The organism is Ralstonia sp. 1B3 (assembly GCF_036631435.1).
Genome location: NZ_JAPNUG010000009.1, coordinates 1 through 55,086 on the forward strand (window position 1 = coordinate 1; position 55,086 = coordinate 55,086).

Here is a 55,086-nt window from a genome sequence, read left to right on the forward strand (position 1 = left end):
GAACAGTTCCTGCGCGGTGGCCGTGTTCGGCAGCGCCACGCCCAGCGTCTTCGCACCTTGCAAGGCCAGGTTCAGATCCTTCTGGTGCAGCTCGATGCGGAAGCCCGGGTCGAACGTGCGCTTGACCATGCGTTCGCCGTGCACTTCGAGAATGCGCGAGGCCGCGAAGCCGCCCATCAGCGCCTGACGCACCTTCGCCGGGTCGGCACCGCCTTCGATGCGAACAGCAGCGCTTCCGACACCGCCTGGATGTTCAGCGCCACGATGATCTGGTTGGCCACCTTGGTGGTCTGGCCGTCGCCGTTGCCGCCCACCAGCGTGATGTTCTTGCCCATCAGCTGGAACAGCGGTGCCACGCGATCGAACGCAGCCTGCTCACCGCCCACCATGATCGTCAGCGATGCAGCCTTCGCGCCCACTTCGCCGCCCGACACCGGAGCATCCAGGTACTGCGCGCCGGTCTTGTTGATGCGGGCAGCAAAGTCCTTCGTCGCGATCGGCGAAATCGAGCTCATGTCGACGACGATCTTGCTGGCAGCGGCGTCCTTGCCGGCATCCTTCAGCGCCTTGGCGACGCCCTTCTCGCTGAACAGCACCGCTTCAACGTGCGGGGTGTCCGGCACCATGATGAAGATGATGTCGGCGCGCTTGGCGACTTCTTCCGCGCTCGTGCAGACCGTCACGCCGGCTTCCACCAGCGCGGCGGGTGCCGGGTTGACGTCGTGCACGAAGAGCGTGTGGCCGGCGGCGCGCAGGTGGCCTGCCATGGGGGCGCCCATGATGCCGAGGCCGATGAAACCGAGGTTGAGATTGTTTGCCATGGTGAGGGATCTCCTTGGTTTGAATGTTGGTTCGTTGGTTGTTGGATTGGGCCTTGGTGGTCCACTCCCTTTTCACCCCCTGCCGGGGGCGACTCACTTTCTTTGTCTTGCCAAAGAAAGTAAGCAAAAGGCGCGCCCGAGATGGCGACACCCTCCTTGAATTTGTGTAACCGGGCGGAGACGGGGAAAACTCGCTTCGCTCAGACAGTTCCCCGTCTTTGTTCCGCCCGCTTACACAAATTCAAGGCGCCATCTGGGGCAGGAACGTCAACGGCCGAACCGTTGGTGTGCGGGCCCTGGTGGCTCTTGTTTGTTGCTGTTGCTGCTCGCTTTGCTTCGCGTTGTGTTGCTGGTTCCTGCTGCAGTCGTGGTCGATGGTTTGGCCGTTGACTTTGTTGCCTAGATGGCGCCTTGAATTTCTGTTGCAGAGAGGAAAAAGAGTGCAGGCCTGTTTGAGCGAAGCGAGTTGCCTGCACTCCCTCTCTGCGACATAAATTCAAGGGGAGTCGCCATCTCGGGCGCGCCTTTCTTTTGCTTACTTTTCTTTGGCAAGACAAAGAAAAGTGAGTCAGCCCCGGCGGGGGATGAAACAAGGGATGCACCACCGAGGCAAAACCAAACAAAGAATCAAGCAACCCGGTGCGCGTCACGCCAGCCGAGACCCTCAACCGTCCCAGCCTTAGGCTTGTACTCACACCCAACCCACCCCGTGTACCCAATCTCATCCAGCCAACGGAACAAGAACTGGTAGTTGATCTCCCCAGTCCCCGGCTCATTACGCCCAGGGTTGTCCGCCAGCTGCACATGCTTGATCTTGTCCAGATGGCGCTTCAGCGTGCTAGCCACTTCGCCTTCCATCCGCTGCATGTGATAGATGTCGTACTGCACGTACAGGTTGGACGCATCCACGTCGTTGATCAGGTCCAGCGCCTGCTGCGTACGGTTCAGATAAAAGCCCGGAATATCGAACGTGTTGATCGGCTCGATCAGCAGATCAATCTTCTCGGCCTTCAGTGCCTTCGCCGCAAACTTCAGGTTCTCCACCAGCGTCTTGCGCGCAGCGTCTTCGCTCACGCCTTCGGGGCGAATGCCCACCAGGCAGTTGAGTTGTTTCACGCCGAGCACCTTGGCGTATTTGATGGCCTCGCCAACGCCGTCCTGAAACTCGCTCACGCGGTCCGGCAGGATGGCGATGCCGCGCTCGCCGCCGTCCCAGTTGCCGGCCGGCAGGTTGTGCAAAACGAGGTCGAGCTGGAAGCGGTTCAGGCGATCGGCAATCTGGTCGGCATGAAACGCGTAGGGGAACAGGAACTCGACCCCGCGAAAGCCCGCACGTGCAGCGGCTTCGAAGCGGTCAAGGAAGGCCTGCTCGTTGAAGAGCATGGTCAGGTTGGCTGCCAGCTTGGTCATGGTTTCTCCTTGTATCGGACGGTGAGGGAATGGCGCGCCGTCTTTATGCGGCGACGCCTTCGGCTTCCGTGAGGGTGTCTTCCAGGTCGAGCACCTCTTCAAACTCGACCACGTTGTCGATCTCCGTGCCCATCGCGATGTTGGTCACGCGCTCGAGAATCACTTCCACCATCACCGGCACCGAGAACTCGGCCATCAGCAGGCGGGCCTGCGCGAAGGCGGGTTCGATGTCTTCCGGCTTGAACACGCGAATCGCCTTGCAACCCAGGCCTTCCACCACCTTCACGTGGTCGACGCCGTAGCCGTTCAGCTCGGGCGCGTTGACGTTGTCGAAGGCGAGCTGGACGCAGTAGTCCATCTCGAAGTTGCGCTGCGCCTGGCGGATCAGGCCCAGGTACGAGTTGTTCACCACCACGTGGATGTACGGCACCTTGAACTGCGCGGCCACCGCCATCTCTTCGATCATGAACTGGAAGTCGTAGTCACCCGAGATGGCCACCACGTCGCTGTTGGGCGAGGCCACCTTCACGCCGATGGCGGCGGGAATCGTCCAGCCCAGCGGGCCTGCCTGGCCGCAGTTGATCCAGTGGCGCGGCTGGTTGACCGACAGGAACTGCGCAGCAGCGATCTGCGACAGACCAATGGTCGACACATAGCGAACGTCGCGCGGGAAGTACTGGTTCATCTCGCGGTACACGCGCTGCGGCTTGATGGGCACGTTGTCGAAGTCGGAGCGACGCAGCATCGTGCGCTTGCGCTTCTGCACGTCGGCGTTCCAGCTCTTGCGGCACGGCAGCTTGCCGGCGGCCTTCAGCTCGCGGGCGACTTCAATGAACTTCTCCAGCGCCGCCTTGGCGTCCGAGACGATGCCCAGGTCCGGACCGAACACGCGGCCGATCTGGGTCGGTTCGATATCGACGTGCACGAACTTGCGGCCCTTGGTGTAGACGTCGACGCTGCCGGTGTGGCGGTTGGCCCAGCGGTTGCCGATGCCGAACACGAAGTCCGACGCCAGCAGCGTGGCATTGCCGTAGCGGTGCGACGTTTGCAGGCCGACCATGCCGGCGTTGAGCGGGTGGTCATCAGCCAGCACGCCCCAGCCCATCAGGGTCGGGACGACGGGCACATTCACCAGCTCGGCAAACTCGACCATCAGCTTGGCCGCATCGGCGTTGATCACGCCGCCGCCGCACACCAGCAGCGGGCGCTCGGCCTGGCACAGCATCTCGATGGCGCGCTCGGCCTGCGCACGCGTTGCCGCGGGCTTGTAGACCGGCAGCGGGCTGTACGTTTCGGGGTCGAATTCGATCTCGGCGACTTGCACGTCGAACGGCAGGTCGATCAGCACCGGGCCGGGGCGGCCCGAGCGCATGAGGTGGAACGCCTGCTGGAACACGCGCGGCACCAGCGCCGGCTCACGCACCGTGACGGCCCACTTCGTGACCGGCTTGGCGATCGATTCGATGTCGACGGCCTGGAAGTCTTCCTTGTACAGGCGTGCGCGCGGCGCCTGGCCGGTGATGCAGAGGATGGGAATCGAGTCTGCCCAGGCCGAGTACAGGCCGGTGATCATGTCGGTGCCGGCAGGGCCCGACGTGCCGATGCACACGCCGATGTTGCCCGGCTCGGCACGGGTGTAGCCCTCGGCCATATGCGAGGCGCCTTCAACGTGGCGCGCCAGCACGTGGTCGATGCTGCCAGCCTTGCGCAACGCCGAATACAACGGGTTGATGGCGGCACCGGGCACGCCGAAGGCCGTGGTGATGCCTTCTTTTTCCATCACCGCAACTGCGGCATCAATCGCTCTCATCTTCGGCATGGGTGTCTCCAGGAAGGGGAAGGTGGGAATACGTTGGAGCTGATCCTATTCCCGCATGCCGATATGGATAAACGCAGCTTTCGTCAGTTGATTGCTAACTCTGCATATCGAATTATTTTGCGTGCTGCAGCAATCCGGACGCGCTCAATGGCCAAGAGAACCGCATCCATAGGCCGTTCCCGGCGATTTTTGTGCGATGCAAAATTTCCACCGTCCGCGCGCGCATCGATCACATCGTGGGTCACCATTTTTGCCATTCGTCACAAGTGATATGCGCCAGAAAGCCGCAATCCGGGTACGGAATGCTCACTAAAATGGTCGGACATTGCGAACTGGAATGATGGAATGGACAAGCTCAAGCAGATCGAAGCGTTCATCGCCGTGGTGGAGCACGGCAGCATGGCCGCCGCCGCGCTCACGCAGGACGTGACGCCCGTCATGATCGGCCGCCGCATCAACGCGCTGGAAGCCCGCCTGGGCGTGAAGCTGCTGCACCGGTCGACCCGCCGCATTGCGGTGACGGAGCAGGGCGCGGTCTTCATGGAACAGTGCAAGAAGGCGCTGGGCGAGCTGGACCGAGCGGAGCTGCTCGTTGCCGAAGGCCGCCACAAGGCGACCGGGCACCTGATCGTCTCGGCGCCCGCAGCCTTCGGCCGCAAGCACGTCGCGCCGCATGCGCCGGACTTCCTGCGTGCCAACCCCGACGTGCGTATCTCCTTCAACCTGACCGACCGCGTGGTCGACCTCGTGCGCGAAGGCTACGACGTGGGCATTCGCATTGGCGGCGCGATCGATCCGAACTTCGTGGCGATTCGCCTGGCGTCGAACAAGCGCGTGGTGTGCGGCACGCCTGCGTACTTTGCCAAGCACGGCGTGCCGCGCACGCTCGACGACCTCGCGCGCCACAACTGCCTCGCCTTCAACCTGCAGGGCGGGCAGCAGCGCGGCTGGTATTTCCAGCAGAACGGCAAGGCCGTCACCGTGAAGGTGAACGGCAACCTCGACTGCAACGACGGTGAACTGCTGCACCGCTGGATGGGCGAAGGCCTCGGCCTCGGCTGGCGCTCAACGTGGGAGATCCAGCCTGAGCTGGAATCCGGCGCGCTGATGACGGTGCTGGACGACTACGCGCTGCCTGACTACGACATCCTTGCCGTGTACCCGCAGCAGCGGCCGGTGCCGGCGAAGATCCGGTTCTTTATCGAGCACCTGAAGACGGTGTTTGCGCAGCCCGGGTATTGGTCGCGCACGCGTTGAGCGTGCGGAAATGGATGACGGTTCCTAAACTGGTCATCAGACGCATCGCGGGTGGCATGCGCAATGCCGGAGACGGAAGATGCTACGCAGAACTGCAGTTGTCGGCGCGCTCATGCTCAGCACCTGCGCCCTGGCGTGCGATCTGACCGGGCTTGAGCACCCGCTGGTGTTTTCGCCCGGCGAGTCTGCGCTGCCGACCACCGAAATCCTGAAACTGGCCGAATGGGATTCGCAGCTCAAAGACGATTTTCGCAGCGGCGGCAAATACCGGGTGCGCTTGCAGGAGGCGTCCGAGCCTGCCCCTGACCCAGAGCTGGCCGTGCTGCGCCTCAGAAGCCTGCAGGCCGTGCTGGACGCCGTCGGCATCGAGGGCGACAAAGTCGAGGCGTCCGAAGCCGATACGCATCTACGTGCCGCAGAACGCGAGGGTGTCGCCCCAAAAATGCCGACAGCCGCCTACGTCGTTTTCCAACCGGACTGCCAGAACCCGTGTTGCCCGGGCACTGCGCCGGCCGCTCCGCTCGCTCCCACGCGATAAGCGCTAGGTAATCGCCACACGCCCCTGCGTCAGGTCCCGTAGCGTGTTCCGCGCAGCCGCCTCGTCCGTCACCGGCAACCGCACCGTCAGCGTCACGCCCGCGTCGTAAGCAGCATCGACGAGCGTGTAGCCGCCATCGTCGATCCAGCGGCGGATGCGCGCCTCATCGGCGTAATCGGTGGAGAGGGTGAGCGTGGTGCTGGCGATGCGCTCCACGCGTTCGGCCTGCATGAGCGCGGTGGCGATGGCGTCCGTGTAGGCGCGCACGAGGCCGCCCGCGCCGAGCTTGACGCCGCCGAAGTAACGCACCACGGCGCCCAGCGTGCCGTCCAAGTCGTGATGGCGCAGCACCTCCAGAATGGGGCGGCCCGCCGTGCCGGAAGGCTCCCCGTCGTCGGACATGCCGGACTGGCCGCCCGCCAGAAGCGCCCAGCAGACGTGCGTGGCAGCGGGGTGCTCGGCGCGCAGGCGTGCAATGACGTCCATGGCGGCCGCCCGGTCTTCTACCGGCACGGCCAATCCGATAAAGCGGCTTTTCTTGATTTCCAGCTCGGCCGAAACCGGCGCGCGCAGCGCGCGTCGGCACGCGCGGGTCAGGCGAGGAGGGCGGCTACGAGATCCGTCGCCCGGCCGCCTGGCGATTCGAACTTGAGCGACGCCTCGGTGTGCGCCATGTGCTCTTCCATCAGGGCGATGGCGCCGTCCACGTCGCCGCGCTTGGCGGCATCCAGCAGGGCCGTGTGCTCCTCCGACGAGCGCACGGCGTCGTAGGTCGACTGGTACATCATCGTGATGACCGAACTGCGCGCGGAAAGCTCGTACAGCATCTCCTTGAGCACGCTGTTGCCGACCACGTCCGCCATCAGAAGGTGGAAGTCGGCCATCAGGCGATTGCGACGCGGCACGTCCGACAGGTCGCCGCTGGCTGCCACCTTGTGCTCTTCGGCCAGGTGCTTCTCCAGCCGCTTGTAATCGGCGGGCGTCGCTTTGGCGATGAACTCGCGCACCAGCGCAACCTCCAGCACGCGGCGCACTGCAAAGACTTCGCGCGCCTCGGTCTCATCCGGTTTGGCGACGAACGCACCGCGATCCGGCTCCATGCGGATCAGCTTGTCCTTGGCCAGCATCAGCAGCGCCGCGCGAATCTTGGTACGGCTGACGTGGTAGACCCGCGCCAGCGCCTCTTCGCGCAGCTTGGTGCCCGGCGGCAGCCGATGCGCGACGATCGCCTGGGCGATGTCATCGGCAATGCCTTCGGAGGAGATGTCGGCGGCGGTGGTTTCAGTCATGGCGCCGATTTTACCGCCGTCCGACAGCAGCGCCGCTTCAGGCATGCGGCAGCGTGTGGGCGGCCTGTGCAGCCACGCCGTGGCCATGCGGAATCGCTTCGCCTTCTTCGGTGATGTCGATCTTGCCGTCGAGCACTGCATTGGCACGCACGCGGTCGATGTCTTTCTCCCACGCGGCGATGACCACCGTGGCGACGCAGTTGCCGATCAGGTTGCCCAGCGCACGGGCAATGCCGATGAACCAGTCGACGGAGAGCACCAGCACCAGGCCGATCGCCGGAATGGCCGGAATGACCGACAGCGTGGCCGCCAGAATCACGATGGCCGAACCCGGAATGCCGTGCGCCCCCTTGGAGGTGACGAGCGCCACGCCCAGGATCAGCAGCAGATCCTGCAGCGCCAGCGGCGTGTTGGTTGCCTGTGCGATAAACACGGCGGCCAGCGTCAGGTAGATCGAAAACGCATCGAGGTTGAACGAGTAGCCCGTCGGGATGACGAGGCCGACCACGGAGCGCTTGATGCCCATCTTCTCCAGCTTGTTCATGATGGACGGCAGCACCGCGTCGGACGATGCCGTGCCCAGCACCACCAGCAGTTCGGCGCGCAGGAAGCGGATCAGCTTGAAGATGTTGAAGCCCGCCACGCGCAGGATGGTCCCGAGCACCACAAACACGAACAGCGCCACGGCTGCATAGAACAGCAGCACCAGGAAGCCAAGCTGCTTGAGCGAGCCCGCGCCGTACTTGCCGACGGTGAACGCCACCGCGCCCAGTACGCCCAGCGGTGCCAGGCGGATGATCACGGCCATCATGCGGAACAGCACATGCGAGAGCTGATCGATCAGGTTGACCAGCGGCTTGGTCCGCTCACCCAGCAGCGACAGCGAGCAACCGAACAGGATCGACACCAGCAGCACCTGCAGGATGTCGCCCTTCACAAAGCCGCTGACGAACGTATCGGGAATCAGCTTGAGGAAGAACGCTGCCACGCCGGTCGATTCCACCTGCTTGGCGGTGGTCATGTACGACGCCATGGCCGCCGGATCGAGCGATTTCGGATCCACATTCATGCCGTGGCCCGGCCCGAACACATAGGCCAGCGCAATGCCCAGCGCGAGGGCGATCGTCGTGACGATCTCGAAGTAGATGACGGCCTTGCCGCCCACGCGCCCGACTTTCTTCAGCTCGCCGGCGCCGCAGATCCCGACCACCACCACCGAGAAGACGATCGGCGCGATCAGCATCTTGATCAGCTTCAGGAAACCATCACCGAGCGGCTGCAGCTTCTGCGCAAATTCGGGCGCCCAGATGCCCAGCGCGATGCCGACCGCCAGGGCGATCAAAACCTGCCCGAACAACGGGCGCGTAAAGCGTTGCATGGTGAATCCTCCTTTGGATTACTGGTGTCTCAAGCCCCGCTCAATCGTCTGATTTGGTGTGCTGCGATTGTCGTCAGGGCTTTGTTTCGCTCACTGCAGTGCAACAAATTGTCGCGGTGAATTGTTGAGCGTTGACGGCATCATAGGCGATCCAATTTTTGTATGCAATTTTTGAATTCACATGCTAGGATCGGTTCATGCAGTCCCGCGAAGCCTTGTGGTTCCGCCATCTACGCTGCACTTCCGGCGTTCCCATCGCCACAGTTTCGAGTGTTCTTACTCGCTGTTTTTGTTCGATGGGCCGGCCGTATAACATCCAGAGACAAATACCAAGGAGTTCCACATGGCGATGCCTACGCTCGATCCGAACGCGCCGGATTTCACGCGCCGATATCCGAACCTGGCGGATCCTCGCCTTGGCGCAGAGGCCACGTTCGCGACCGACGAATTCTTTGCGCCCAAAGACCGCATGCTCAACCCGGAGCCGGCGGTGTTCATTCCCGGCAAGTACGACGACCACGGCAAGTGGATGGATGGCTGGGAAACGCGCCGTCGCCGCAACGGCGGCTATGACCACTGCATCGTCCGCCTGGCCCGCCCGGGCGTGGTGAAGGGTGTCGATATCGACACCAGCCACTTCACCGGCAACTTCCCGCCGGCCGCTTCCATTGAGGCCGCCTATCTGCCGGATGGCGAGCCGACCGATGCCACGCAGTGGACTGAAATCGTTCCGTCGACCACGCTGCAAGGCAACAGCCACGCCTACGTGGCCGTGACGAGCCCGCAAGCCTTCACGCACCTGCGCCTGAACATCTTCCCGGACGGCGGCATCGCGCGTTTGCGCGTGTACGGCCAGCCGCAAGTCGACTGGAAGGGCGCAGACCGCACCAAGCTGTTCGACCTGGCGGCCATGGAAAACGGCGCCTATGTGGTCGAAGCCAACAACGAACACTTCGGGCCGGCCTCGCGCATGCTGATGCCGGGCCGTGGCGTGAACATGGGCGACGGCTGGGAAACGCGCCGCCGCCGCGAGCCAGGCAACGACTGGTGCGTGATCGCCCTGGCCAACCCGGGCCGCATCCGCAAGATCGAAGTCGATACGGCGCACTTCAAGGGCAACTTTGCTGACCGCGTTTCCATCCAGGCCGCGCGCGTGGTGGGCGGCACCGACAGCTCGCTGAAGACGCAAGCGATGTTCTGGCAAACGCTGCTGCCCGAGCAGAAGCTGCAGATGGATCTGCAGCACTACTACGAAGCGGAAATCGCCGACCTGGGCATCGTCACGCACGTGCGCTTCAACATGTTCCCGGACGGCGGCGTGTCGCGTCTGCGCCTGTGGGGGTGCTCGAATGAGCCAAGAGACCGCCGCACGCATTGCGCTGACCATCGAACCGCTCACGCGCGAAGCCTTCGCGCCGTTCGGCGACGTGATCGAGCTGGAAGGGGCCAAGCAATTCCCCATCAACCAGGGCACGACCATCCGCTTTCATGACCTCGCCAATGTCGATGTGGGCGAGGGCGGCCGCCCGCTGATCAGCCTGTTCCGTGGCCAGCCGCGTACGCTGCCGTTCGAGGTGAAGATGCTGGAGCGCCACCCGCGTGGCAGCCAGGCCTTCATCCCGCAGAACGACAAGCCGTATCTGGTGGTCGTGGCGCCGGCCGGCGAGCTGGATCCGTCGAAGTTGCGCGCGTTCGTCTCGCGCGGCTGGCAAGGCGTGAACTACGCGCGCGGCGTGTGGCATCACCCGCTGCTGGCCCTGGGCGAGGTCAGCGATTTCATCGTCGTCGACCGCGGTGGCGAAGGCCACAACTGCGACGAGCAAGACCTGGCCGAATCGGTGTGGTTGACCGCCGAGGCCATGCAGGCTGCGCTGTAAGCATCGCGTCCCCGGTGCCGATCCTGAGCCCCCGCACAACGGGGCTCAGTCACTTTCAATCTCCGTCCCACCACCGTCAGCGAGACATCGACATGACCCAGGCCCAACTTGCCAACCCCGGCATCGATGCGGACATCCGCGCATTCGTCGAAGCCGCGCATGCGCAGCAGATTGATTTCTTGCGCGAGCTGGTGACAGTGCCGTCGGACAACCCGTCCGGCGATTGCGCCCCGCATGCTTCGCGCGCCAAGGCGCTGCTGGAGGCGCTGGGCCTGACGGTGGAGGCGCATGCCGTGCCCCAGGCGCAGGTGCGTGCCGCTGGCATGGTCAGCGCCACCAACCTGATCGTGCGGCACACCTTCGGGAGCGGCGGCCCCACGGTCGCCATGAACGCGCACGGCGATGTCGTGCCGCCTGGCCTTGGCTGGACGCACGATCCATACGGCGGCGAGATCGTCGAGACCGAACACGGCCCGACCATGTTCGGCCGCGGCGTGGCGGTGTCCAAGTCGGACTTCGCCACCTACACGTGGGCGCTGCTTGCGCTGATCGAAGCGGAAAAGCGCGGTGCCAAACTCAACGGCACGGTCGAACTGCACTTCACATACGACGAGGAAACCGGCGGCGACATCGGCCCCAGGTGGCTGCTGGATCAAGGTTTGAGCAAGCCCGATTACGCCATCTCCGCCGGCTTTGCGTACGGCATCACCTCGGCGCACAACGGTTGCCTGCACGTGCAGGTGACGGTGCGCGGCAAGCAGGCACACGCGGCCATGCCGCATACGGGCATCGACGCCATCGAGGCGGCCACGCATATCCTGCAGGCCGTGTATGCCTATCGCGCAGAACTCGCCACGCGCAAATCCGCCGTGCCGGGCATCGACCACGCAACGCTCAACGTCGGGTTGATCCAGGGCGGCATCAATACCAACGTGGTGCCCGATCTGGTGACGTTCCGCGTGGACCGCCGGATGATTCCTGAAGAAGCCGGGCGCGATGCAGAAGGCGAACTGCGCGCGGTGATCGAGCGTGCTGCGGCGGAACGGCCCGGGATCGAGGTTTCGGTCGAACGCATTTTGCTGGCGGAGCCGCTTGCCGAACTGCCGGGCGTGGACGCGCTGATTGGCGCGTTGCGACGGAATGCGTTGGCGGTGTTTGGGGGCGATGTGCCGGTGCATGGCGTGCCGCTGTATACCGATGCGCGGCATTACACGGCGCATGGCGTGCCGACAGTTCTGTATGGCGCGGGCCCGCGGACGTTGATGGAGGCGCGTGGGCACAACACGGATGAGAACCTGCGGTTGAATGATTTGCGGGGCGCGACTGTGGTGGTGGGGTGTGCTGTGGGGGAGTTGTTGGGCGGGTGATTTGGGGGTGTTTTGGTTTTTGCCTTGGTGGTCCACCTCCCTTTCGTTCCCTGCCGGGACCGACTCACTTTTCTTTGTCTTGCCAAAGAAAAGTAAGCAAAAGAAAGGCGCGCCCGAGATGGCGACTTCCCCTTGAATTTGTGTGACCGTGCGGGGAAGGAGGCAAACTCGCTGCGCTCAGACAGCCTCCTTCCTTGATCCGCCCGCTCACAAAAATTCAAGGCGCCATCAAGGGCTCAACGTCAAAAGAAAAAGGCCAACCCGTCGCGAGGTTGGCCTTTGTCGTTTCGGCTTGCGCCCAGAGTGTTTGGCTTTGTCCGTTGACTTTCTCTGCCCTAGATGGCGCCTTCAATTTTTGTAAGCGGGCGGAAAAAAGGCGGGGAACTGTCTGAGCGAAGCGAGTTTTCCCCGCCTCCGCCCGGTTATGAAAATTGAAGGAGTCTTTCGCCATCTCGGGCGCGCATTTCTTTGCTTACTTTCTTTGGGCAAGACCAAAGAAAGTGAGTCAGCCCCGGCAGGGGATGAAACAAGGGATGCACCACAAAAAACAAAAAGCACGAATCCCCCCACAGCCAACAACGAACCCCCCACCCAACCCCCACCCCTTAAGATTGCAACACACCCCATCAAGCCAACACAAAAGCCCAAAAACCATGCAGATCTACCACAACCCCCGCTGCTCCAAATCCCGCACGGCCCTCGAACAAGCCCAATCCTTCGTCGCAAAAAACGGCGAACAACTTGAGGTCATCGAATACCTGACCACGCCACCCACGCTGGCCGACCTCAAACAGCTCGCAGCGCAACTCGACACCCCGCTGCGCAGCCTGATCCGCGAAAACGAAGACGAATACGCGCAGCTCAATCTGGCCGATGCATCCGACGACGCGCTGCTCAAGGCCATCGCGGCCCACCCGAAGCTGCTGCAGCGCCCGGTGCTCGTGCGCAACGGCCGCGCCGTCATCGGCCGCACGCCTGAAGCGCTTGAGGCGTTCCTGAAGTAATTCACCGCGCCCCACAAAGTTGAACGGCCTGCCGATTTCCATCGGACAGGCCGTTCAGGGTGGCCGTATCTCGCTCTGCGCGAGGGCCGGGGCTGCGTCCGTCAAGACGCGCAAGGGCACCGGTTTATTCCAGGCCCATCCATCGGGCCATTTCTGACCCGAAACCAACTGCCAGCAGGGCGGCAAGCACCACTGCCAGCGCCGCCGCGGTCGAGACCATGGCGACCTTCATGACGTCTGCGTCGTGGTGCGCGTTGCTGTGCGTGTGATGCAACTGATGCAGGTGCTGCGCACGCATGCTCAACGGAACCGCCTTCGCAGATGATTTGCGATGCCAATGCAAGCGCTCCGTCATCGCTCGCAAGTGTTGCGTGTCAAACGCGTCACGGGAAAATCGCATCGCGGTACCTCCCGTTGTTGGCTGATAGCCGACGCCGGCACGCACCGGCGTCGGGGGCACGTGCGGCCCGAAAACGATACGGCAAGCAAATGGCGTATGCGAGTGGCTTTGCTTGTCGGCGCCGGGTGGCGCAGTCGTCTGGTCGCTCGCACAAGCCCAGCGTAGACGGGGGTTTGCGAGCCCGCAAGTTGCGTTGCGGCATGGTGCGCGCATCACGCGGGCAAAAGGCAAACCGCGTGCGGGTCTTCACCGAATGCGCGCGAAATGCGTGACGCGTCCGGCGCTCAATCCTGAGCAGATTGCTGGGACACTTGTGCGGCGGCGCGCTCGGCTTCGCGCTTGCGCAACTCGGCGAGCATGTTGCAGAAGAGGGCGCCTTGCTCTTTCGCGTCATCCAGCGCGATATGCGTATGCGGCAGCGGGTCGTGCCAGTGCTCGGGAAAAGCCGCTTTGACGTTGCGCCGATACGGCATGCCAGTCAGCGCAAAGGCCAGCGTCTTGATGTCGAGCGCCGCCCAGCCAAACGGCGAGCGCCCGGCAAAACGCATCATGTACCAGAACATGAACGTGAAATCGAAGCCCGCCGGAAACGCCACGAACACCGGCTTGCCGGGCAGCCTCTCAACCCATTCCACGTAGCGCGGCAGGGCCACCTCGGGCGCCTCCAGATTGGCGCGGCATGCGGCCCACGCCTCGGGCTGCGTCTTCCACCATTGCATCTGGACCGGATGGCCCTCGGCGCCGGGCAGCGTCTCCAGGTTCGCTTCAAAGGTGCCGACGAGCGTCTTGTCGGCCAGGTACGCCGCGCTCGCAAAGCTCAACATCGAGTGCGGTCCGGGGATGGGGCCGTCGGCCTCGATGTCGGTGCTGACGTAGATTTCGGGCCGCGTGTCGGGCGGCTGGTTGCCGCGCTTGCGGCGCGGTTTGTCAGCGGGTGCGACAGGTGCGGCTGGCGCGGTGTCGGCGAAGGTGTCGTCGCTGTCGTTGGTGTTTGCGCTCATGCCGAGCCTTCGTTGGCAAACAGACGATCAGCGACGTACGGGTTGCTGGCCCGCTCATCGCCAAAGGTCGAGACCGGTCCATGGCCCGGCACAAACGTGACGTCGTCGCCCAGCGGCCAGAGCTTCGTGCGGATTGCGTTGATCAGGTCTGCATGGTTGCCGCGCGGGAAATCCGTGCGGCCGATCGACCCCGCAAACAACACATCGCCCACGATGGCGACGCGGTCTTCCGGGCTGAAGAACACCACGTGGCCGGGCGTGTGGCCCGGGCAGTGGAATACCTGCAACGTGCGGCCGGCGGCTTCGACGGTGTCGCCGTCTTCCAGCCAGCGGTCGGGCACGAAGGCCTTGGAAGGCGGAAATCCAAAGCGTTGGCTCTGCATCGGCAACTGGTCGATCCAGAACGCCTCGTCCTTCTGCGGCCCTTCGATGGGCACGCCAAGCTGCGTGCGCAGCGCATCGGCGGCGGCGCAGTGGTCGACGTGGCCATGCGTGAGCAGGATCTTTTCGATGCGGGCGCCGTGCTGCTCGGCGGCAGCGAGGATGCGCTCGATATCGCCGCCCGGGTCGGTGACGGCGGCCGTGCCATCGTCGCCAATCAGCAGCGTGCAGTTCTGTTCAAACGGCGTAACGGGGACGACAACGACTTTCATGTGATCTTGTGTGCACATTTGCACATAGCAGGGATAACCCGATTGTATCGGCCCGAGCCCGCGCCAGCACTGGGCTCGCGGGGTGTGCTGTTACATCGGAAAGAAAATATTACAAAATTGGCGCGAGATGACAGCATGATGTGATCGTTTTAATAGGAAATGTAAATAAACGATCGAAGCATGCATGTTAGACTCGCGGCCATGCTTAAGTTGACCCACCTCAATTCCAGCCGTTCGGCCGGCCGCACGCTGCGTGCCTGGCTCACGCATGGCACCACGCTGCTGGTGCTGGCGGGCTGTGCCGCCGTTCCCGGCGAGCCGCCCGCGGGTGGACAATCCGGCCTCCAGGCCAGCAAGCCCGCCGCGCCCGCGGTGAAGGTGGCGGACCCGCGCGACAACCCCGATGCCTGGGGCACGCTGTCGTTCCGTGGCACCCAGGATTCGAGCAGCCTGAAGCTGGACGAGAACACCGATACGAGCCCCGGCCTGCGCGCCGACCTCGGCACGTTTGAGCAGCGCGGCCTGGCCTCGTGGTACGGCCGCGGCTTCCACGGCCGCCGCACCGCCAGCGGCGAGCGCTTCGATATGAATGCCTTCACGGTGGCGCATCCGTCGCTGCCGCTGCAAAGCTGGGTGCTGGTGCGCAACCTGTCCAACGACCGCGTGGTCGTGGCCAAGGTGACGGATCGCGGCCCGTACCACGGCAAGCGCATCCTCGACATGTCGTACGCCGCTGCCAAGCGCCTCGACTTCGTCAAGCGTGGTTCGACGCAGGTGGAAATCCGCCGACTGTCGCGCGCTGAAGTTGAAGCGCTGCGCCCTGAGCTGACGCAAACCGATGTCGCCAGCAACGATGGCGATGCCGATGTGGGCGGTGATGAACCAGCACCGGCCAAGAAGAAAGCCACCCAGCGCCGCGCCAAACGCCGCTGATCCGCTGATCCGGCCGCTTCCTGCTTCAGTCCTTCCCTTCGTTTTTCAACGCCAGCGCGCTCTGATACAGCGTGTCGACCGAAGCGCCCGTAATGGCGCCGGCCAGCTTGGCTGCACGCTTGGCAGGCAACTCGGCCAACAGCAGACGCAACACCTGGTCTGCCGCCATGGCGGTCGGCGCCGCGTCCTGCGCGCCCGCGCCTTCCACCACCAGCACGAATTCGCCCTTGCCGTGCGAGGCGTCGGCGGCAAGCCATGCCGGTGCGTCCGCAGCGGGCAGCACGACGATCTGCTCGAACAGCTTGGTCAACTCCCGGCCAATGAGGATGCGTCGCGCGCTCAGGTGTTCCGCCAACGCGGCAAGCGTGGCCTCGATGCGATGCGGCGCCTCGTACAGAACCCACGCCGGGCCGTGCGCGGCCCATTGGCGGATGGCCGCGTCGCGTTGCCCCGCCTTGGGCGGCAGGAAGCCGACAAAGGTGAACAGCCCCCAGACGTGTCGAGCAATTCCCCGGCGGCCGAAAGCGCCGTCACCACCGCGCTTGCGCCCGGCAGCGGGATCACGCGCTGGCCCGCCGCACGCACCGCCTCGACAATCCGCGAACCCGGGTCCGACACGCCGGGCGTGCCCGCATCAGACACATACGCGATGCGCTCGCCCTGCGCCAGCCGCGCGACGATGCGCGCAGCGGCCTCGCGCTCGTTGTGCTCGTGCGCCGCGAGCATCGGCCGCGACAGCCCCAGCCGATTGAGCAATTGCCCGGTGTTGCGCGTGTCTTCGCAGGCCACTGCGTCGACAAGGCCGAGCACGTAGCGCGCCCGCAGCGACACGTCGGCCGCGTTCCCGATGGGGGTGGCCACCACATATAATGCGCCGGCGGGATAGTGCTGGTCGTGCGCCAGCAGGGTCCAGTCAGGATCACTCACGAGAACTTCTCTCAGTCACTTGGTTCAAACCACACATGCATGCGCCGCAGCCCATCACAGCCGCCACCGGTGAAGCCGGTGAAGACCGCGCGCTGCGCTACTTGCAGGCGCGCGGGTTGGCCGTGGTCAGCCGCAATTATCGCTGCAAGGGCGGTGAAATCGATCTGGTGATGCGCGATGCGGCCGGCGCGCTGGTGTTCGTTGAAGTGCGTGCCCGCGTGGCGCGTTCCACGCAGCGCTTCGGCGGAGCGGCCGCGAGTGTCACGCCCGCCAAGCAACGCCGCCTGATTGCCGCGGCTGAAGATTTTCTCGCGCGGCAGGTTGAAGATGTGCCGGCCTGCCGCTTTGACGTCATTGCCATCGACGGTGCGCGTATCGAATGGATGCGCGATGCCTTCGGCGTTGATGCGTAAATCCGCATCAGCCTCGCTCTTCTTTCTTCTGCACTTCATTCAAGGACAGCATGAAACCCTCGTCGCCTACGTTTGCCCGTTTCCGTCGCACGGTCACGCGCACCGCCGTGCTGGCCGCCCTGGCCGGCGTTACCGCAACGCAGTTGACCGCCTGCTTCCCGCTGTTTGCGGGCGCCGTGGCCGGCGGCGTGGCACTCGCCACCGACCGTCGCCCGACCGCCACCCAGACCATCGACCGCGGCCTGCAGATGGAAGCCGAGAACACGCTGATCTCGCGCTACGACGGCCGCGCCCACGTCAACGTGACGGTCTACAACCGCAAGGTCCTGCTGACCGGCGAAGCCGGCACCGAGCAGACCAAGCAGGAGATCGGCCAATACGCGCAGAAGCTGCAGAACGCGCGCGAGGTCGTCAACGAGATCGTCGTGACGCCGGTGTCGAGCACGTTCGGCTCGCGCACCAATGACACGTACATCACCACCAAGGTGAAGAGCGTGCTGGCCGGCACGGAAGGCGTGCCCTGGAACTCCATCAAGGTGACGACCGAAGCGCAGACCGTCTTCCTGATGGGCGTGGTGACCGAGGCCGAAGGCAACAAGGCCACCGAAGCCGTGCGCACCGTGAGCGGCGTCAACAAGGTCGTGAAGGTGTTCGACTACGTGACCGAAGACGAGCGCAAGCGCCTGGACGCCAATGCCACGTCGACCAACCCGTCGACCGCGCCTGATGCGGCGCAAGGCACGCCGGCACCGGTGCAAGGCACACCGACGGCCACGCAGGCACCGGCACCCGTCACTTCGGCCTCGCCGGGCGTGACCGTCTCGCCGACCAACTCGCCCGCGCTGCCGCCGGGCAAACAACTGCCGTAAGCCGTCTCGACGACATCGCAACGCAAGAAACGCAGCCACCGCGCTGCGTTTTTTGTTGGCTGCACGCATCACAAGGCACATGGCTGGCGGTGCGTGTTAGCGTATGACGCTTCCGCGACTTCGCTGCCCCCCGATGCCCGTCGTCCACCGCCTTGCCGCCGCAGCGTTGCTTGCGGCGCTGCTGACGGCCCCCGCGCCCACTGTGGCCCATGCGGCCGATCTTCCCCCCACCAATCTGCAGGCCCGCACCTGGGCTGCCACGTGCGCCAGCTGCCATCACGCCGATACCGCGCCCGGCGCCAAGCTCGCCGCGCAGACGCTGCCGCCGCTGGCCGGCCGCTCGCAGGCCGAGTTGATGGACGCAATGCAGGCCTTCCGCAGCGGCGCGCGCCCTCCACGGTGATGGGCCAGATTGCCCGCGGTTATGACGATGCGCAGATCGCCGCCATTGCCGGCTGGCTGTCACGCCAACCGCAGGAGGCGCCATGAGCGATTGGTCGCGCAAGGATCGGCGCGCACTTTTGCGCGCGCTCGGGGCAACCGCGCTGGCCGGGCCGCTGGCCGCGTGTGCATCGCTGTCGGGCGTGCGCAATGCGCGCGTGGTGGTGGTGGGCGGCGGCTATGGCGGCGCAACGGCAGCCAAGTACGTGCGCGTGTTTTCCGGCGGCCGTGTCGATGTGACGCTGATTGAGCCGAACGCCGCGTTCGTCTCGTGCCCGCTGTCGAACCTCGTGCTGTCGGGCGACCGCGACATGGCGTCGATCACCGTGCCATACGACGCGCTGGTCGAGCGCCACGGCGTGCGCCGGGTGCGCGACCGCGCCTCGGCCATCGATGCCGGCGCCAAACAGGTGCGGCTGGCCGGCGGCGGCACGCTTGATTACGACCGGCTGATCCTCTCGCCGGGCATCGACTTCGTGCCGGGGGCGATTCCCGGTCTCGCCAATGCGGCCACCGCCGCGCAAGCGCCGCACGCCTGGAAAGCCGGCACGCAAACGCTGGCGCTGCGCCATCGGCTCGAAGCCATGCCCAACGGCGGCACGGTGGCGATCAGCATTCCGCTCGCGCCATACCGCTGCCCGCCCGCGCCGTACGAGCGTGCGTGCCTGATCGCCAACTGGCTGCAGCGCGCCAAGCCGGATTCCCGCGTGCTCATTCTCGATGCCAACGACGACGTCACATCCAAGGGCGCGCTATTCAAGCGCGTCTGGGCCGAGCGCTATCCGCAGCACATTGAATATCGCCCGCAATACAACGCCGTCGACATCGATGCCAGGGGCCGCGTGCTCAAGTTCGATGTGCAGGACGACGTGCAGGCCGATGTCGTCAACCTGATCCCGCCGCAGCGCGCCGGAGCGATTGCCGTGCAGGCCGGGCTGGCGACGGCCAACGGGCGCTGGTGCGAAGTGGATTTCCTGTCGTTTGAATCGAAGGTGGCGGCGGGCGTGCATGTGATTGGCGATGCCATCCAGACCGCGCCGCTGATGCCCAAGTCGGGCCACATGGCCAACCAGCACGGCAAGGTGGCCGCCGCCGCCGTGGTGGCGATGCTCGCCGGCCACGCGCCTGATGCGTCCCCGCTGTATACGAACACCTGCTACAGCTTTGCCACGCCCGACGAGGCCATGCACGTGGCAACCGTCCACCGCTACGACGCGGCCGAGCACACCATGGTGACGGTGCCCGGCGCCGGTGGGCTGTCCGATGCACCTTCGGCCGCCGAGGGCAAGCTGGCGCAAGGCTGGAGCCGCGCCATCTGGTCGGACATGCTGGGCTGAGCAAGGCAAGGCCGAGGCGCCCGGCACAAACAATGCGCAAGATTGTGCAAGTCGCCTAAGCGGCCGGCGCCTACAGTGCGTCATGTGGCCGCACGGGCGGCCGTCCGAACCTTCCGATCATCATGTCTCCCAAGGATCTGCTGCTGGCCCTGACCGTTGTGCTGGTGTGGGGCGTCAACTTTGTCGTCATCAAGGTGGGCCTGTACGGCGTGCCGCCCATGCTGCTGGGTGCGCTGCGCTTCGCGCTGGTCGCGTTCCCGGCCGTGCTCTTCGTGCCGCGCCCCAAGATCGCGCTCAAGTGGCTGGTGGCTTACGGCGCCACCATCAGCTTCGGGCAGTTCGCGTTCCTGTTCTCGGCCATGTACGTGGGCATGCCGGCGGGGCTGGCCTCGCTGGTGCTGCAGTCGCAGGCGTTCTTTACGCTGGCGATTGCCGCCATCGTGCTGCGCGAGCCGATCCGCTGGTTCCACCTGGCCGGCATGGCGGTGGCCGCGGGCGGGCTGGCCGTCATCGGCATGGCGGGCGGCGGCTCGGTCACGGGCATGACCACCGCCGGCTTCTTGCTGACGCTGTGCGCGGCGTTTTCTTGGGCCAGCGGCAACATCGTCACCAAGCGCGTCGGACCGGTAAATGTGGTGAGCCTGGTGGTGTGGGGCGCCGTCATTCCGCCGGTTCCGTTCTTCCTGCTGTCGTACTGGCTGGAGGGGCCGGAGCAGATTGCGCACAGCCTAGCGAACATCAGCGCGTCGAGCATCGGCGCGATCGTCTACCTGTCCTTTGGCGCCACCATCTTCGGCTACAGCCTGTGGAGCCGCCTGCTGGCGCGGTATGCGGCCAGCCAGGTTGCGCCGCTCACGCTGCTGGTGCCGGTGGTGGGGCTGGTATCGGCGGCCGTGCTGCTGGGCGAGCGCCTGGTGCCCGCCCAATGGCTGGGCGGCGCGGTGGTGATGGCGGGGCTGCTGCTCAACGTGTTTGGCGGCCGGCTGGCCGCGCGGCGGGCGATGGCCTGACGCCACACCCCCATCAGCAACAAGCGCCCGGGCCGGAAGGTACCGGGCGTTTTGCTGTGGGCGCGACATAGGATTTGGCCCGTTTCGGGCACAATACCGGGTCCGATTCCCGCCATTTCGCCCGCACACGCATGCGGGCAGCCTCGTCTTCTGGAGACCACATGAAGTTCGCCCCCACGCTCGCCGCTGCGGCGGTGCTGGCCGGCCTGGCGCTGTCCGCCACGCCCGCGCTGGCCGCCGTTGACGCCGCCCGCGCCTTGTCCATCGCCAACCAGAACGCCTGCATGGGCTGCCACGCCGTCGACCGCAAGCTCGTCGGCCCGGCCTACCAGGACGTTGCCGCCAAGTACAAGGGCGATGCCGGCGCACAAGCCAAGCTCATCAAGAAGGTGCGCGAGGGCGGCATGGGCAACTGGGGCCAGATCCCGATGCCGGCCAATCCGAAGATTGCCGATGCCGATCTGAAAACCGTGATCGACTGGGTGCTCGCAGGCGCCCCGGCCAAGTGAGGAACGGACGATGAACGACGCAATCAACCTGGGCCGCCGTGACGTGCTGCGTGCCGGCGCCATGATGGCGCTGCTGGTGTCTGCCGGCATTGCCACGCCGGCCCAGGCGGCCGAATGGAACAAGGCCGCCTTTGCCGTGAAGGGCGTGAACGACGTGCTTAAGCAACTGGGCGGCGGCGCGGTCGACAAGGGCGGCGCCGGCATCCAGCTCACCGCACCGGACATTGCCGAAAACGGCGCCGTGGTGCCGCTGGTCGTGACGAGCACGCTGCCGGGCACCGACCTCATCGCCATCCTGGTCGAAAAGAACCCGAACACGCTGGCCGCTACGTTCGCCATTCCGGCCGGCACCGACCCGTTTGTCAGCACGCGCGTGAAGATGGGCGAGACGTCAACGGTCTACGCCGCCGTGCGCGCCAACGGCAAATGGGTGCTGGCGAGCAAGGAAGTGAAGGTCACCCTTGGTGGCTGCGGCGGTTAAACCTCAGGAGAACACACCATGGCAGACCCGATGCGCATTCGCGCGATGGAAAACGGCGGCACCACCGACGTGAAGATCCTGATGAAGCACGACATGGAAACCGGCCAGCGCAAAGACGCGTCCGGCAAGGTCGTGCCCGCCTGGCACATCACCAACGTGACGGTGCAGCACAGCGGCAAGACGGTGCTCGACGCACAGTTCGGCCCGGCCGTTTCGAAAGATCCGTTCCTCAATTTCAAGTTCAAGGGCGGCGCCAAGGGCGACAAGGTGACGGTCACGTGGGTGGACAACCACGGCGACAAGCGCACCGACGAAACGTCGATCCAGTAAGCGCCAGGAGGCCCACATGCGACGCAGCTTCTTTCGTGTGACCGCCGCGCTGGCGGCCTTGGGCGTAGCCGGCAAGGCCGCTGCCCAGAACGCCCCGCGCGCGGGCGGCGCCGGTGCCCGCTACAAGGTGGTCTACCAGCTGAGCGAAGGCATCGACCAGGCCGTGCGCGCCATCGGCAACCTGCGCAACCACCTGAACGGCGCACCCGGCACGAAGATCGTGGTGGTGGCGCTGGGCCACGGCATTGATTTCCTCGTTGAAGGTGCCAAGGACGCGCAGGGCCGCACCTTCGATGCGCCCGTGGCGGCGCTTGCCAGCATGGGCGTGGAGTTTCGCGTGTGCCATAACTCGCTGATGGCCTTCAAGGTGCCAGAAGACAAGCTGCTGCTCGAAACCAAGGTGGTGCCGGCCGGCGTGGTGGAAATCACCCGCTTGCAGCAGGAAGAAGGTTTCGCCTATATCAAACCGTAGGCGACCCACGGAGGGGACCGTGAAACACAAGACATGGACGATGGTGCTGGCTGCGGCGTGGGTTGCTGGCAGCGCCGTCATGGCATCCGCGCAGGACGCCAAGGACAGCACCGCCGCCGGCATCGCGCAGTACCGCGAGATGCTGGCCGACGGCAACCCGGCCGAACTCTGGGAAGCCGCCGGAGAAGAACTCTGGAAGAAGCCCGCCGGCCCCAAGCAGGCCTCGCTTGAAGCGTGCGACCTGGGCCTGGGCCCCGGCGTGGTGAAGGGCGCCTACGCCAAGCTGCCGCGCTACTTCAAAGACACCGGCCGCGTGATGGACGCCGAACAGCGCCTCATGCATTGCCGCATGACGCTGCAAGGGCTGACCAAGGAAGAGGCATCGGCCCGCCCGTTCTCGTCGCCCGGCAAGGCGTCGGACATTGAACGGCTGATGGCGTACGTGGCTTCGGAATCGCGCGGCGCGGCCATCGACATTCCGCTCGCCCACCCCGAAGAAAAGCGCGTGTACGAACTCGGCCGCCGCATGTTCTTCTACCGCGGCGGCGCGTACGACTTTGCCTGCGCCACGTGCCATGCCCAGCCGGGTTTGCGCATCCGCCTGCAGGAGCTGCCTGACTTGCTGACCGCCGACGGCGCGCGCTTTGCGTATTCCACCTGGCCGGGTTATCGCGTCTCGCAGGGCGAGGTACGCACGATGCAGCACCGCCTGTATGACTGCCTGCGCCAGCAGCGCTTTCCGGAACCGCTCTACGGCAGCGAGGTGATTACCGCGCTGGAGATGTTCCTTGCCCGCAACGCCAACGGCGGCAAGATGGACGCGCCGTCCATCAAACGATGACACGATGAGGCCACGCATGACCCGACTGACCCCATCGTTCTGACGGCACTCACATTGGCCCTGGCTGCGGGCACCGCGCACGCAGCCGACGCCGCCAAGGCCGTCACCCCGCCCAAGCCCGAAGCAAAGGCCGACGCGGCGCTCGCCAAGGTCATCCAGCAGAGCTTTGTCTCCAAGGGCCCGGCCACCGTGGAAGGCGTGACCGAGCGCGACGACGTGCAGAAGATCTGCAGCCAGTTTGCCGACCGCAATGCCGTGCCCGTTGCGGTTGCCAAGAAGCTGGAAGACGCGCAATTCAAGACCATCCATTACCCCGCAGACAACAAATGGCTGGGCGACTGGAAGGAAGGCGAGAAGACCGCGCAGAGCGGCCGCGGCATGCAGTTCTCCGACCCGGCCGGCGGCGCGAACGGCGCCAACTGCTACGCGTGCCACCGCTTGTCAAAAGACGAACTGTCCTACGGCACCATCGGCCCCTCGCTGTACCAGTACGGCAAGCTGCGTGGGGATTCGGAGGCGATCCTGCGCTACACGTGGGGCAAGATCTACAACTCCAACGCGTATGCGGCGTGCTCCAACATGCCGCGCTTCGGGCACAAGGGCATCCTCACCGAGCAGCAGATCCGCGACGTGATGGCGCTGTTGTTCGACCCGGCCTCGCCCGTGAACCAGTAACGCCATGCGTACGCTTCGACGGTTCCTGATGTGGGCGGCAGCGGCGATGGTGTTTGCCGCAAGCACCGCGCAGGCCGTCGAAGTGGGCGATGTGGTGGCGCTGCCCGACGTGCAATTGCTCGACGGCACGCGTGTGCCGGGCGATGCGTGGCGCGGGCACCCCGTCATCATCGCCACGTGGGCATCGTGGTGCCCGTTCTGCGCGCTGCAGAACCCACGCCTGCAAAAGCTCTACGACGCCACGCGCGGCACTGACCTGCGCATCCTCACCATCAGCATCGACGCCAACCCGCAGCTCGCGAAGGACTACGTCGCCAAGCGCGGCTTCACCTTCCCCGTAGCGATGGAAACCGACGCGCTGTGCGCCGCCACCGGCCCGCGCAAGGGCTTGCCCGAACTGCTCGTGCTCGACGCCAAGGGCCGCGTGGTGCGCAAGGAAGTCGGCGAGATGCTGGAAGACGACGTGGCCGACCTCGCACGCTACGCACACAGCCCCAAACAATGAACCGTCGCGAATTCGTTCAAGCCCTGGCGATTGCCGCAGCCGCCGGCCTGCGCCTGACCGACGCCCACGCTGATACGTTCAGCTACGACGCGCCGCGCTTTGGCAACGTCCACCTGCTGCACTTCACCGATTGCCACGCGCAGTTGCTGCCCATTGAATACCGCGAGCCCAGCGTCAACCTGGGCGTGGGGCAATGGGCCGGGCAGCCGCCGCATCTGGTCGGGCACGCGCTGCTCAAGCGGTACGGCATCGCGCCGGGCTCGCGCGCCGCGCACGCCTTTACGGCGCTCGACTTTACCGAGGCCGCCCGCCGCTACGGCCGCATGGGCGGCTTCGCGCATCTGGCCACGCTCATCAAGCGCCTGCGCGCCACGCGCCCGAATGCGCTGCTGCTGGACGGCGGCGACACCTGGCAGGGCTCCGCCACTGCACTGTGGACCAACGGCCAGGACATGGTCGACGCGGCCCTCGCGCTGGGCGTGGACGTCATGACCCCGCACTGGGAGATGACCTACGGCGCCGACCGCGTGCGCCACGTGGTCGATCACGACTTCAAGAACAAGGTCGCGTTTGTCGCGCAGAACATCCAGACCGCCGACTTTGGCGACCCGGTGTTCGACCCGTACGTGCTGCGCGAGCTGAACGGCGTGCCGGTCGCCATCATCGGGCAGGCGTTTCCGTACACGCCCATCGCCCACCCGGCCGATTTCACGCCCGACTGGACGTTCGGCATTCAGGAAGAACGGCTGCAGAAGATGATTGACGAGGCGCGCGGCAAGGGCGCCAAGGTGGTCGTGCTGCTGTCGCACAACGGCATGGATGTCGACCTGAAGCTCGCCTCGCGCGTGCGCGGGCTGGACGCCATCCTGGGCGGGCATACGCACGACGCGGTGCCCGCACCCGTCAAGGTCAGCAACCCGGGCGGCGTGACGCTCGTCACCAATGCGGGCGCCAACGGCAAGTTTGTCGGCGTGCTCGATCTGGATGTGCGCGGCGGCACCGTGCGCGACATCCGCTATACGCTGCTGCCCGTGTTTGCCGACCTGCTGCCGGCCGACCCCGCCATGACGGCGCTGATTGACCGCGTGCGCGCGCCGTACAAAGACAAGCTGGGCGAAACGCTCGCCACCAACCGCGGCCTGCTGTACCGGCGCGGCAACTTCAACGGCACGTTCGACCAGCTCATCGTTGATGGCCTGATGCACGCGCAGGGCGCCGAGATTGCCTTCTCGCCCGGCTTCCGCTGGGGCACCACGCTGCTGCCCGGCGAGGCCCTGACCATGGAAGCGCTGATGGCCCAGACCGCCATCACCTACCCGGCCACCACGCTGACCGAGATGACGGGCGCCACCATCAAGACCGTGCTGGAGGACGTGGCCGACAACCTGTTCAACCCAGACCCGTACTACCAGCAGGGCGGCGACATGGTGCGCACCGGCGGCCTGCGCTACACCATCGACCCGTTGAAGCCCATGGGCCAGCGCATTACCGACATGCGCCTGGGGCCGGGAAGCGGCAAGCCCATCGACGCCGACCGCCGCTACAAAGTGGCCGGCTGGGCCGCCGTATCGCCCGAAGCCCGCAAGGCCGGCGGGCGCCCCGTGTGGGACGTACTGGCCGACTGGCTGCGCGACCAGCGCGAAGTGACCGCAAGGCCGCTGAACACGCCGCGTATTGTGGGCATGGAGGGCAATCCGGGCATGGAAAACGCGGGTTGAACCCCGATTGAAAGGGCTCCGGAAATTCGGCTAAACTTTGTCGCCACGGGCCGATAGCTCAGCTGGGAGAGCGCCGCGTTCGCAATGCGGAGGTCGGGAGTTCGATCCTCCTTCGGTCCACCAAGTTACTGGCAGCGTTTGATGAGCGATGCCCCAAAAAACCCGCGAAGCGTTGAGCGTCGCGGGTTTTTTGTTGTCTGCATTGCCTAAATTCCGCCATTGCTACCCGTGTGCCGAGTGAGGGCAAATTCGGGAGCAAGAGGCCATTCCGGGCAGTTGTTGCAGTAGGGCGTGGTCGTCGTGGACAGCGGCGAGCGGATGCGCGACGTGAAGAAAGGAATCTTCAACCGTCGCCATCGTCTCTTTCCTATTGCAGTTTGGTGGCTGCCTTTTCGATTGCCTCTCCTACTCGCTCGTAGAGGAATTCAAACGAGCTAAGAATGATCGCTAGGCTCGGGCCGAGAGCAGGTATCGCGTGCGGCTGCCCCCAGCCGAACACGTAGAGCACCTTCATGTGTGCCAAACGTTCCGAGAAGACCGCTCCAGTTTGGGTGGGCAAACTCACTGAGGCTGCCGTATAAATGCATCAACCCAGGCACCGGTAACCGGCTATCAGTCTCTCGAATCGCTTCCATGACGTGGACAGAATCAGGGCTCTCCTCGTCGTTGCGTGACCCAACTACAACCTTCGCGACCCGTTTATACAAGGCCTTCACATCTCTCGTGCGTTCGAAAGTCTCCAAACTGCGTAACAGAAAGCCCAGTACCGCAGCCGATTCGAGCATTGATCGTGTGAGGACTGCGGCGCTGAGGTGCCGGCCGCTATCGATGAGCGGGATAGCGTCATCTGCGAGCGCGGAAACTCGATATAGCAACGATTCGCGAGCAACCAGCAAGTAGAAAATCGTCTTATGGCGAATCCCTTGACAGGTCGCGTCCACAGCATCCGGAAGGGCTGCCTTTAGTGCGGCGGCTATAACACGTGCTTCCTCAAGTGTTCCACTCTAAATCTGCCAATTGCACTCCCCCTTTTCTTAATGCCACGGCCGCTGTTGAAGTATTCGACGGCCAGTGTCTTACTCCGCCACTGATCCCAGTTCTGCAAAGATTGGCAGTGGCCAGACGCGAGGCTGCCAATGGAATCGATCGTCTTGGATGGGCTGATATGTCGCCGAGTCTGCCATGAGGGTGGGTGCGGGCGCCTGCAGTTTGTTTAGAACCTTGGCCACGCTATCGGGGCCCGTAACTGCGCCAACCACTGCATGATATACGGGGGTATGGCAATTTGCTGTGAGGCGAATCTCGGCAATCAGGAGAATGTTGTTGTTATCGCCCGCGCAGCATGTATTAAGCTCATACCCAATCCCAGGCGTTGGCTCTGGAATCGACCAGCGCCCTCCTATTATGTGCGATAGGTTGGATTTGATTCCGAGAATATACGGGACGCAAATTGGGTGAAAATCCTGCGGATCTAGTGTGCAGAGAATCTGTCCGTAGCCGATTTTAGCTATAAGCCTACCGAAGCTGTCAGGGATGTGTTTGAATTTTGCAGTAAGCCTACCTGGATATTTGCGCTCAAAGGCTTTTATCTTTTGATCATCAACAACGGCGCGAAACTGCCAACTACCTGATTGATCCACATCCTCGGGAAGGCCCAGAAGTACGCCCGCGCCTTTCATCAGGTAGAAAATCATAGCGGCTGGATATTCGCTATAAGGAATAGTAATTTTATTCCCTGGGTAGGCAATGTCATTTAGCGCAATATTTTGAGGGCGCAATTTCTTTCGTCGCGAAGGAGCACCGTAGCTGATTCTTGCGTCTCCCCATAGGTTTCTGGCAACTTCAAGCTCAAATCTAGAAGTAACTCTCGCGCAGTCTACACAGCTGGCGTCTTTGATCACGTGCGCTCCACCCAACGACAGGGGCACAATGTGCTCATCCGTTAATTTCAAGCCCGAGCGGCCGCAGTAGATACAGAATCCTTTAGACGCTATTTGGGTTGGTCCGTGTGACATATTGAAGGCGGCAATAAGATTAATCGAGCTGAATCCGCGCCATCTTGGATTGCTTCAGATTTCGTCCAGGTGGCGGCCAACAAACTCGGCTGCGCTTTCCCATGCTTTTCTGATTTCTCCAGAAACGGGATCTTTGTACCATGAGTTAGAAATAACCAATCCCATATTCCACTCCCATGACACTTCTTTCCCTTTTATGAAAATATTTCTGGTGGGAAAGATTCTGAATGACTTTGAGACTCCGCCTGGCGAGTGCGTTTCCAAGATTACGCCTTTCACGCCTTCAATCGGTGTTGTTGCCCCCGCATCAAGATAAACAGTTACACCGGGATCGTGTACTACGTTGATTTCACTTGGCAGGGCCTGAAGTGCTTTCAGTATGGAAATGCCAGAGTCGATGGCGCGTAAAATATCCTCATCGTTTCCCTCGCCGCCATGGATCAACCGATTCCGGATCTCCCAAAAATGCTTAAGCGAACTTGGAACGTGAGTAGGAAGCCCGTATGCTTTGTGCAACTGTTCGATCGCTTCTCGCATTGGAACAAACCGCCGACCATTGAGGTGTCCCGTGATTGCGAGGGTCTGCCGCGCAACCTTTTCGAGTTCACTTGCAAGCATGATAAGAGCTGCCTTGGGTGAGCGCCCCGCTTCATCAATGATCCGCCGGACGATATCTTGCTGAACGGCTTGTTCACCTAATGTCTTTTCCGGGATCACAGCATTAGGAAGACTTGCGACCTCGCTTTGCGCAGACTCGACAGCCAATGTTAACTTGTCCAGCGAGTCACTAAGCTCTATCTCTTGACCAAGAAGTTTCCCTTTTTTTAGCCGCTTAGCTAGATCTGCGATTTGTGCCCGGAAGACAAACAAGGCTGTAAACGCAAATACAGGCCACAAAATGGCGGCTATTGCTTGGAGTAGCGCTGCCCAACCTTGCATATACACCCCTCTGGCTCTAGAAAGTCCATGGTATCACGCGTAAAATTTACATTTTAGCGGCGCCTCCTAAGCTGATGTGCGAAGGGTGGAGGGATTAGACGAAAGGCTGGCTATTGATGAAGCGCGTCCACTCACAGGCCCGTTTGTAGAACACCTTCACCTGTCAGTGATTACCAGCACGCCGACTTACGATCTCCAAATTCTTACTTTCCAATTCGTAAAAGCCATAAGAGTTCGACACAGCCGTTGCTAAAGTCTCTTTGAGGGCGGACCTGTTCGAGCTTTGCCAACTCAATCCCGATGTTTCATAAGCAATTCCCAACAAAAAGCCCGCGATCCAAACTCATCGCGGGCTTTTCTCATCTAGGCCGCATCAAACCATCAGCAGCCCCTCACCTCACTCCCCAGCCACCTCCTCCGCCTTCTTCCGCGGCCCCCGGCTAAACCGCGCCGACAACGTACGCCGCGCCGAATCCAACCCTTCGCCCTTACCCGCAACCTTCAGGTACGTGTAACCCTCCAGCGCGGCCGTCATCAGATCACTGCCCATCGCCAGCTGCGAATCCTGCATTCGTTCCAGCAACTTCTCCACGCGGGCGAGGCGAGGGCGGAGGGTGTCGAAGCCCACCAAGTCACGTCGCATTTCCTGCAGGTTGAAATTGGCAGGAAGCACGCTGGGGTTGTTGCTGAGCAGCTCCACCGCCTGGCGGCAGAACGCTTCGGACTTGTTACCCATCTTCATGAGCGTGCTGCGCTGCTCGATTGACAGGTCAATCAGGCCGACGAGCTTTTCTTCCAGTGTCTTCAGCGCACCGTCAATGGCGGTCAGGTCGGTGGCGCTGGGTTGAAACGAGATCAAGTTCTGAGACATTGCGTTCCTTCTAAAGCGGATATCAACGTCATGCCGATTGGCACAACCCGATGAGGTTGGCTACCGCTGCGGCGTATCGCAATGCTGTCCACAACTTTTGACGGAAACCACTCGCGCATGGGGCGGTCAAGCCCGCTCACGCCGTTCGAGTGTTGGAGCGTGAAGCGGGAGCCTCGGACTGTCGAATTCGACCCTCTGAGACTGACGCTCGACCCTCAGACAGTGGAACGTGACCCTCAGACAGTGAAGTTCGAGTGTTTGAGGCTCAAACGCGACCCTAAAAGGGTCGAATTCGACTCTTTGACACTGACGCTCGGCCCTCAAACAGTGAAACGCCAGTGTTTGACCCTCGCGTTCCACTCTCTGCGGGTGAAGTGCCACTGTTTGAGGCTGGAGCGTGACCTTCCGACCGTCGCTCCCGACGAATCAATAATCCAACTTTCGCCGCTGCCCCCTCGCTATAATCCATCCCGCTGCCGCACCAACGGCAGTCGGGTCTGGCGATTCGACATACTCACAACGAGCGTCCGCTTGGCGGATACGCTCGCGCACACTCGCGCATGCCTCCTATGGCGGGCCGGGTGGGGAGACCTTCGGGTCTGCCGGTTGCCGTGAGTACCGGTTCGCCAGCCCCGCCGTCAGGCCCGCCACCTTCGTCTGGCGACGAGAAGGCGGACCTCCGATCAATACTCACGGAGGCTTTATGCCAAATCGTCAAAGCGGGAACCGCCCCGCGTCCTACCCATCTCCACCTTCAACACCCCCACGGGTCTAAGTCTTCCCGCGCGAGCGGACTCACCAAAAACCACGTCTACCTGACCGGCGCGTTCGAAGCGCGGGCGTATCTCAGACTAATGAAGCTGCACCGGCCCGGTCTGAAAGACATGCGCGTGGTGGGGCGGGCAGTAGCGGCGACGCTGTGCTTGACTGCGGCCACGTCTGCTTTCGGCACGGATTTCCGTCCTTTTACTACCGCACTCTCACTGCCCCGGGATGTTGCGGCTAACACCGTTGTGGCCAGAGACTATTTGACGCCTCAAAAGCTATGTGGCGAGGGCACATGCAGGTTGGTGAATTTCCTTCCTATCAGTCAAATTCATCTCATCCCGGGTGACGTACCGGGCATGGCGGTGAACGGGCCGACCGTTGTCACGGAAATCACAGGCTTGAAGATGCAAGTCCTTGTCAATGGGGAACCTCAGACAAGGCTGTATGAAAATCAATCGCCCATAACATTCTCTTCGCCCATCGAAATTCAATTGCTGAGGGACAGTGCCCCAGAGTTGATTAACGGAACAACTGATGCCATTCAGTTCTGGTTCTTTACAAAGACAACGTCGGGATCCGACAAGATCCTTAACTACATCCGCCTCAACACGAGGCTGACCAGAGTCGAAGGAAGCTGCTCGGTGCCAAGTCAGACCGTAGAACTGCAACCCACCCGCGCAAGAAGCTTGGCTGGCATTGGGGCAACGGCTGCCGAGCGCAGCTTCCAGATCAGCATTAACGACTGCCCAAAGGGATACAACAAGATCTTCTACAGGCTCAAGCCGGTGGGCGACACGATCGAGGCTTCGGCAGGTGTATTGCCGCTTTCGCCCGAATCAACCGCCAAAGGCGTGAGGATCAGGGTAACGAACGGTGCGGGCGCGCCTGTTGTATTCGATACGTCCACCAGAATCGATGACTACAACAAGGACACCGGCGGTTCGTTCTCGATCCCGATGCGGGTGTCCTACGTTCAGACCGAAGCCAACGTCACGCCCGGCACCGTGAATGGCGCCATGTCGGTGTTGATGGAGTATCAGTAACGAGCGGCGGCGCGGATGCGATCGACTGTAAGCGCCGCCAACAAAACCGATCGACGAATCGGCAGCAGATGACGGCGCAAGCCGGAGTGAGCAAAGCGAGATGAGTATCAAGAGGGCGCCAGAAGGAGACGCTCATCTCGCTTCGCGATCTAGCCGCCATAGAGCGGCGTGGCTACAGCCAATAACAACAGATTGACGCATTCCCGTGACGGGCGGGAATGCCGCGCAGATGGGGCGCGGTAAGGGTGACAGTTCTGTGGATGAACGCGCTGCATTGTTGACCACGCAACCCACAGCATCACAGCGCGCAATGTGACGCGGAGCGCGCCAAGAAATACCCCGACCCATGATCCCGATATCAGAGTAGAGTGGGGTACGGATTCCAGCGGGGCCATTACCAGCCCGGCACAAGAGAAATTTGCCTCGCCTCTGATCGACGCGTCGCCGACGTCCCACCTCGATCCAGTCATTCACGCTGCCTTTCCGCGCTGGTTGTCCGGCACGGCCCGCACTTCACCTGCCCCGGGGCATTCTCGCCTTGCTGTCAGAGCACCACGTCCAGTGGCCCCGGCCTGCTCGCTTTTCTTATGGGAGATCCGCCATGGATACCTACCCGACATCCTTCTACAAAGGGTTCGCGATTTACCCCCTGATTTACCCCTTCAACCCGCCACGCGAGTGGCACGAAAAACGCCCCGACCGTGCGTACAGCGTCTCGGTCGTCATCTGCCGTGAAGGCGAGACGATGGACGACGAGCGTTCCCGCGTCTTTCGCCTCAGAGGCGAGCCATGGGACAACGTAGGCGCTGCAAAGCGCGCGGCCACGCATGGCGCCGAGGAAATCATCGATGGGCTCGTGCCTGGCCAGTCCATGGCGGGCGAGTAGAGGGTTCTGTGAGGCCCAACTCGGAACGTCTGCCCGGTGGCCTGTTCAGGCGCAATCATTCAATCAAGCAGCCCAGCAATGCTGGGCACCAGGAGCGCGCATGGTTCGAATGCAGTACTCGATCTGCCTAACTTATGAGATTCACGATCAGTCTGCAGACTTCATCTTCAACTTCCATGCAGCGCAGACTGCGCGACAGACCATCGTTGCCGAATCGCTGCAACTGACCCCTGCAGTTCCGACCACGCTTCAGACTGAGCCGGGCCTGCTCAACCGTCATCTACGGGTGCAGGCACCGCGCGGCCATCTCGCTATCAACTATGTTGCTACCGTTGATATGCATCACTTGCTCACGCCGCCTCAGTCATTGTTTGAGGTGCGGGTGGCGGATTTGCCGTTGGACGTTATTCCCTTCCTGGCCCCCAGCCGATATTGCGAATCAGACCGCCTCATGGCGTTTGCGCGCCGGGGGTTTGGCGGATATCAGCGCGGGTACGCGCTTGTCCTTGCGATCCGGGATTGGGTCTGCCGGTATGTGGAATTCATCCCGCTTTCCACGAGCGAGCAGACCTCTGCGGTCAGCACATTGGTGGATCGGCATGGCGTATGCCGGGACTACGCCCACTTGATGATCGCGTTGTGTCGTGCGCTCAGCATTCCGGCCCGCTTCGCGACGAGCGTCAATTACGGAGTCGACCCTGCCCTCGGCCCTCCTGACTTCCACGCATTTGTGGAGGTGTACCTTGGTAATCAATGGAATCTGCTCGATCCGTCAAACGGATCGATGCCCATGGGGCTCCTGCGGATCGGTACCGGTCGCGATGCCACTGAAGTCCCCGTCGCAATGATCTTTGGCGATGTCGAACCCGCGCGTCCCAGCGTCCAGGTGCACGCGCTCACAAGCGCAGAGCCGAAGGCCGATCTGCCAATGCCGACCGACCAAGCCATCTGCACTTGGTAAGCCACCAGCGCGCTCACCATTCCTGTGTCGCTGGAGGGATGTCCTCAGGGCCAAGAATGACGTCCACAGCGGCGCGCCCGGCCACCTCCCCCACCAAGTGCGCCCATCGCCGTGAAAACGGACCTCCATGGGCCTTGATCCGTTTGCCCAGGGCGGCCACGCCCGCAGGCTCCATGGGCCCTTCGATCCGGAACCACAGGTCGAACATGTCCTCAGAGGTCTGAACAAGCTCCACATGAATCTGAAAGCCACGGTAGTCGGTGGTGCGTGTCATGTTGCCTCCGGTGTGCGTTATTTCTGTGCGCTAGCATTGCAGCATTCAGCGCCGATGACCATGGAAGAATGCGCAATGTGCAATCACGTCATCTTCCACGTGACAGACACACGCAAGGAACGATCCGGCAACCGAGATGCGCCTGCCGGGCATTGCATTGGCGAGGGGGCTACAGCCAATAACAAGAGGTTGACGCATTCCCGTGACGGGCGGGAATGCCTGAGCTGGTCAGAGTGGCAGTTGGGCGTTGGCTGTTGAAGCTGTCTGCCGAGAGCGAATCGCAGCCACGAAAGCCGACAGAAATGCGCGCATTTCGGACTGCCGTTCTGGCAGCTTCAGCAGGGTTTTGATTTCGTCTGGCGTTTTTCCGATCAACGGGATGCGCAGAAATACGTCTTCGAGAAACTGATCGCTGACAGTGGACAGCACCAGCCGGAGCGATCTGAGCATGTCGTCGCCACGATGAGATGCATGTGCGAGCGCAATGGGTTTCCCGATGACTTCGAATCGCGAGACCATCCAATCGATGACGTTCTTGAGCCCTCCCGGAATCGCGCGAACGTATTCGGGGCTGGCAATAATGATGCCGTCGCATCCGGACACGAGTGTCAGGAATTCCAGCACTGCGGCGGGTGTCTGTGGCCCTTCCAGGTCAGGGGAAAAGACCGGCAAGGTGTCGAGGCGATGGAATACCGATAGCTCAACGCCCTCAGGGGCAACGTCTTTCAAGCCGAGCAGTAGCGCCGTGTTGACGGAATCGCGGCGCGCACTGCCGGAGATGGTTAGGAGCTTCATCTGGTTTTCCTTTGGAGACATCCTGCCGCGCCCGGGGTTGTCTGGTTTGGTTCGATACGCTCGAAACGTCCCGCCACCCGTCAGCCAAACTTGCGCGCTGCATCGCGCGCCAGGCCAGAACCGATCCCGCCGAACAGGTCGCCCTCCACGCGTCGCGCCGACGGCAGCACTTGCGCCAGTTGCTCGCGCAGCAACGGCACCCGCTGGAGCCGCCGGCAAAGAGAATGGTATCGACCGCTTCCGCTGTAACGCCTGCCGTTTTCAGCATCGCCTGCACCGTCGAGACCGTTTTGCCGACCAGCTTCCCAATCGACTGGTCAAAGTCTTCGCGCGTGACGGGCTGCTTCAACTCGGGCGCGATGCGGTGCAGGTCGATCTCCGCCACCGGGGCGTCCGACAGCGCGATCTTCGCGGCTTCCACCTGGATAGCGAGCCAGTGGCCGGCGCGCTCGCGGATCAGGCGGATGAGGCGGTCGAGTTTTTCGGTGTCGGCGGCATCTCGGTAGTTGTCCATCACCACCGTCCATGCCTTGCGCGTGTACACGTGGTTGATGGTGTGCCAGCTCGCCAGGTCGAAATACTGGCCGGACGGCATTGCCTTGCCGTTGCGCAGCGTGCTGTTCAGACCCAGTAGCGGCATCACGCTGGCCAGGCTCAAGGCGCGGTCGAAGTCGGTGCCGCCGATGTGCACGCCGCCGTTGGCGAGGATGTCGTCGCGGCGGTCAAGGCGTTTCGCGCGGTCGGGTGACAGGCGCACGAGCGAGAAGTCCGACGTACCGCCGCCAATGTCGGCCACCAGCACAAGTTCTTCACCGCTGATGCCGGCCTCGTAGTCGAACGCGGCGGCGATGGGCTCGTACTGGAAGGCGATCTCGTCAAAGCCGGCGTCGCGCGCGATGTCCGCCAGCGTGTCTTCGGCAAGCTGGTCGGCCTTGGGATCTTCGTCGATGAAGAACACCGGGCGGCCCAGCACGGCGCGGCGGAATTCATGGCCGGCGGCGTGCTCGGCGCGCCGCTTGAGTTCGCCGATGAAATGCGCCAGCAGCTTGCGGAACGGCATGGCCTGGCCCATGACCTCGGTGCTGTCGTCCATCATCGACGTGCCGAGCAGGCTCTTGAGCGAGCGCATCAGGCGGCCCGTAGCCGGCAAGATAGTCGGCCAGCGCGGCACGGCCATAGCTGACCGTCGGGTCTTCGGCGTGAAAGAAGATGACGGAAGGGAGCGTCGCCTTGCCGTCTTCGAGCGGCAGCAGGGTGGGGGCGTCCGGTCTCAGCCAGCCGACGGTGGAGTTGGACGTGCCGAAATCGACGCCGCAGGCGTTTGACATCATAGGATTGTGGCTTCTGGAGTGCAGCGGGAGGCATGCGCCCGCACGGGATATCAGAGCGGGCGCCACCTGCGAAAGGGGCGCTATTGTAGTGGCTTTGTGCGACACATCCCCTCACGGCGCACGCTGTTCACGGGCAACACGCGGCTGCTGAGAGTCGGGCACACACGCGATCACTGTCAGAGGCGATGGCGAGAGGTGCCCAGGGGCGGTCCTTGGTGCGCCAGTCCCGAAATACCTGGAAAAAGAATCCTTTTGCGCTGGCTGTGCCTCTATGAAGCCGTCACCAGCACAACAGGAGGATGTGTCCCTATGTTCTATCTCAAGCGGAATCTGCCCACCCCGGAGCGATTGATTCGCGCTTCCCTTGGGCTCTGCACAGCCGCCGCTACAGCAACGTGGGCGACGACGTGGGGCATGATTGCCGGCTACGCGGCCGCAGCAATTCTTGCGGGCACAGCAGTTGTCGGCTTTTGTCCGGCCTGTGCGCTTGTTGGAAGAACGCCAATAAAGAACTGAAATGATGCGTGCGTCTGATGAGCTTATTGAGGCGGCTTGCGCCGGTAACGAGGCTGCAATTTCTCGACTGCTGGCAGTGTGTCAGCCCGATCTAAAGCGGTTTGCGAGACGAACGTGCACCAATAGCGAGGACGCCGAAGACGCCGTGCAGATCGCCCTATGGCGGGTGTCTCGAAAAATTGGCGCGCTACGTACGGCGGCGGCCTTTGCGAGCTGGCTATTCCGTGTCGTCGAAAGGGAATGCTACCGATTCTTTACCAGGGGAAAAGGGTCCATTCCCTTGTACGAGGCCGATTTGGATGCTGTTCAGGCACCGATGATCCCAAGAGATCTGCGAACGGATCTCACCAACGCAATCCAGACGCTTCCAAAGAACTATCGCGAGGTTCTCATCTTGCGCGATGTTGATGGACTGACGGCGCCGGAGGTGGCGGCCGAGCTAGGGGTGACCGTTGAAGCCGTCAAGAGCCGACTGCATCGTGCCCGGTCCATGGTGCGCGAGAAGCTTGTCGCAAGCGGATACTGGAATTCGGCAATGGATTCGGAAAATGAACGGTAATTGAAAACGGCAGCCATCAATGATGAATGAATACCAGTCGCCCAAGGACTTCCAGAACATTCCAAAGCTTCTTGCCCTTGCGAAGGAAGAGGGCAACGCTTTTATGGCCTTCGATCATGCCGCGAAGCGCGCTGATGGTCTCATTCCGCCCAAGGTCAGGGAGTTCATCTCGCTCGCCGTTGCGCTGACGACGCAGTGTTCGTACTGCCTTGATGTCCATACGAAGGCAGCCAAAAAGGCCGGCGCTACTGCTGAAGAACTCGCAGAGTTGATTTCAATTGCAGCAGCGGTCCGGGCCGGCGCAACAATGGGACATGGCCTGATGGCGATCCGCCTCTTTGAAGAGGCATAAAACCATCCACAGTCAGCGGCACCTGACGTCGTACCCCGCCACGCGTGGGAGAGCGTCCTCGCCGACGGTGGTCACGGTCAGCTTGCCTGCGGGCCCAACGTAGTTGAAATCGCAATAGGCCAAGCCCGTGCCGGCGCAGGAGTTGGCCTCGCCGATGCCGCGCTTGACCAGCGCAGCCTGACGAGGCTCCGGGCTGGCGCCACCCTTCACAGGCTTCCAGCCCTTGTCGGCGAGCGCCTTGCGCGCTTTGTCGATCGGCATGTTGTAGACATTCGGCACGTGGGCGCGACCCTGGCAGACGGCATCCTCGTCGGCCACCTTGCTCAGGCGCAGCGTGCCATCGCCGTCAACCCGCAGGTCGCCGACGGGCAGAGGAGAAATGTCACCATCCCACACGCGCACGGCGCCGCCTTCCAGCGGGGTCAGTGCGCCAATCGCGGTGTCTTCGGCTGATTTGCCGTAGGCCAGCGCGACGAGCTTGTCGTTCTGAAACACCGCTACGTTGCCTTGCGTGACGTTGCACGTGCCGCTGGTCGCGGCCTGCATCTGGCCGGCAAAGCTGACAGCGCGAAAGGCGCCAAGCGGTACATCGGCCATTACCGCCCAGCCTTGCGCGGCCACTTGTTTCGCGGCCGGCGACTTTGGCTTGATGACAAGTTGCGGGCAACTGTCGCGGTCACTGGCGTCGCCACCGGCCTTGGGCAAGTTGGCAATCGCCTTCATGCGGATGTCTTTCAACTCAGACACGACCCGAAGCGCTGGCACGCTCGTTTGCGCGGCAGCCTGCAATGTGAGCGCGAGACCGAGCGTCAGCGCCGTGCCATGCAGGACGTTTGAGGCGATGGTGCTTGTGAAGGCGGAGAAGGAATTGCGAGGCTGCATACGAGGGAATGACGAGCGGCAGTTGAAGAGGCCTTCCAGACCCGACGTGTCACGGCGGTGCCCGGTGTTGCGGGAACGGAGTCGCTGCATCGAGCGACTGCGGCGGCGAATATTAAGAAGCAGAAACACATCGGCGTTGCTTCTATACCAGCATGGCGCGGATTCTGCGCTCCGGATTCTAGTCAAGATAGATCGACTGGTACATCGCCTGCAGCCTGCGTTTAATCTCTCGCGAGCGCATCTCCATCGGTGCTTGCCGATGGACAAAGGCATCGGAGGCTCCAAGCTCCGGCAAGCCTTCGCAATGTCCTCTATGCGCTGCACACGCCGATAGGGCAGCTGTTTTCTGCAGCATTGGCCAGTTTCGCCATTGCCTGCCTTGCTGAACGAAGCGCTTTATCGCCCATCTGAGCGGCAAGTTCTGCTTTGGCCGCAGTCCACACCGGGAGCGCATCCGCGACAAGCCGACGCCCAGATGCCGTGAGCGCCAACTGCTTTCCAGCCCGGCCGCGTCCGCCGGTGGCCTGGAGCAAATCCCGGCTTTCCAGATTCTGGACAGATCGGCTGAGGGTCGTGGGGTCGACCCCGGCCTTATCCGCCAGCTCGACCAGCGTCGTGCCCTCGGCTTCACCGATTCCAACCAAGAGGCTGAACTGCTCCGCCGTGAGCCCGAGCGGCTTGAAACAGGCGTTGTAGTAACGCGTGAGCGCGCGCGCCGTTGCGCGTGCCTGGAAGCCCGGACACTCCGCTGCCACGTTCTTCAAAGCTTCTGGATCAAAACCCTTCATGTCTACTCCGTTTGACAATCGCACCTGGCATCAATACTGTATATGCATTATTTTGGAGCCACAATGCCAGCATACGTACACGTCAATCTACGCATCATCGACGCGGCCAAGCAGGCGGCGCTTGCTCCGCGCTTTCAGGCTGCGCTGCAAGACGCGGGTGGGCGAATCCTGCATTTCGGCCCTGTCGCGCGGGTTCTGGAGGGGGACGAAGATCCGTTGCCGATGGCTGGTGTGTTCGAGTTCCCCACGCTGGCCCAAGCGCTGGCTTTCTACAATTCCGAGACCTATGCGCCGATCAAGGCCGATCGGCAGGAAGCCCAGCAAGCGCGGATGTTCATCGTCGAATCGCAGTCGTGACAGACCGCTTCCGGTCGGGAGCGCACGTTCTCGGTACGCTCGAAACATGCAAGCCATTGCAGAGGACGCCCAAGCTGCGCCTCGTCGGTCGGCAAGGCAACAAGGGGACACGGAAACACAACGCAACACGCCCACCGCGTGCACAAGACACGGGCGGGCGCATCGCTGGCTGACCAGTGAACCGTGAAGGCGGCGAAGGCGGTGAACCAACCCGCCCACCCAATTACTTCAACCGCGCCTTCAGCTCTTCGCTGGCTTGATGCAGCGCTGCACGGGTTGCCGGCACGCCGGCCAGCGCATTGAGCAAGCCGAAGTCGTGAATCATGCCGTTGTAGCGCGTGGCGGTCACATCCACACCGGCCGCGTCGAGCTTGCGTGCATACGCTTCCCCTTCATCGCGCAAGACATCCTTCTCGGCGGTAATCACCAGGGCGGGCGGCAGCCCTTCAACTGAGCGGGCGTGGCCAGCAGCGGCGATGCGTAGATCTCCTGGCGCTGCGCCGGATCGGTCGTGTAGGCGTTCCAGAACCACTGCATCATCGGCTTGGTCAGGAAGTGCCCCTGCGCAAACTCGTCGTACGAAGCGTTCTCGAAGCTGGCATTCGTGACCGGCCAGAACAGGACTTGCGTGCGCAGTGCGGGCGTGCCGTGCGCCTTGGCCATCAGGGCCACCACGGCCGCCATGTTGCCGCCCACGCTGTTGCCGGCAATCGCCAGCCGCTTGCCGTCTACGCCGATCTGCGCACCGTTTTCTGCCACCCACTTTGTGGCGGCGTAGATCTGGTTGATCGCCACCGGATACCGCGCTTCGGGCGAGGGCGTGTAGTTGACGAAGACGGCGACGGCGCCGGAGTCGGCCACCAGGTCGCGCACAAAGCGCTCGTGCGTGGGGAAGTCCCCTAGCACCCAGCCCCCGCCGTGAACGAAGATGAAGCCGGGCAACGTGCCTTTCGCGCCGGCCGGGCGCACGATCGTCAGGCTGATCGGCTTGCCATCCACGGTGATGGTTTTCTGGCTGACGTCGGCGGGCGGCAGCGACACCTTGCCGCGGCTTGTGCGCTCACCAGCACGGCGCGGGCATCGGTGGGTGACAGGGTTTCCAGCGGCTGTCCACCGCCGGCGGCCAGGGCATCGAGGAATGCCTGGGTGTTGCGCTCCACGCCTGGGCTGCCCGCAGCAAGGGCAACGCTTGCTGCCACGGAGAGCAGGGTGCCGGCGGCAAATTTGGTCATGCGGTTCATGGCTGGGCCTCTAATGGGTTGTCGTGGGAATGTTGGGGAAGGGCGTACGGCTTAGATCAGGCTCAGGCGTACGTCGATGTTTCCGCGCGTCGCGTTCGAATAGGGGCAGACGATGTGGGCGCGGTCGATGAGCGTTTGCGCTTCGGCCGGGTCCATGCCGGGCAGGCTGATCTTCAGATCGACTTCAATGCCAAAGCCGTTCGGAATGACGCCGATGCCAACGCTGCCCTGCACGGACACATCCGCCGGCACGCGGATCTTGTCGCGCGCACCCACAAACTTGATTGCGCCGAGGAAACACGCGCTGTAGCCAGCGGCAAACAGCTGCTCGGGGTTGGTGCCTTCGCCGCCGGCACCGCCCAGTTCGGTGGGCGTGGTCAGGCGGACGTCGAGCCGGCCATCGTCAGTGGTGGCGCGGCCATCGCGGCCGCCGGTGGCACGAGCATTGGCACGGTAGAGGATTTTTCGATCGACATGGTGGTTCTCCTGAGAGGGGTGGTGGTGCAGGCATCGGCTGTCGAGGCTGATGCCGAGTTGCTTACGATTAAATAGCACGCTACTTAATCAGTTTAAAAAAACGAGCGCGATCAGGCGCCCGTCGGGCATACGTGTGTGCTCAGGCGGCGTTCTTGAAGAGCCGTCCTCGCAATGCATTCAACTGTGTGCGCAGTTCTTCCAGCTCGCCGGGCGCACACTCCATGGCCGTAGCCATGCATGCCGGCACTTTCTCGGCCCGCTTCTCCAGCGCCTTGCCGGCCGCCGTGAGCGAGATGATCACCCGTCGTTCGTCCTCGGCCGAGCGCTGCCGCTCGATCAGCCCCGATGCCTCCAGCCGCTTCAGCAGCGGAGTGAGCGTGGCGGAGTCGAGGAACAGCCGCTCGCCGATCTGCGACACCGTCTGGCTGTCTTGCTCCCACAACACCAGCATGACGAGGTACTGCGAGTACGTCAGGTCCAGAGCCTTGAGCAGCGGCCGATACGCTTTGTTAATCCCGATCATGGCCGAGTACAGCGCAAAGCAGAGCTGCTCGTCCAGGGCCAGGTCGCGGCGTGCGGGGGAAGGCTTGCGTGTGTTCATGGAGGGAAATATATATAGCGCGCTATTGAATTGCAAGCTAATTTTTTAGATGGGTTGTTCAGGGGCGGTGGGAGCCAAACCTTACTTGCCGCCGCGCGCTATCCGCTCGTACTGCAGACGATCAATTTCGTCCCCGTACCGCAGCGCATCGTTAAAGAGGCGGCTGTCATGCGGCACGGGTTCTGAGGATTCGCGCTCCCCATAGAAGCAAACGTAAATCTTCCTTGCCTGATGCTCCCATCGGAACATCACCTCCTCAAAGGGATAGTCGATATAGACATCTCGACCGTCGAACGTAGGGCCTTTGTGAACTGGCATGCGGACTCCTTTTGCGAACGGGATGGTCGTAGGCGATGGCGGCCATTGTCGGTCGAACGCCTGTGATGAGGCCCGGACCGTATCACGCTATCCTTCCAGCCTCTGATGACGACAAGGAGGACCACATGATCAAAGTGACCGTGATGTACCCCTACACCGAAGGCGCGCGCTTCGACCACGACTACTACCGAGACCGCCACATGCCGATGGTGAAGGCGAAGCTGGGCAATGCCTGCGCGTACTACACCGTCGAAAAAGGTCTGGCTGGCGGCGCGCGGAACGCCGCCTGCGTTCGTGGCGATGTGCGCGTTGATCTGCGATTCGATCGAGGGCTTCCAAGCCGCCATGAAAGAACACGGCGCCGAGATCCTCGGCGACATCGCCAATTACACCGACATCGCACCGGTGCTTCAGTTGAGCGAGGTCGTGGTCGAGCGGTCGGATCGTTGAGCGCTTTGACGGCGCTGCAACCAATCACAATGGACTGACGCGTTCCCGGGAAGGGGCGCATCCCCGCTGAGAATTGTTGAGTTGCCTCGGCAAGACCCCTTCCATAGACTCCGCCCCTGGCAACTTAAGGGGAGGCTCCTCCCTCTCTAGTCGTCCATGCAGTCCTAGCTAGCCCCGGCCACCCGTCCCGGCCGGGGCTCTTTTTGTCAGACGGCATGCTGATGCTGCATCGGCGTCAGCTCGCGTTTGCCTTCCAGCGTGCGCTCTGCGGCCTAAAATGGGGGCCCGCCCACAGATGACGACCTCTCGCATGACGACGAAACAACGCGTTTCCACTGTGCTGCTTTGCGCGCTCGCTTGGATCGTCATCGACCAGGCGACGAAGGCCCTATTCAAGCAAATGCTGACGCCCGGCGAAGTCGTGTCATTGCTTTCCGGAAGCCTTCTGGTTCTACCTACCTATAACCACGGTGCGTTCCTCAGCCTCGGCGCAGGAATGTCGGACGCGACGCGCAATGTCGTCTTCATCTATGGCGTCCTGGCAATTCTGGTCGGCCTGTTCGTGTGGGTGCTGCGCTCGCCCAGGCTCGGCCGCACGGACGTCATTGCGGCAGCCTGCATTCTGGGCGGAGGGCTCAGCAACCTGTTCGATCGTTGTGTCTACGACGGCCGGGTTTTCGATTTTCTGAACATCGGCATCGGGCAGTTGCGAACCGGTGTATTCAACGTCGCAGACGTGGGAATCATGCTCGGCGTGGCGCTCCTTCTATTCCGTGGCGCAAAACGCGGGCCCACTTTGCCTGGGGCTTCGACGGCTTGAGGAATGCAGGCCGCAGCGGGCTGGCGCCTGCCTTGGATGCCGTTTTAGTCGCCAATGTGAGCAGACGCACGTGCAGCATGCGGGGGCGGGTACACCCACCGTGCCCGTGGGCGCAAGTCTTGCGATGCGGGGGCATCCAACATGCTCCCGGGGCAAGCCATGCGATACGTCCTCCTTGTCTGTGCCGTTGCCGCGCTCGGTGTCAGCGGTTGTCATCGTGAGCGATACCCAATCGAATGTCCGCGCGCCGGGGCAAGCCGAGTCTTCAAAGACGAAAGTTCTGGAAGCAGGCGCCGCTGCGCTGCAGGACAGGCCACCCGTCGAGGCCATCAACGCCTACTTGGACGGCTTCCATTTCTATAACGGCCGGCCGAACGTGCAGATGGAGGCGCATCACTACTGCGCGATCGTCAACGAGGATGTCACCCAATGCACCATCTACGACGGCAACGTCAAGAATGCGAAGTTGATGGGCGTGGAATACATCATCAGCGCAAAGCTGTTCGCCACGCTGCCTCCCGCAGAGAAAGCCTTGTGGCACAGCCACGTCTGGGAGGTGAAATCCGGGCAGCTCGTCGCGCCTGGGATTCCCGAGCCGGCAGAAAAAGAACTGATGAAGAAACTGGTCGGCACATATGGCAAGACATGGCACACGTGGCATACCGATCTCGACAAACAACTGCCGCTCGGCGTTCCTCAATTGATGATGGGTTTCACGGGGAGGGCCAGGCGAATGCAGCGATGGTTGCCGAGCGAGACAAGCGCATTGGCATCGACAGTGCCGAGCGGAAGAAGGACCGTGCGGATATTCCCGCGCCGCCGGTCAATCCTGCAGCCAATGGTTGGCAGCGGGGCAACGCGTTTCAAATTGCTGATCCCACGGGAAGCCAGCACGCTCACGAGTCCGCCACCGCGGGCGCCGGGGCCAAGGCGCCGGATGTGAACGCCCGGGCAAACCAGAAGCGGACTCCATAGGCACCGCGCCGCCTGCGGCGCGGGAGATCGGCTACGTAGGCCGCCCAATCCTGCGCCGCCCCAGGCCCTGACTCGCCCCAGAGACGCCCCTATTGCCTGCACATCCGGCGCAGGGTAAAAATCGCGCTATCGTCGCCCAATCCCAACCGGGAGTCGCGCACCCATGGACCAACCAGCCAAGCTCAATGCCGATTCCCTGGGCATCGTCGAATCGGTGATCATGGGCATCGCCGGCACTGCCCCGGCGTACAGCATCGAAATCACGACATCCACCATCATCGGCACGGCTGGCACGCAGTCGCCGGCGAGCATCCTGGTGTGCGGGCTGATCATGTTTGGCATCGCGTACGCGTTCATCAACATGAACCGCGCCATGGCGAGTGCCGGCACGTCGTATTCGTGGGTGAGCATGGTATTCGGGCGGGCGCTGGGCTTCCTGGCCGGCTGGGCACTGCTGGTGCTGTGCTGCGTGTTCATGGTGTCGGCCATGATTCCGGCGGCAAATGCCACGCTGCTGATCTTTAACCGGCCCATGATGAACAACGTGCACTACGTGACGCTCATTGCGGCGGCATGGCTCACGTTTGTCAGCGTGGTGGTCGTCAAGGGCATCAAACTGACCAGCTACGTGCAGGTGCTGATGACGATTGTCGAGGGCGTCATCCTGCTCGCGGTCATCGTCGCGAGTTTCATCGTGTTTCCGCGTGCGCCCGCGCATCCGTTCTCGTGGGTCTGGTTCTGGCCGTTCGCCTTCACGCCCAAGATGTTCGCCAACGGCGCGCTGGTGGCGATCTTCTTCTTTACGGCTGGGACGTGACGATGAACCTCAGCGAAGAGACGCGCGACGCCAACCGCACGCCAGGCCGTGCCGCGTTCTGGTCGATGGTGTTCCTGATGGCGTTCTTCCTCGTCTTCATCGTCATCACGCAGCTTGGCCTGTCCGATGCCGAGATCCAGCACTACAACACGAACATCATCTTCGCCATTGCCGAGAAGCTGTTTGGACCGACGTGGGGCTACGTCGCGATCGTCGCGGTGTTGCTCAGCACGGTGGGCACGGTCGAAACGCAGATGCTGCAGTTCACGCGCACGCTGTTTGCCAAGAGCCGCGACGGCGCACTCCGCGCGCTATGCACGTCTGCATCCGGTCTGGCGTACGCCCCACATCGCCATCTTCTTCATCTGGCTGACGGGGCTTGTGCTGCTGTTCGTGTCGTCTTACCTGCCGACAATCAACGTCATCCTGCAGGATTCAATTACCGCCATCGGTTTCCAGATCTGCTTCTACCTAGGGCTCACCGGGTTGGCCTGCGGCTGGTACTACCGGAAGGTGCTCACGCAGGGGCCGTGGGTGGCCATCACGCATGTCATCTGGCCGGTGGCAAGCGGGCTCTTCCTTTTCTTCATCGCGCTCTACAGCATCCCGACCTTCGATTGGGTCACCAACGTCGTGGGCATGGGCGGCATCGCCATCGGTGTCATTCCGCTGCTGCTGAACCGCAAGAAGATCTGGCTGGCGCGTTCGGCGTGAGCCGGCGCGACAACACCCGCTCGCCAAGCACCCGACGCCAAACTGGCGCGTCGGATGCTGTCAGGTCGCGCCGGCGCTTCCGGCTACCGCTTCTCAAACCTGCGCCATCCCCCATCCACGAACAACTCGATGCCGTTGATAAAGCTGGCGGCGTCCGACGCAAGAAACGCGACGGCCTTGCCGACTTCGGACGGCTCGCCCAGGCGGCCCAGCGGCACCTGCGCGGCGAGGAAGTCGAACAGGCCCTGGCGCGTTTCATCCGAGGCCAGGCCGCCCAGGCCGGGCGTGCGAATCGGGCCCGGGCTCACCACGTTCACGCGGATACCGCGATCCTTCAGATCCATCACCCACGAGCGGGCGAAGTTGCGCACCGCCGCCTTGCTGGCGCTGTAGACGCTGAAGTTGGCCGTGCCTTGAACGGACACCGTGGACGACGTCAGGATGATCGACGCGCCGTCGGTCAGCAGCGGCAGCGCCTTCTGCACCGTGAACAGCACGCCGCGCACGTTGGTGCCGAAAATCCGGTCGAAGTGCTCTTCGGTGATGGCGCCCAGCGGCATCATGTCGCCGCCGCCGGCATTGGCGAACAGGATGTCCAGCTTGCCGGCCACCTTGGCGATCTGGGCATAGACGGCGTCGAGGTCGGACAACACCGATGCATCGGCGCGCAGTGCGGTGGCGCCCGCGCCGATCTCTGCGACGGCGGCATCCAGTTCCGCTTGGCGGCGCCCGGTGATGAATACCCGCGCGCCTTGGGCAGCGAGTTCCTTGGCGGCGCCAAGGCCGATGCCGCTGCTGCCGCCGGTGACGAGTGCGATCTTGCCTTCCAGTTGCTTGCTCATGATGTGCTCCATGTCGTGATTTCAGGTTGGGATGAATGACCTTGCGGCGGGTTCTTTCATGCCTTGCTTCGCTTTACGTGGCGCCGTCGCGTTGGGCATGGAGGCACTTTAGGGCCAGCAAACTTTTCGAAAAAGCGCTGCAAATAGAATTACTATCCACACTTGTGGATAATTTGTGCGGACATTCGAATGGATCAACTCCTGGCAATGCGCTCTTTTGCGCGGGTGGTGGAAGCGGGCAGCTTTACGCGGGCAGCCGATTCGCTCGACATGCCCATCGCCACCGTCAGCAAGCAGGTGCAGGAGCTGGAGGCTCACTTGGGCGTGCGCCTGCTGCAGCGGACGACGCGGCGCGTGACGGTCACGCCCGAAGGCGAGGACTACTACGCCAAGAGCACGCGAATCCTGCGCGACCTGGAAGACATCGATGCGTCGTTCAGCGTCGCCCGCGGGCGGCCGCGCGGGTCGTTGCGCATCGATGTCGGCGGGTCGACTGCGTGCGACGTGCTGATCCCTCTGTTGCCCGAGTTTGCTGCGCGCTATCCCGAGATCAGGATCGACCTGGGCGTATCAGACCGCTCGGTGGATCTGATCGCGGACAACGTCGACTGCGTGATTCGGGGCGGCCCGCTGGACAGCGCGTCCCTGGTCGCACGCCACCTCGGCGATGCGCCCCTGATCACGTGCGCCACGCCCGGATACCTCAAGCAATACGGCACGCCGGCCTACCCCGATGAACTGAAGAACGGCCACCGGCTGGTGAGCTACGTCTTCAGCCAGACGGGCGGGCGGTTCCGTTTCGCTTCGAGCGCGATGGCGAAAAGACCGAAATCAAGGTCGAGCACCGCATCGGCGTGAACGAAAGCAATGCGCATCTGGCCGCATGTCTCGCGGGTCTGGGCATCGTGCAGACCTTTGGTTATGCGGCGCAAGCGCCAATCAACGACGGCACGCTGGTGGAGATCCTCAAGCCGTGGCGCCCGGCGCCCTATCCGTTTCACGTCGTCTATCCGCAGACGCGCCATGTCACGCATCGGCTGCGAGTCTTCATTGACTGGCTGGTGGAGGCGTTCCCGGCGCGGCTTGCGTGGGCGCCGAAGCGGTAATCGCGCGCATGGTCCCGATTACCGCTGTGGACATGTGGATATGTGGATAAGCACGTGAAGAACTTCAGGGACAACTGTGTTGGCTGTCCGGGGTCAGGTTGTCCACAGCACGGGAATAACTTGGGTGGTTGCCGAGAGGGTGGAGCGCGCTCGGCACGAGTCATCCACGCATCGGCACACGCTGTCCGATGGGTTGTGCAGTTCGCAAACCGTTGACGCGAAAGCGTTTTCCGCAGCTGTCCACAGAAACGATCCACCGTTATCTACTACTACTATTTTTATATACAGAAGAAATAAAGAAGACAGCACAGACGGGGCAACGCGAACGCCCACGTGCCTGATCGTTCGACGTGCGTGACGTCTGCTACGTGAACGCACCGGGTGCAGGCTGCGCGGTCATCACCAGATTGCGGCCCGCCGCTTTGGCGCGGTACAGCGCGGCATCGGCGGTCTCGACGAGCGTATCGATGGAGAGCGCGCCGTTGCCCGGCACGGACGTGGCGCAGCCGGCGCTGACGGTCACGTAGCGCGACGGCGCCGTTGCCTCCATGCGAAGGCGCAGCACGGCTTCACGCGCGCGTTCCGCGAGGGCCTGGGCTTCGTCTGCGTCAGTGGCGGGCAGGACGACGACGAATTCCTCACCGCCGTAGCGGGCGATGAAATCTGCCGGGCGGCGCACTACACCGGCCAGTGCATGTGCCACGGCGGCGAGGCAGGCATCACCCTTGAGGTGGCCGAAGGCGTCGTTATAGCGCTTGAAGTGATCGACATCGACCATCACCAGCGACAGCGGCTGTCCGCTGCGTTGGGCGGCGCCGATCTGGCTGACGATCTGCTCGTTGAAGTAGGCACGGTTGTACAGCCCCGTCAGCGCATCACGCACGGACGCCTGCCGCAGCGACACGTGCGCCTCGAACAGCCGCCGGTACAGCGCGGTCACTTCCCACACCAGCACGCAGACCAGCACGCCGGGCGCGAACATGCTGAACAGGCGCGCCACGTACCAGCCCACGGTAAAGCGGTCGGTGCTCAGCAGGTTGAGGGTGGTGTCGGTCAGGCAGGCCAGCGCCGCAATGGCCAGCCACACGTCGAGCACCGCGCGCAGGCGGCCGCTGGCCACCACAGTGAGCACGGCAATGGCGTTGATGGCCCACAGAACGACGGCGACAGGGTTGTCGCGATTGTTGGCATGCAGCGGCGGCGGCAGGTTGGTCAGCACGGCAAAGCTGCACAGCAGCACACCCACCACCACCGGCCCGCCGATCAGCAGCCACGCCCACAGCCTCACGCGGCCGGTGGCAATGGCGTCGCGCGAGAACCGATCGCGCATGAGCACCGCCACGATCACGAACAGCGGAAAGCCGCCGTGCCAGAACACCCACATCCAGCCCGCGCTGGTGGGGCGGGCGCCAAACAGGCCCGTCGGTGAAAACACGCCGGGGAACATCAGCAACTGGAGCGCGACCGCCAGGGCGGTAAAGGCATAGGCACCCCCAGCGCACCGAGCATCGGCTGCCGCGTAACGATGAACTGCGCGCCCAGCAGAAACGCCGCGATGCTGGCGGTAGTGAATACCGTCAAGGCGCACATCGGCATGAAGGGGTTGATCGCCGGCCATTGCAGGCCCGCACGTGGCGCGGCCACGGCCAGCGTCAGCAGGATCAGCAGCGCGATCGCGCCGGCAAGCGTCGCCTGCCGGCGTGTGGCCCGCTGAATGAAAGCTGTCCATCCACCCCCGGGGTTCGAGATTGTGCGTATCGGCCTGCTCGCGTGCCGTTTGCGCCTTTCATCATAGGCAGCGGCAGGCGGTGGGAAAAGCCTAGGCAAGGATCGAGGGAGCGGGGACATCGCTATGGAAGGCCTAAGTCGGCCGGCCCAGGCTCCGCAGGCGCGTTCCAAGGAAATTGAAGGAAATGTTCCGTAGTGTGGGCCGGGCATCTCACCGTTGTTGAATCATTCGGGCCCTGGGCCGCTGCTGTATGGAATCACTCAATCACACGCTGTTTCTCTGGATCAACGCGCCGGCCGACCCTTCGGCCACCACCGTCTGGCTGGCGATGGCCTTTGCCGAATACGCGATCTGGCTGGTGCCGCTCACGCTCGTGGCCGGCTGGCTGTGGGGCGAGCCCACCACGCGGCGCCAGGCCTTGCAGACCGGCGTGGCGGCCGCGTTTGCGCTGTCGATCAACGTTGCGTTCGGGCTGGCGTGGTATCACCCCAGGCCGTTTGCGATTGGCCTGGGCACCAATCTGCTGCCGCACGCACCGGATTCGTCGTTCCCCAGCGACCACTTGACCGCGCTGTGGACCGTGGCGTTCAGCCTGATGTGGAACGCACGCCTGCGGCGCGTGGGTGTGTTGCTGGCGCTGCTCGGCGTGCCGATGGCGTGGGCGCGCATCTACCTGGGCGTGCACTATCCGTTCGACATGCTGGGCGCGGCGGCCGTGTCGGCCTTATGCGCTTGGCTGTGCAGCGGGCGCGTGGCGCATACGCTGTCGGAACCGCTGCACCGCTTCGGGCTCGCCGTGCATGGCGTGCTGCTTGCGCCCTGCGTGCGGCGCGGCTGGGTGCGCAAGTAAGCGAGGCTCAGGCGTGACGGCGCCACGCGCGCCAGAACAGCACGAACGACAGCACCGTCGCCCCCACGTTGTAGAGCGTGGCCAGCGCGAACGCGTGGCCGTAGTGCGCGGCGTGAGTGGCCGCGTCCGCCGCCACCGCGCCATCCGCCCCATCCACCTGGCCAAGCAGCGAGAACAGCAGCACGCCCACCACCGTCACGCCCACCGCGTTGCCGACGGCCTGCATGGTCGTGACCGTACCGGCGCCCATGCCGGCCTGGGCGGTTTCCACGCCGCTCAGGATGGTGTTGAGCGACAACGGAATCACCATGCCCTGCCCAAAGCCGTTGAGCATCAGCGGCAGGATCAGCCAGACGGTACCCGCGCCAAGCTGCGCCATTGTGGCTAGCACGACCATGCCCACGGCGAAGATCGCCACGCCGAACAGCAACGCGCGCTGCCCGATGCGTTCTGCCAGACGGGGCGCCGTCAGCGAGCCGGTAAAGAACGCCATGGCGGCCGGCGTGAACACCAGCCCCGCGGCCAACGCCGACAGGCCGCGCCCGAACTGAAGCAGGATCGTCAGCGCCAGGAAGTACGAGCTGATGGCCGTGTAGAACAGGAAGATCGCCAGCACGCCCAGCACGAAGCTGCGGTTGCGGAACAGCGCCATTTCGATGATTGGGACGCGGCCCGCCGCCGACAGCGCCTGCTCCACGCGCACAAAGTGGCGGAACACCAGCAACGAGGCCAGCGGCACCACCCAGGACCACCACGGCCAGCCTGATTCGCGGCCTTGCATGATCGGCACCAGCAGCATCGCCAGCGCCACCGCGCCGGCCACGGCCCCGTGCACGTCCAGACGGGCCGCCACCGGCGCACGCGATTCGGCCACGAAGGCGCGGGCCGCCAGCAGCGCCGCAATGCCGATCGGCACGTTCACCAGAAACACCGCGCGCCAGCCCGACACGCCGGCCGCCAGCGGATGCGCAATCAGCCAGCCGCCGATGATTTGCGAGACCGACGCCGCCACGCCCTGCACAGCGCCCATGGTGCCGAACGCCCGGCGCCGCGCATCGCCGTCAAACAGCACGCGCAGCGAGGCCATCACCTGCGGCATCAGAATGGCCGCGCCCAGGCCCTGGCCGACACGCATGGCAATCAGCATCCACGGCGTGGTTGCCAGCCCGCACAGCGCAGAGGCGAGCGTGAACAGCGCCATGCCCGCCAGAAACATGCGCTTGCGCCCGAACAGGTCGCCCAGGCGGGCGCCGTTGAGCAGGAACACCGCATACGCCGCGCTGTAGCCGACCATCACGAGCTGGATTTCGGCAAAGCTGGCGTGCAGGCCTGCGCGGATGTCCGGAATCGCCACATTGACGATGAACAGGTCGAGAATGGTGACGAAGTTGCCGGTCAGCAGCGCCGCCAGCGCGGGCCAGTGCCGTTTGGCGGGCGCGGCAACGCCGCCGGCAGAAAGGGATTCCGTTGACATGGGGGATCTCGGTTATTAATATACGGTCGTACGTATACTAGAGAGCGATTGGCCCACGTCAAGGGCCGATTGTGTTGACCCCACTCACCGATAGGGCATTGCCATGAACGAAACCGACGGCCGACGCCAGCGTGGCGAACGTGCGCGCGCCCAGGTGCTCGAGCACGCCACCGCCATCGCTTCCACCGACGGGCTGGAGGGCCTCACCATCGGCCGCGTGGCCACCGACGCCGGCGTGGGCAAGGGCAATATCCAGGTGCTCTTCGGCGACAAGGAAACGCTGCAGCTCGCCACACTCGACGCGGGCGTGGTGCATTACCGCGCGAAGGTGGTGGAGCCCGCGCTGGCGCTGGAAAGCCCGCTTGCCCGCCTGCGTGCGCTGACCGACGGCTGGTTCGACTACGTGGCCAGCGGTGCATCGCCAGGCGGCTGCTTTGTCTGTGCGGCCAGCTACGAATACCGGGCGCGGCCGGGCGCGATCCAAGATCGCGTGCGCGGGCATCGCGAGGCAGTGCGCACGCGGTTTCGCGAGACGATCACCGCGGCAAAGGCGGCCGGTGAATTGCGCGCCGATGTCGATGTCGATCAGCTCGTCTTTGAGATCGAATCGTTTCGCTCCAACGCCAACGTGGCGTTTCTGATGGGCGACATGGAGGTGTTCGAGCGCGCGCGCCGCAGCACGCGGGCGCGTATCGACGCTGCGCTGGCCTGAGCGGAGTCGTCGGCGCGACGCGCAAGCAACGCCCCTGCGGCGCTTCAACGTTCCCCCGGCGCCACCTTTGGTTACACTTGTGCGCAGCATGGCGCACGGAGCGGCGCCAGCGAAATCACACTGAACAATCAAATCAAAAAACGCTGGGGGACGCATGACGATCCGAATGATCGCTGCGGTAGTAGGGGGTGCACTCGGGCTGGCCGGCTGTGGCACAACATATATCGAACCGCCGGCTGGGGCCAGCACAGCCACGGTGGACTTTGTCCGGCCCTCCGGCAGCACCAACCCGACCATCCTCGTCTTCGACGATGCCAAGTCTTGCAGTGGCGCGCATACCGCGCTCAAGGCTGCAGACCCGGTACGGCCGATCCGCGTGCTGGCCGGTGTGCCAACCGCGCTCGCAGCCAGATTTACCCGGGCTTCCGCCACGCTGGTCTATAGCTGCGGGGTTTCGGTCACCTTTGTGCCGCAGCGAGGCAAGCAATACAAGATGACGGCCAGCTATCCGACCAACGCACACGTCTGCCGTGCCGGCGTGGTCGAGTCTGACGACGGCAAATCGTGGCATCCCCTTAACGTGCGCTATCGCGTCTATCGCACCAACGTGTCGCTGGGCACCGGGACGTGCCCCGACCTGACCGACGCAGACGTGGCCTTCATGCGTGACAAGACGCGTTCCGAAGACGGCTCCACCACGCTCAGCGACCTTTCCGATTTGCTGACGCCGCAATGACGCACCGCACTGCCTTCATGATCCGCGCGCTGCTGGCTGCCACATCGGCATTGGCCGCGTTGCCGGCGGCCGCGTTGGAGCCGGCCGAAGTGTTCGCCAAGGTCGCGCCCAGCATCTGGGAAGTGCGCGTGTCCAACGCCGAGGGCCAGCCGCTGGCCCTCGGAAGCGCCGTGGTGATCGGCGACGGGCTGGCCGTGACCAACTGCCACGTGCTGCGCGGCGGCAAGCAGGTCACGCTCAAGCGCGGCAACGCCAGCTTTGGCGCGCGCCTGCTGTATCCCGACGTGCAGCGCGACCTGTGCCAGCTGCGCATTGCCGATTTCCACTACCCCGCTGTCAGCATCGTCCCAAGCAGCATGCTGGTGACGGGGCAGAAGGTCTACGCGATCGGCAATCCGCTCGGGTTTGACCTGACGATCAGCGAGGGGCTGATCTCGTCGCTGCGGCATGACGACAACGGGGTGCTGACCGCGATCCAGACGTCGGCGGCGATCTCGCACGGCTCCAGCGGCGGCGGCCTGTTCGACAGCAATGCGCGGCTGGTCGGCATCACGTCGCGCATGGTGTCTGCCGTCTACGGGCAGAACCTGAACTTTGCCGCGCCGGCCGAGTGGATCAACGATGTGCCGGCCCGCGCGCAGAAGGCGCTGGCCGAGCGCGCGGCCGCGGCGTCGGCGGTGTCGGTGAACACGGCTTCCGCCACGGCGGTGGCCGCCGCCGCGCCGCGGCCCCGCAAGCGCGGTGAACTCGGCCCGAAGTCGCAAGCCGGATTTGCAGAGTATTTGCAGAAGCCCTGGCCGAAGGTGTTCGTTGCGGCCGACGGCGACGCGTTCCGCTACGCGTGGGGGCAGAACGCCGAGTTCCGCGCGATGTCGTGGTGCGAGGAGCAGTATCGAAACTGTTCCGTCTACGCCCGAGACGACACCATCGTCGAGGCGAAGTAACCGCCGTCGCTGCGCGGGAATGCTATTAAGATGTCGGCCGGCCGCTGCAGCACCTTGATGGCGCTTTTGTGCTGCCAGTAAAACCCGTCGAAGAGGAACCTGCCAACATGAACTGGACCGCGACCCGACCGATCCGCGTGGTCGTGCTCGATGACCATGCGGTCGTCCGCCATGGTTTGGCTGCGCGCCTGAAGCAGGAGGCCGACATCGAGGTCTGCGGCCTGTTTGCCTCGGGCCGCGAAATCGTGCAGGCGCTCAAGGACAACAACCTTGTGGTGGATGTCCTGCTGATGGATTACTCGCTGGGCCCCACCGAGATCGACGGGCTGAACCTGATCCGCCTGATCCGTGTGCGCTATCCGGAATTGAAAATCCTCGTGGCGTCGGCGCATCACAACAAGGCGACGGTCGGCATGGTCATGCACGCCGGTGCTCGCGGGTTTGTGGGCAAGGAAGAGGAGTTGACGGAACTGGTGCGCGCCATCCGCACCGTGGCCACGGGCGGCAAGCGCTTGAATGCCGCGCTGGCGGCCGAGATGGAGCGCGATGCCCTGACTGCCGATGCGCCCGCGCCCACCGACAGCGGCACCCATCTCTCTGCGCTGATCGACCGCTCGGAACTCAGCCCGCGCGAGCGCGAAGTGCTGCGCTGCTGCCTCGAGGGCATG

53 protein-coding genes, 1 tRNA gene and 11 pseudogenes (1 of these 65 only partly in view) are annotated in these 55,086 nt (G+C 63.4%); 38 read left to right on the top strand and 27 right to left on the bottom strand.

The genetic code is table 11. The features are described 5' to 3' along the window. The 4 genes and pseudogenes from OWR21_RS02235 to OWR21_RS02250 form a co-directional block, all read right to left on the bottom strand. Positions 1–821 (bottom strand): annotated as a pseudogene (locus tag OWR21_RS02235) (2-hydroxy-3-oxopropionate reductase); the annotation flags it as partial. Between the two features lie 627 nt (positions 822–1,448). Then, positions 1,449–2,231 (bottom strand): hydroxypyruvate isomerase, encoded by a 783-nt coding sequence (gene hyi / locus OWR21_RS02240; RefSeq protein WP_096744164.1) that lies wholly within the window; start codon positions 2,229–2,231, stop codon positions 1,449–1,451. Between the two features lie 43 nt (positions 2,232–2,274). Beyond that, complete coding sequence (gene gcl, locus OWR21_RS02245) at positions 2,275–4,050, bottom strand: glyoxylate carboligase (RefSeq protein WP_332394507.1); 1,776 nt, start codon at positions 4,048–4,050, stop codon at positions 2,275–2,277. An 83-nt stretch (positions 4,051–4,133) separates the two neighbouring features. Then, a complete protein-coding gene (locus OWR21_RS02250) occupies positions 4,134–4,307 on the bottom strand; it encodes a hypothetical protein (RefSeq protein ID WP_332394508.1) in 174 nt (57 codons plus the stop codon). A gap of 88 nt (positions 4,308–4,395) precedes the next feature. Between OWR21_RS02250 and OWR21_RS02255 the strand changes: the two genes are divergently transcribed. Then, a complete protein-coding gene (locus OWR21_RS02255; protein ID WP_316877481.1) occupies positions 4,396–5,307 on the top strand; it encodes a LysR family transcriptional regulator in 912 nt (303 codons plus the stop codon). Between the two features lie 112 nt (positions 5,308–5,419). Next, entirely contained in the window at positions 5,420–5,845 is a 426-nt protein-coding gene (locus OWR21_RS02260; RefSeq protein WP_332394509.1) for a hypothetical protein, read from the top strand. A 3-nt stretch (positions 5,846–5,848) separates the two neighbouring features. Here the strand turns inward: OWR21_RS02260 and OWR21_RS02265 are convergent, their stop codons facing one another. From OWR21_RS02265 to OWR21_RS02275, 3 genes are read right to left on the bottom strand one after another with little or no spacing between them, the layout of a single operon-like run. Further along, positions 5,849–6,418, bottom strand: a complete 570-nt coding sequence (locus tag OWR21_RS02265; RefSeq protein ID WP_332394536.1) for an IMPACT family protein — start codon at positions 6,416–6,418, stop codon at positions 5,849–5,851. Between the two features lie 20 nt (positions 6,419–6,438). Next, positions 6,439–7,179, bottom strand: a complete 741-nt coding sequence (locus OWR21_RS02270) for a GntR family transcriptional regulator (RefSeq protein WP_442968591.1) — start codon at positions 7,177–7,179, stop codon at positions 6,439–6,441. Next, entirely contained in the window at positions 7,172–8,512 is a 1,341-nt protein-coding gene (locus OWR21_RS02275; protein WP_316877486.1) for a C4-dicarboxylate transporter DctA, read from the bottom strand. The genes OWR21_RS02270 and OWR21_RS02275 overlap by 8 nt, the downstream gene beginning before the upstream one ends. A gap of 343 nt (positions 8,513–8,855) precedes the next feature. Here OWR21_RS02275 and alc point away from each other — a divergent pair. From alc to arsC, 4 genes and pseudogenes are all read left to right on the top strand, one after another. Beyond that, positions 8,856–9,854: pseudogene (alc, locus tag OWR21_RS02280) on the top strand (allantoicase); the annotation flags it as partial. 7 nt (positions 9,855–9,861) lie between these two features. After that, positions 9,862–10,389 (top strand): ureidoglycolate lyase, encoded by a 528-nt coding sequence (locus tag OWR21_RS02285; protein WP_316877490.1) that lies wholly within the window; start codon positions 9,862–9,864, stop codon positions 10,387–10,389. 92 nt (positions 10,390–10,481) lie between these two features. Continuing rightward, positions 10,482–11,756: a M20/M25/M40 family metallo-hydrolase gene (locus OWR21_RS02290; protein ID WP_332394510.1), complete on the top strand. Its 1,275-nt coding sequence runs from the start codon at positions 10,482–10,484 to the stop codon at positions 11,754–11,756. Positions 11,757–12,409: 653 nt separating this feature from the next. Beyond that, complete coding sequence (arsC, locus tag OWR21_RS02295) at positions 12,410–12,760, top strand: arsenate reductase (glutaredoxin) (RefSeq protein ID WP_147219323.1); 351 nt, start codon at positions 12,410–12,412, stop codon at positions 12,758–12,760. Between the two features lie 124 nt (positions 12,761–12,884). Here arsC and OWR21_RS02300 read toward each other — a convergent pair whose 3' ends face one another. The 3 genes from OWR21_RS02300 to OWR21_RS02310 form a co-directional block, all read right to left on the bottom strand. Then, positions 12,885–13,160, bottom strand: a complete 276-nt coding sequence (locus OWR21_RS02300; RefSeq protein WP_147219321.1) for a hypothetical protein — start codon at positions 13,158–13,160, stop codon at positions 12,885–12,887. A 284-nt stretch (positions 13,161–13,444) separates the two neighbouring features. Next, positions 13,445–14,161 (bottom strand): exonuclease, encoded by a 717-nt coding sequence (locus OWR21_RS02305; protein WP_316891746.1) that lies wholly within the window; start codon positions 14,159–14,161, stop codon positions 13,445–13,447. Beyond that, entirely contained in the window at positions 14,158–14,814 is a 657-nt protein-coding gene (locus OWR21_RS02310; RefSeq protein WP_316891745.1) for an MBL fold metallo-hydrolase, read from the bottom strand. The genes OWR21_RS02305 and OWR21_RS02310 overlap by 4 nt, the downstream gene beginning before the upstream one ends. 201 nt (positions 14,815–15,015) lie before the next feature. Here OWR21_RS02310 and OWR21_RS02315 point away from each other — a divergent pair, with 201 nt between their 5' ends. Continuing rightward, complete coding sequence (locus OWR21_RS02315; protein WP_332394511.1) at positions 15,016–15,747, top strand: septal ring lytic transglycosylase RlpA family protein; 732 nt, start codon at positions 15,016–15,018, stop codon at positions 15,745–15,747. A gap of 25 nt (positions 15,748–15,772) precedes the next feature. Here the strand turns inward: OWR21_RS02315 and rsmI are convergent. Beyond that, positions 15,773–16,674, bottom strand: a pseudogene (rsmI, locus tag OWR21_RS02320) (16S rRNA (cytidine(1402)-2'-O)-methyltransferase). Between the two features lie 35 nt (positions 16,675–16,709). Here rsmI and OWR21_RS02325 point away from each other — a divergent pair. From OWR21_RS02325 to OWR21_RS02390, 14 genes and pseudogenes are all read left to right on the top strand, one after another. Further along, complete coding sequence (locus tag OWR21_RS02325) at positions 16,710–17,087, top strand: YraN family protein (RefSeq protein ID WP_004628719.1); 378 nt, start codon at positions 16,710–16,712, stop codon at positions 17,085–17,087. Positions 17,088–17,137: 50 nt separating this feature from the next. Beyond that, complete coding sequence (locus OWR21_RS02330) at positions 17,138–17,956, top strand: BON domain-containing protein (protein WP_316891741.1); 819 nt, start codon at positions 17,138–17,140, stop codon at positions 17,954–17,956. Between the two features lie 133 nt (positions 17,957–18,089). Further along, positions 18,090–18,445, top strand: a pseudogene (locus tag OWR21_RS02335) (c-type cytochrome). Next, positions 18,442–19,734 carry an NAD(P)/FAD-dependent oxidoreductase gene (locus OWR21_RS02340; protein WP_332394512.1) on the top strand — a complete coding sequence of 431 codons (1,293 nt, stop codon included), beginning with the start codon at positions 18,442–18,444 and terminating at the stop codon, positions 19,732–19,734. The pseudogene OWR21_RS02335 and the gene OWR21_RS02340 overlap by 4 nt, the downstream one beginning before the upstream one ends. A 122-nt stretch (positions 19,735–19,856) precedes the next feature. Beyond that, on the top strand, positions 19,857–20,744 hold the full coding sequence (locus tag OWR21_RS02345) for an EamA family transporter (protein ID WP_332394513.1): 888 nt from the start codon (positions 19,857–19,859) through the stop codon (positions 20,742–20,744). 161 nt (positions 20,745–20,905) lie between these two features. Further along, positions 20,906–21,253 carry a c-type cytochrome gene (locus tag OWR21_RS02350; RefSeq protein WP_012436693.1) on the top strand — a complete coding sequence of 116 codons (348 nt, stop codon included), beginning with the start codon at positions 20,906–20,908 and terminating at the stop codon, positions 21,251–21,253. A gap of 10 nt (positions 21,254–21,263) precedes the next feature. Then, entirely contained in the window at positions 21,264–21,734 is a 471-nt protein-coding gene (gene soxY / locus OWR21_RS02355; protein WP_332394514.1) for a thiosulfate oxidation carrier protein SoxY, read from the top strand. Positions 21,735–21,752: 18 nt separating this feature from the next. Continuing rightward, positions 21,753–22,064, top strand: coding sequence for a thiosulfate oxidation carrier complex protein SoxZ (gene soxZ / locus OWR21_RS02360; RefSeq protein WP_004628733.1), 312 nt, complete (start codon positions 21,753–21,755; stop codon positions 22,062–22,064). A 16-nt stretch (positions 22,065–22,080) separates the two neighbouring features. Further along, positions 22,081–22,536, top strand: a complete 456-nt coding sequence (locus OWR21_RS02365) for a DsrE family protein (protein WP_147216620.1) — start codon at positions 22,081–22,083, stop codon at positions 22,534–22,536. Positions 22,537–22,576: 40 nt separating this feature from the next. Further along, the gene (gene soxA / locus OWR21_RS02370) at positions 22,577–23,377 is read left to right on the top strand and encodes a sulfur oxidation c-type cytochrome SoxA (protein WP_027680507.1); all 801 of its coding nucleotides are present in this window, start codon (positions 22,577–22,579) and stop codon (positions 23,375–23,377) included. Between the two features lie 54 nt (positions 23,378–23,431). After that, on the top strand, positions 23,432–24,052 hold the full coding sequence (gene soxX / locus OWR21_RS02375) for a sulfur oxidation c-type cytochrome SoxX (RefSeq protein ID WP_442968592.1): 621 nt from the start codon (positions 23,432–23,434) through the stop codon (positions 24,050–24,052). Positions 24,053–24,056: 4 nt separating this feature from the next. Further along, positions 24,057–24,557, top strand: a complete 501-nt coding sequence (locus tag OWR21_RS02380) for a TlpA disulfide reductase family protein (RefSeq protein WP_332394515.1) — start codon at positions 24,057–24,059, stop codon at positions 24,555–24,557. Next, positions 24,554–26,275, top strand: coding sequence for a thiosulfohydrolase SoxB (gene soxB, locus OWR21_RS02385; protein ID WP_332394516.1), 1,722 nt, complete (start codon positions 24,554–24,556; stop codon positions 26,273–26,275). Before OWR21_RS02380 ends, soxB begins: the two co-directional genes overlap by 4 nt. 47 nt (positions 26,276–26,322) lie before the next feature. Further along, positions 26,323–26,398 (top strand) — tRNA-Ala (locus OWR21_RS02390). A 953-nt stretch (positions 26,399–27,351) separates the two neighbouring features. Here OWR21_RS02390 and OWR21_RS02395 read toward each other — a convergent pair. The 3 genes from OWR21_RS02395 to OWR21_RS02405 all read right to left on the bottom strand — a co-directional run bounded on the left by OWR21_RS02395 (position 27,352) and on the right by OWR21_RS02405 (position 30,100). Then, complete coding sequence (locus OWR21_RS02395) at positions 27,352–28,290, bottom strand: HNH endonuclease (protein WP_332394517.1); 939 nt, start codon at positions 28,288–28,290, stop codon at positions 27,352–27,354. Positions 28,291–28,344: 54 nt separating this feature from the next. Continuing rightward, positions 28,345–29,235, bottom strand: coding sequence for a hypothetical protein (locus tag OWR21_RS02400; RefSeq protein ID WP_332394518.1), 891 nt, complete (start codon positions 29,233–29,235; stop codon positions 28,345–28,347). A 391-nt stretch (positions 29,236–29,626) separates the two neighbouring features. Then, positions 29,627–30,100 carry a hypothetical protein gene (locus OWR21_RS02405; RefSeq protein ID WP_332394519.1) on the bottom strand — a complete coding sequence of 158 codons (474 nt, stop codon included), beginning with the start codon at positions 30,098–30,100 and terminating at the stop codon, positions 29,627–29,629. Positions 30,101–30,954: 854 nt separating this feature from the next. Here OWR21_RS02405 and OWR21_RS02410 point away from each other — a divergent pair. Beyond that, on the top strand, positions 30,955–31,911 hold the full coding sequence (locus tag OWR21_RS02410; RefSeq protein WP_332394520.1) for a fimbrial protein: 957 nt from the start codon (positions 30,955–30,957) through the stop codon (positions 31,909–31,911). 40 nt (positions 31,912–31,951) lie between these two features. On the opposite strand, the pseudogene OWR21_RS02415 reads toward OWR21_RS02410, so the two are convergent. Continuing rightward, positions 31,952–32,035 (bottom strand): annotated as a pseudogene (locus OWR21_RS02415) (IS5/IS1182 family transposase); the annotation flags it as partial. A 477-nt stretch (positions 32,036–32,512) separates the two neighbouring features. On the opposite strand from OWR21_RS02415, the gene OWR21_RS02420 reads away from it, so the two are divergent. Together OWR21_RS02420 and OWR21_RS02425 are read left to right on the top strand one after the other, a co-directional pair. After that, positions 32,513–32,797, top strand: a complete 285-nt coding sequence (locus OWR21_RS02420) for a hypothetical protein (protein ID WP_147215574.1) — start codon at positions 32,513–32,515, stop codon at positions 32,795–32,797. A 100-nt stretch (positions 32,798–32,897) separates the two neighbouring features. Further along, complete coding sequence (locus OWR21_RS02425) at positions 32,898–33,758, top strand: transglutaminase-like domain-containing protein (protein WP_442968593.1); 861 nt, start codon at positions 32,898–32,900, stop codon at positions 33,756–33,758. Between the two features lie 13 nt (positions 33,759–33,771). Here OWR21_RS02425 and OWR21_RS02430 read toward each other — a convergent pair whose 3' ends face one another. From OWR21_RS02430 to OWR21_RS02440, 3 genes and pseudogenes are all read right to left on the bottom strand, one after another. Next, a complete protein-coding gene (locus OWR21_RS02430; protein WP_147215572.1) occupies positions 33,772–34,032 on the bottom strand; it encodes a hypothetical protein in 261 nt (86 codons plus the stop codon). Positions 34,033–34,260: 228 nt separating this feature from the next. After that, positions 34,261–34,827, bottom strand: coding sequence for an NADPH-dependent FMN reductase (locus tag OWR21_RS02435; protein ID WP_332394522.1), 567 nt, complete (start codon positions 34,825–34,827; stop codon positions 34,261–34,263). A gap of 80 nt (positions 34,828–34,907) precedes the next feature. Continuing rightward, positions 34,908–36,158: pseudogene (locus OWR21_RS02440) on the bottom strand (Hsp70 family protein). 309 nt (positions 36,159–36,467) lie between these two features. Here OWR21_RS02440 and OWR21_RS02445 point away from each other — a divergent pair. The 3 genes from OWR21_RS02445 to OWR21_RS02455 are packed head-to-tail and all read left to right on the top strand — an operon-like array spanning position 36,468 to position 37,585. Further along, positions 36,468–36,674, top strand: coding sequence for a YgaP-like transmembrane domain (locus tag OWR21_RS02445; protein ID WP_332394523.1), 207 nt, complete (start codon positions 36,468–36,470; stop codon positions 36,672–36,674). 4 nt (positions 36,675–36,678) lie between these two features. Next, positions 36,679–37,233: an RNA polymerase sigma factor gene (locus tag OWR21_RS02450; RefSeq protein ID WP_332394524.1), complete on the top strand. Its 555-nt coding sequence runs from the start codon at positions 36,679–36,681 to the stop codon at positions 37,231–37,233. A 19-nt stretch (positions 37,234–37,252) separates the two neighbouring features. After that, positions 37,253–37,585 carry a carboxymuconolactone decarboxylase family protein gene (locus tag OWR21_RS02455; RefSeq protein WP_332394525.1) on the top strand — a complete coding sequence of 111 codons (333 nt, stop codon included), beginning with the start codon at positions 37,253–37,255 and terminating at the stop codon, positions 37,583–37,585. 12 nt (positions 37,586–37,597) lie between these two features. Here OWR21_RS02455 and OWR21_RS02460 read toward each other — a convergent pair whose 3' ends face one another. Then, complete coding sequence (locus OWR21_RS02460; RefSeq protein ID WP_332394526.1) at positions 37,598–38,332, bottom strand: PASTA domain-containing protein; 735 nt, start codon at positions 38,330–38,332, stop codon at positions 37,598–37,600. A gap of 446 nt (positions 38,333–38,778) precedes the next feature. Then, positions 38,779–39,255 (bottom strand): MarR family winged helix-turn-helix transcriptional regulator, encoded by a 477-nt coding sequence (locus OWR21_RS02465; protein WP_332394527.1) that lies wholly within the window; start codon positions 39,253–39,255, stop codon positions 38,779–38,781. A 63-nt stretch (positions 39,256–39,318) separates the two neighbouring features. Here OWR21_RS02465 and OWR21_RS02470 point away from each other — a divergent pair, with 63 nt between their 5' ends. Further along, positions 39,319–39,612, top strand: a complete 294-nt coding sequence (locus OWR21_RS02470) for a DUF1330 domain-containing protein (RefSeq protein WP_316891704.1) — start codon at positions 39,319–39,321, stop codon at positions 39,610–39,612. A 223-nt stretch (positions 39,613–39,835) separates the two neighbouring features. Here OWR21_RS02470 and OWR21_RS02475 read toward each other — a convergent pair. The 4 genes and pseudogenes from OWR21_RS02475 to OWR21_RS02490 all read right to left on the bottom strand — a co-directional run bounded on the left by OWR21_RS02475 (position 39,836) and on the right by OWR21_RS02490 (position 42,249). After that, positions 39,836–40,853: pseudogene (locus OWR21_RS02475) on the bottom strand (alpha/beta hydrolase). Between the two features lie 51 nt (positions 40,854–40,904). Further along, positions 40,905–41,360 (bottom strand): organic hydroperoxide resistance protein, encoded by a 456-nt coding sequence (locus tag OWR21_RS02480; protein WP_332394539.1) that lies wholly within the window; start codon positions 41,358–41,360, stop codon positions 40,905–40,907. 109 nt (positions 41,361–41,469) lie between these two features. Further along, positions 41,470–41,931, bottom strand: a complete 462-nt coding sequence (locus OWR21_RS02485) for a MarR family winged helix-turn-helix transcriptional regulator (protein WP_332394529.1) — start codon at positions 41,929–41,931, stop codon at positions 41,470–41,472. Positions 41,932–42,012: 81 nt separating this feature from the next. Continuing rightward, a complete protein-coding gene (locus OWR21_RS02490) occupies positions 42,013–42,249 on the bottom strand; it encodes a hypothetical protein (protein ID WP_147215550.1) in 237 nt (78 codons plus the stop codon). Positions 42,250–42,374: 125 nt separating this feature from the next. Between OWR21_RS02490 and OWR21_RS02495 the strand changes: the two are divergent. The 4 genes and pseudogenes from OWR21_RS02495 to OWR21_RS02510 all read left to right on the top strand — a co-directional run bounded on the left by OWR21_RS02495 (position 42,375) and on the right by OWR21_RS02510 (position 46,025). Then, a pseudogene (locus tag OWR21_RS02495) lies at positions 42,375–42,699 on the top strand (EthD family reductase). 310 nt (positions 42,700–43,009) lie between these two features. Then, entirely contained in the window at positions 43,010–43,519 is a 510-nt protein-coding gene (gene lspA / locus OWR21_RS02500) for a signal peptidase II (RefSeq protein ID WP_332394530.1), read from the top strand. A gap of 217 nt (positions 43,520–43,736) precedes the next feature. Further along, entirely contained in the window at positions 43,737–44,462 is a 726-nt protein-coding gene (locus tag OWR21_RS02505) for an OBAP family protein (protein WP_332394531.1), read from the top strand. A gap of 195 nt (positions 44,463–44,657) precedes the next feature. Then, positions 44,658–46,025, top strand: a pseudogene (locus OWR21_RS02510) (APC family permease). A gap of 83 nt (positions 46,026–46,108) precedes the next feature. Here OWR21_RS02510 and OWR21_RS02515 read toward each other — a convergent pair. Further along, positions 46,109–46,867 carry an SDR family NAD(P)-dependent oxidoreductase gene (locus tag OWR21_RS02515; RefSeq protein ID WP_332394532.1) on the bottom strand — a complete coding sequence of 253 codons (759 nt, stop codon included), beginning with the start codon at positions 46,865–46,867 and terminating at the stop codon, positions 46,109–46,111. A gap of 189 nt (positions 46,868–47,056) precedes the next feature. Between OWR21_RS02515 and OWR21_RS02520 the strand changes: the two are divergent. Continuing rightward, positions 47,057–47,973: pseudogene (locus tag OWR21_RS02520) on the top strand (LysR family transcriptional regulator). A 364-nt stretch (positions 47,974–48,337) separates the two neighbouring features. Here the strand turns inward: OWR21_RS02520 and OWR21_RS02525 are convergent. Next, positions 48,338–49,702: pseudogene (locus OWR21_RS02525) on the bottom strand (sensor domain-containing diguanylate cyclase). Between the two features lie 250 nt (positions 49,703–49,952). Here OWR21_RS02525 and OWR21_RS02530 point away from each other — a divergent pair. After that, complete coding sequence (locus tag OWR21_RS02530; protein ID WP_332394533.1) at positions 49,953–50,552, top strand: undecaprenyl-diphosphatase; 600 nt, start codon at positions 49,953–49,955, stop codon at positions 50,550–50,552. 7 nt (positions 50,553–50,559) lie between these two features. On the opposite strand, the gene OWR21_RS02535 is transcribed toward OWR21_RS02530, so the two are convergent. Continuing rightward, positions 50,560–52,026 (bottom strand): MFS transporter, encoded by a 1,467-nt coding sequence (locus tag OWR21_RS02535; RefSeq protein ID WP_332394534.1) that lies wholly within the window; start codon positions 52,024–52,026, stop codon positions 50,560–50,562. Positions 52,027–52,129: 103 nt separating this feature from the next. Here OWR21_RS02535 and OWR21_RS02540 point away from each other — a divergent pair, with 103 nt between their 5' ends. The 4 genes from OWR21_RS02540 to OWR21_RS02555 all read left to right on the top strand — a co-directional run. Next, the gene (locus OWR21_RS02540) at positions 52,130–52,738 is read left to right on the top strand and encodes a TetR/AcrR family transcriptional regulator (RefSeq protein WP_316877064.1); all 609 of its coding nucleotides are present in this window, start codon (positions 52,130–52,132) and stop codon (positions 52,736–52,738) included. A 154-nt stretch (positions 52,739–52,892) separates the two neighbouring features. After that, positions 52,893–53,474 (top strand): hypothetical protein, encoded by a 582-nt coding sequence (locus tag OWR21_RS02545; protein ID WP_316891690.1) that lies wholly within the window; start codon positions 52,893–52,895, stop codon positions 53,472–53,474. After that, complete coding sequence (locus tag OWR21_RS02550) at positions 53,471–54,418, top strand: S1C family serine protease (RefSeq protein WP_442968594.1); 948 nt, start codon at positions 53,471–53,473, stop codon at positions 54,416–54,418. Before OWR21_RS02545 ends, OWR21_RS02550 begins: the two co-directional genes overlap by 4 nt. 107 nt (positions 54,419–54,525) lie before the next feature. Next, positions 54,526–55,086 carry the 5' portion of a response regulator transcription factor gene (locus OWR21_RS02555; RefSeq protein WP_147218970.1) on the top strand. 138 nt of this gene lie beyond the right edge of the window, so only the first 561 of its 699 coding nucleotides appear in the window; the start codon lies at positions 54,526–54,528; its stop codon lies beyond the right edge, outside the window.

Bases quoted from the DNA above. Each gene is read 5' to 3' on its own strand.
- OWR21_RS02270 (WP_442968591.1), bottom strand. From the start codon at position 7,179: ATGCCTGAAGCGGCGCTGCTGTCGGACGGCGGTAAAATCGGCGCCATG.
- soxB (WP_332394516.1), top strand. From the start codon at position 24,554: ATGAACCGTCGCGAATTCGTTCAAGCCCTGGCGATTGCCGCAGCCGCC.
- OWR21_RS02300 (WP_147219321.1), bottom strand. From the start codon at position 13,160: ATGCGATTTTCCCGTGACGCGTTTGACACGCAACACTTGCGAGCGATG.
- OWR21_RS02365 (WP_147216620.1), top strand. From the start codon at position 22,081: ATGCGACGCAGCTTCTTTCGTGTGACCGCCGCGCTGGCGGCCTTGGGC.
- OWR21_RS02290 (WP_332394510.1), top strand. From the start codon at position 10,482: ATGACCCAGGCCCAACTTGCCAACCCCGGCATCGATGCGGACATCCGC.
- OWR21_RS02465 (WP_332394527.1), bottom strand. From the start codon at position 39,255: ATGAAGGGTTTTGATCCAGAAGCTTTGAAGAACGTGGCAGCGGAGTGT.
- gcl (WP_332394507.1), bottom strand. From the start codon at position 4,050: ATGCCGAAGATGAGAGCGATTGATGCCGCAGTTGCGGTGATGGAAAAA.
- OWR21_RS02430 (WP_147215572.1), bottom strand. From the start codon at position 34,032: ATGACACGCACCACCGACTACCGTGGCTTTCAGATTCATGTGGAGCTT.
- soxA (WP_027680507.1), top strand. From the start codon at position 22,577: ATGGTGCTGGCTGCGGCGTGGGTTGCTGGCAGCGCCGTCATGGCATCC.
- OWR21_RS02275 (WP_316877486.1), bottom strand. From the start codon at position 8,512: ATGCAACGCTTTACGCGCCCGTTGTTCGGGCAGGTTTTGATCGCCCTG.
- OWR21_RS02435 (WP_332394522.1), bottom strand. From the start codon at position 34,827: ATGAAGCTCCTAACCATCTCCGGCAGTGCGCGCCGCGATTCCGTCAAC.
- OWR21_RS02405 (WP_332394519.1), bottom strand. From the start codon at position 30,100: ATGTCTCAGAACTTGATCTCGTTTCAACCCAGCGCCACCGACCTGACC.
- OWR21_RS02340 (WP_332394512.1), top strand. From the start codon at position 18,442: ATGAGCGATTGGTCGCGCAAGGATCGGCGCGCACTTTTGCGCGCGCTC.
- OWR21_RS02285 (WP_316877490.1), top strand. From the start codon at position 9,862: ATGAGCCAAGAGACCGCCGCACGCATTGCGCTGACCATCGAACCGCTC.
- OWR21_RS02535 (WP_332394534.1), bottom strand. From the start codon at position 52,026: ATGTCAACGGAATCCCTTTCTGCCGGCGGCGTTGCCGCGCCCGCCAAA.
- OWR21_RS02325 (WP_004628719.1), top strand. From the start codon at position 16,710: ATGCATGCGCCGCAGCCCATCACAGCCGCCACCGGTGAAGCCGGTGAA.
- OWR21_RS02455 (WP_332394525.1), top strand. From the start codon at position 37,253: ATGATGAATGAATACCAGTCGCCCAAGGACTTCCAGAACATTCCAAAG.
- OWR21_RS02470 (WP_316891704.1), top strand. From the start codon at position 39,319: ATGCCAGCATACGTACACGTCAATCTACGCATCATCGACGCGGCCAAG.
- hyi (WP_096744164.1), bottom strand. From the start codon at position 2,231: ATGACCAAGCTGGCAGCCAACCTGACCATGCTCTTCAACGAGCAGGCC.
- OWR21_RS02425 (WP_442968593.1), top strand. From the start codon at position 32,898: ATGGTTCGAATGCAGTACTCGATCTGCCTAACTTATGAGATTCACGAT.
- OWR21_RS02485 (WP_332394529.1), bottom strand. From the start codon at position 41,931: ATGAACACACGCAAGCCTTCCCCCGCACGCCGCGACCTGGCCCTGGAC.
- OWR21_RS02530 (WP_332394533.1), top strand. From the start codon at position 49,953: ATGGAATCACTCAATCACACGCTGTTTCTCTGGATCAACGCGCCGGCC.
- OWR21_RS02515 (WP_332394532.1), bottom strand. From the start codon at position 46,867: ATGAGCAAGCAACTGGAAGGCAAGATCGCACTCGTCACCGGCGGCAGC.
- OWR21_RS02250 (WP_332394508.1), bottom strand. From the start codon at position 4,307: ATGGCAAAAATGGTGACCCACGATGTGATCGATGCGCGCGCGGACGGT.
- OWR21_RS02550 (WP_442968594.1), top strand. From the start codon at position 53,471: ATGACGCACCGCACTGCCTTCATGATCCGCGCGCTGCTGGCTGCCACA.
- OWR21_RS02330 (WP_316891741.1), top strand. From the start codon at position 17,138: ATGAAACCCTCGTCGCCTACGTTTGCCCGTTTCCGTCGCACGGTCACG.
- OWR21_RS02445 (WP_332394523.1), top strand. From the start codon at position 36,468: ATGTTCTATCTCAAGCGGAATCTGCCCACCCCGGAGCGATTGATTCGC.
- soxY (WP_332394514.1), top strand. From the start codon at position 21,264: ATGAACGACGCAATCAACCTGGGCCGCCGTGACGTGCTGCGTGCCGGC.
- OWR21_RS02450 (WP_332394524.1), top strand. From the start codon at position 36,679: ATGCGTGCGTCTGATGAGCTTATTGAGGCGGCTTGCGCCGGTAACGAG.
- OWR21_RS02395 (WP_332394517.1), bottom strand. From the start codon at position 28,290: ATGTCACACGGACCAACCCAAATAGCGTCTAAAGGATTCTGTATCTAC.
- OWR21_RS02345 (WP_332394513.1), top strand. From the start codon at position 19,857: ATGTCTCCCAAGGATCTGCTGCTGGCCCTGACCGTTGTGCTGGTGTGG.
- soxZ (WP_004628733.1), top strand. From the start codon at position 21,753: ATGGCAGACCCGATGCGCATTCGCGCGATGGAAAACGGCGGCACCACC.
- OWR21_RS02420 (WP_147215574.1), top strand. From the start codon at position 32,513: ATGGATACCTACCCGACATCCTTCTACAAAGGGTTCGCGATTTACCCC.
- OWR21_RS02350 (WP_012436693.1), top strand. From the start codon at position 20,906: ATGAAGTTCGCCCCCACGCTCGCCGCTGCGGCGGTGCTGGCCGGCCTG.
- OWR21_RS02310 (WP_316891745.1), bottom strand. From the start codon at position 14,814: ATGAAAGTCGTTGTCGTCCCCGTTACGCCGTTTGAACAGAACTGCACG.
- OWR21_RS02410 (WP_332394520.1), top strand. From the start codon at position 30,955: ATGAAGCTGCACCGGCCCGGTCTGAAAGACATGCGCGTGGTGGGGCGG.
- OWR21_RS02255 (WP_316877481.1), top strand. From the start codon at position 4,396: ATGGACAAGCTCAAGCAGATCGAAGCGTTCATCGCCGTGGTGGAGCAC.
- OWR21_RS02540 (WP_316877064.1), top strand. From the start codon at position 52,130: ATGAACGAAACCGACGGCCGACGCCAGCGTGGCGAACGTGCGCGCGCC.
- OWR21_RS02490 (WP_147215550.1), bottom strand. From the start codon at position 42,249: ATGCCAGTTCACAAAGGCCCTACGTTCGACGGTCGAGATGTCTATATC.
- lspA (WP_332394530.1), top strand. From the start codon at position 43,010: ATGACGACGAAACAACGCGTTTCCACTGTGCTGCTTTGCGCGCTCGCT.
- OWR21_RS02260 (WP_332394509.1), top strand. From the start codon at position 5,420: ATGCTCAGCACCTGCGCCCTGGCGTGCGATCTGACCGGGCTTGAGCAC.
- OWR21_RS02380 (WP_332394515.1), top strand. From the start codon at position 24,057: ATGCGTACGCTTCGACGGTTCCTGATGTGGGCGGCAGCGGCGATGGTG.
- OWR21_RS02315 (WP_332394511.1), top strand. From the start codon at position 15,016: ATGCTTAAGTTGACCCACCTCAATTCCAGCCGTTCGGCCGGCCGCACG.
- OWR21_RS02545 (WP_316891690.1), top strand. From the start codon at position 52,893: ATGACGATCCGAATGATCGCTGCGGTAGTAGGGGGTGCACTCGGGCTG.
- OWR21_RS02305 (WP_316891746.1), bottom strand. From the start codon at position 14,161: ATGAGCGCAAACACCAACGACAGCGACGACACCTTCGCCGACACCGCG.
- arsC (WP_147219323.1), top strand. From the start codon at position 12,410: ATGCAGATCTACCACAACCCCCGCTGCTCCAAATCCCGCACGGCCCTC.